The 41797-nt window shown below is 66.9% G+C and carries 46 protein-coding genes; 26 read left to right on the top strand and 20 right to left on the bottom strand.

Features of this window, described 5'->3' with window-relative positions; genetic code table 11:
* On the bottom strand, window positions 1-1056 hold a 1056-nt coding region (locus H7841_07960), incomplete at its 3' end, for a B12-binding domain-containing radical SAM protein (GenBank protein MEO5336812.1).
* A gap of 201 nt (window positions 1057-1257) precedes the next feature.
* Here H7841_07960 and H7841_07955 point away from each other — a divergent pair.
* On the top strand, window positions 1258-1689 hold the full coding sequence (locus H7841_07955) for a response regulator (GenBank protein ID MEO5336811.1): 432 nt from the start codon (window positions 1258-1260) through the stop codon (window positions 1687-1689).
* 241 nt (window positions 1690-1930) lie between these two features.
* Window positions 1931-2494 (top strand): response regulator, encoded by a 564-nt coding sequence (locus tag H7841_07950; protein ID MEO5336810.1) that lies wholly within the window; start codon window positions 1931-1933, stop codon window positions 2492-2494.
* Here H7841_07950 and H7841_07945 read toward each other — a convergent pair whose 3' ends face one another.
* The gene (locus H7841_07945) at window positions 2495-3385 is read right to left on the bottom strand and encodes a folate-binding protein (protein MEO5336809.1); all 891 of its coding nucleotides are present in this window, start codon (window positions 3383-3385) and stop codon (window positions 2495-2497) included. It lies immediately after the preceding gene.
* A gap of 52 nt (window positions 3386-3437) precedes the next feature.
* On the opposite strand from H7841_07945, the gene H7841_07940 reads away from it, so the two are divergent.
* On the top strand, window positions 3438-4304 hold the full coding sequence (locus H7841_07940; protein MEO5336808.1) for an oxaloacetate decarboxylase: 867 nt from the start codon (window positions 3438-3440) through the stop codon (window positions 4302-4304).
* A 147-nt stretch (window positions 4305-4451) separates the two neighbouring features.
* Window positions 4452-4673, top strand: a complete 222-nt coding sequence (locus tag H7841_07935) for a hypothetical protein (protein ID MEO5336807.1) — start codon at window positions 4452-4454, stop codon at window positions 4671-4673.
* Here the strand turns inward: H7841_07935 and H7841_07930 are convergent.
* Window positions 4670-5473: an ABC transporter substrate-binding protein gene (locus H7841_07930; protein ID MEO5336806.1), complete on the bottom strand. Its 804-nt coding sequence runs from the start codon at window positions 5471-5473 to the stop codon at window positions 4670-4672. The two genes, H7841_07935 and H7841_07930, sit on opposite strands and share 4 nt — an antisense overlap.
* Window positions 5474-5622: 149 nt before the next feature.
* Between H7841_07930 and H7841_07925 the strand changes: the two genes are divergently transcribed.
* Together H7841_07925 and H7841_07920 are read left to right on the top strand one after the other, a co-directional pair.
* Window positions 5623-7662 carry an ATP-binding protein gene (locus tag H7841_07925; GenBank protein MEO5336805.1) on the top strand — a complete coding sequence of 680 codons (2040 nt, stop codon included), beginning with the start codon at window positions 5623-5625 and terminating at the stop codon, window positions 7660-7662.
* A 130-nt stretch (window positions 7663-7792) separates the two neighbouring features.
* Complete coding sequence (locus H7841_07920) at window positions 7793-8602, top strand: bacteriohemerythrin (GenBank protein MEO5336804.1); 810 nt, start codon at window positions 7793-7795, stop codon at window positions 8600-8602.
* On the opposite strand, the gene H7841_07915 is transcribed toward H7841_07920, so the two are convergent.
* Together H7841_07915 and H7841_07910 are read right to left on the bottom strand one after the other, a co-directional pair.
* Window positions 8603-9445, bottom strand: a complete 843-nt coding sequence (locus tag H7841_07915) for an endonuclease/exonuclease/phosphatase family protein (GenBank protein MEO5336803.1) — start codon at window positions 9443-9445, stop codon at window positions 8603-8605.
* A gap of 2 nt (window positions 9446-9447) precedes the next feature.
* Window positions 9448-10599: a cyclic nucleotide-gated ion channel/potassium channel family protein gene (locus H7841_07910; protein MEO5336802.1), complete on the bottom strand. Its 1152-nt coding sequence runs from the start codon at window positions 10597-10599 to the stop codon at window positions 9448-9450.
* Window positions 10600-10654: 55 nt separating this feature from the next.
* Here H7841_07910 and H7841_07905 point away from each other — a divergent pair, with 55 nt between their 5' ends.
* A complete protein-coding gene (locus tag H7841_07905; GenBank protein ID MEO5336801.1) occupies window positions 10655-11917 on the top strand; it encodes a DNA photolyase family protein in 1263 nt (420 codons plus the stop codon).
* 330 nt (window positions 11918-12247) lie between these two features.
* Here the strand turns inward: H7841_07905 and H7841_07900 are convergent, their stop codons facing one another.
* The 4 genes from H7841_07900 to H7841_07885 all read right to left on the bottom strand — a co-directional run bounded on the left by H7841_07900 (window position 12248) and on the right by H7841_07885 (window position 15696).
* Window positions 12248-13618, bottom strand: a complete 1371-nt coding sequence (locus H7841_07900; protein MEO5336800.1) for an FAD-dependent oxidoreductase — start codon at window positions 13616-13618, stop codon at window positions 12248-12250.
* Window positions 13615-14325, bottom strand: a complete 711-nt coding sequence (locus H7841_07895) for a VTT domain-containing protein (protein ID MEO5336799.1) — start codon at window positions 14323-14325, stop codon at window positions 13615-13617. The genes H7841_07900 and H7841_07895 overlap by 4 nt, the downstream gene beginning before the upstream one ends.
* Window positions 14326-14387: 62 nt before the next feature.
* Window positions 14388-15191: a pyrroline-5-carboxylate reductase gene (gene proC / locus H7841_07890; GenBank protein ID MEO5336798.1), complete on the bottom strand. Its 804-nt coding sequence runs from the start codon at window positions 15189-15191 to the stop codon at window positions 14388-14390.
* A gap of 1 nt (window position 15192) precedes the next feature.
* On the bottom strand, window positions 15193-15696 hold the full coding sequence (locus H7841_07885) for a YbjN domain-containing protein (protein MEO5336797.1): 504 nt from the start codon (window positions 15694-15696) through the stop codon (window positions 15193-15195).
* A gap of 267 nt (window positions 15697-15963) precedes the next feature.
* Between H7841_07885 and H7841_07880 the strand changes: the two genes are divergently transcribed.
* From H7841_07880 to H7841_07845, 8 genes are all read left to right on the top strand, one after another.
* The gene (locus H7841_07880; protein MEO5336796.1) at window positions 15964-17154 is read left to right on the top strand and encodes an aspartate aminotransferase family protein; all 1191 of its coding nucleotides are present in this window, start codon (window positions 15964-15966) and stop codon (window positions 17152-17154) included.
* Window positions 17151-18068: an ornithine carbamoyltransferase gene (gene argF / locus H7841_07875; GenBank protein MEO5336795.1), complete on the top strand. Its 918-nt coding sequence runs from the start codon at window positions 17151-17153 to the stop codon at window positions 18066-18068. The genes H7841_07880 and argF overlap by 4 nt, the downstream gene beginning before the upstream one ends.
* Window positions 18068-18949: an Hsp33 family molecular chaperone HslO gene (locus H7841_07870; GenBank protein MEO5336794.1), complete on the top strand. Its 882-nt coding sequence runs from the start codon at window positions 18068-18070 to the stop codon at window positions 18947-18949. Before argF ends, H7841_07870 begins: the two co-directional genes overlap by 1 nt.
* Before the next feature lie 145 nt (window positions 18950-19094).
* The gene (locus H7841_07865) at window positions 19095-20513 is read left to right on the top strand and encodes a circularly permuted type 2 ATP-grasp protein (GenBank protein ID MEO5336793.1); all 1419 of its coding nucleotides are present in this window, start codon (window positions 19095-19097) and stop codon (window positions 20511-20513) included.
* Window positions 20507-21418, top strand: coding sequence for an alpha-E domain-containing protein (locus H7841_07860; GenBank protein MEO5336792.1), 912 nt, complete (start codon window positions 20507-20509; stop codon window positions 21416-21418). The genes H7841_07865 and H7841_07860 overlap by 7 nt, the downstream gene beginning before the upstream one ends.
* A 2-nt stretch (window positions 21419-21420) precedes the next feature.
* Window positions 21421-22245 (top strand): transglutaminase family protein, encoded by an 825-nt coding sequence (locus H7841_07855; GenBank protein ID MEO5336791.1) that lies wholly within the window; start codon window positions 21421-21423, stop codon window positions 22243-22245.
* The gene (locus tag H7841_07850; GenBank protein ID MEO5336790.1) at window positions 22242-22982 is read left to right on the top strand and encodes a proteasome-type protease; all 741 of its coding nucleotides are present in this window, start codon (window positions 22242-22244) and stop codon (window positions 22980-22982) included. The genes H7841_07855 and H7841_07850 overlap by 4 nt, the downstream gene beginning before the upstream one ends.
* A gap of 106 nt (window positions 22983-23088) precedes the next feature.
* A complete protein-coding gene (locus tag H7841_07845) occupies window positions 23089-23607 on the top strand; it encodes a hypothetical protein (protein MEO5336789.1) in 519 nt (172 codons plus the stop codon).
* Between the two features lie 223 nt (window positions 23608-23830).
* Here H7841_07845 and H7841_07840 read toward each other — a convergent pair whose 3' ends face one another.
* Window positions 23831-24208, bottom strand: a complete 378-nt coding sequence (locus H7841_07840; protein ID MEO5336788.1) for a peptidoglycan-binding protein — start codon at window positions 24206-24208, stop codon at window positions 23831-23833.
* Window positions 24209-24488: 280 nt separating this feature from the next.
* Between H7841_07840 and H7841_07835 the strand changes: the two genes are divergently transcribed.
* Window positions 24489-25079: a hypothetical protein gene (locus H7841_07835; GenBank protein ID MEO5336787.1), complete on the top strand. Its 591-nt coding sequence runs from the start codon at window positions 24489-24491 to the stop codon at window positions 25077-25079.
* Entirely contained in the window at window positions 25076-26191 is a 1116-nt protein-coding gene (locus H7841_07830) for an alpha/beta hydrolase (GenBank protein ID MEO5336786.1), read from the top strand. The genes H7841_07835 and H7841_07830 overlap by 4 nt, the downstream gene beginning before the upstream one ends.
* Here the strand turns inward: H7841_07830 and H7841_07825 are convergent.
* Genes H7841_07825 through H7841_07815 form a run of 3 tightly spaced genes read right to left on the bottom strand, consistent with a single transcriptional unit; the run spans window position 26174 to window position 29040 of the window.
* The gene (locus H7841_07825) at window positions 26174-26506 is read right to left on the bottom strand and encodes a hypothetical protein (protein ID MEO5336785.1); all 333 of its coding nucleotides are present in this window, start codon (window positions 26504-26506) and stop codon (window positions 26174-26176) included. The two genes, H7841_07830 and H7841_07825, sit on opposite strands and share 18 nt — an antisense overlap.
* A gap of 6 nt (window positions 26507-26512) precedes the next feature.
* Window positions 26513-28492: a methyl-accepting chemotaxis protein gene (locus tag H7841_07820; GenBank protein MEO5336784.1), complete on the bottom strand. Its 1980-nt coding sequence runs from the start codon at window positions 28490-28492 to the stop codon at window positions 26513-26515.
* Between the two features lie 14 nt (window positions 28493-28506).
* Window positions 28507-29040, bottom strand: coding sequence for a hypothetical protein (locus H7841_07815; protein MEO5336783.1), 534 nt, complete (start codon window positions 29038-29040; stop codon window positions 28507-28509).
* A gap of 326 nt (window positions 29041-29366) precedes the next feature.
* On the opposite strand from H7841_07815, the gene ndk reads away from it, so the two are divergent.
* On the top strand, window positions 29367-29789 hold the full coding sequence (gene ndk, locus H7841_07810; protein MEO5336782.1) for a nucleoside-diphosphate kinase: 423 nt from the start codon (window positions 29367-29369) through the stop codon (window positions 29787-29789).
* A 112-nt stretch (window positions 29790-29901) separates the two neighbouring features.
* On the opposite strand, the gene purN is transcribed toward ndk, so the two are convergent.
* Complete coding sequence (gene purN / locus H7841_07805; protein ID MEO5336781.1) at window positions 29902-30564, bottom strand: phosphoribosylglycinamide formyltransferase; 663 nt, start codon at window positions 30562-30564, stop codon at window positions 29902-29904.
* On the bottom strand, window positions 30552-31619 hold the full coding sequence (purM, locus tag H7841_07800; GenBank protein MEO5336780.1) for a phosphoribosylformylglycinamidine cyclo-ligase: 1068 nt from the start codon (window positions 31617-31619) through the stop codon (window positions 30552-30554). Before purM ends, purN begins: the two co-directional genes overlap by 13 nt.
* A gap of 79 nt (window positions 31620-31698) precedes the next feature.
* Here purM and H7841_07795 point away from each other — a divergent pair, with 79 nt between their 5' ends.
* Genes H7841_07795 through H7841_07780 form a run of 4 tightly spaced genes read left to right on the top strand, consistent with a single transcriptional unit; the run spans window position 31699 to window position 35181 of the window.
* Window positions 31699-32838 carry a DUF2066 domain-containing protein gene (locus tag H7841_07795; GenBank protein MEO5336779.1) on the top strand — a complete coding sequence of 380 codons (1140 nt, stop codon included), beginning with the start codon at window positions 31699-31701 and terminating at the stop codon, window positions 32836-32838.
* Complete coding sequence (locus tag H7841_07790) at window positions 32835-33386, top strand: CDP-alcohol phosphatidyltransferase family protein (GenBank protein ID MEO5336778.1); 552 nt, start codon at window positions 32835-32837, stop codon at window positions 33384-33386. Before H7841_07795 ends, H7841_07790 begins: the two co-directional genes overlap by 4 nt.
* Window positions 33383-34456, top strand: a complete 1074-nt coding sequence (locus H7841_07785; GenBank protein MEO5336777.1) for an AI-2E family transporter — start codon at window positions 33383-33385, stop codon at window positions 34454-34456. Before H7841_07790 ends, H7841_07785 begins: the two co-directional genes overlap by 4 nt.
* Window positions 34453-35181 (top strand): DnaA/Hda family protein, encoded by a 729-nt coding sequence (locus tag H7841_07780; GenBank protein ID MEO5336776.1) that lies wholly within the window; start codon window positions 34453-34455, stop codon window positions 35179-35181. Before H7841_07785 ends, H7841_07780 begins: the two co-directional genes overlap by 4 nt.
* A 58-nt stretch (window positions 35182-35239) precedes the next feature.
* On the opposite strand, the gene H7841_07775 is transcribed toward H7841_07780, so the two are convergent.
* On the bottom strand, window positions 35240-35455 hold the full coding sequence (locus tag H7841_07775; GenBank protein MEO5336775.1) for a hypothetical protein: 216 nt from the start codon (window positions 35453-35455) through the stop codon (window positions 35240-35242).
* A 119-nt stretch (window positions 35456-35574) separates the two neighbouring features.
* Here H7841_07775 and H7841_07770 point away from each other — a divergent pair, with 119 nt between their 5' ends.
* Together H7841_07770 and H7841_07765 are read left to right on the top strand one after the other, a co-directional pair.
* Complete coding sequence (locus H7841_07770; GenBank protein ID MEO5336774.1) at window positions 35575-35922, top strand: hypothetical protein; 348 nt, start codon at window positions 35575-35577, stop codon at window positions 35920-35922.
* Window positions 35923-35991: 69 nt separating this feature from the next.
* Window positions 35992-36417, top strand: a complete 426-nt coding sequence (locus H7841_07765; protein ID MEO5336773.1) for a hemerythrin family protein — start codon at window positions 35992-35994, stop codon at window positions 36415-36417.
* 1 nt (window position 36418) lies between these two features.
* On the opposite strand, the gene H7841_07760 is transcribed toward H7841_07765, so the two are convergent.
* The gene (locus tag H7841_07760) at window positions 36419-36940 is read right to left on the bottom strand and encodes a histidine phosphatase family protein (protein ID MEO5336772.1); all 522 of its coding nucleotides are present in this window, start codon (window positions 36938-36940) and stop codon (window positions 36419-36421) included.
* Window positions 36941-37073: 133 nt separating this feature from the next.
* Here H7841_07760 and H7841_07755 point away from each other — a divergent pair, with 133 nt between their 5' ends.
* A complete protein-coding gene (locus H7841_07755) occupies window positions 37074-38597 on the top strand; it encodes a Ppx/GppA family phosphatase (GenBank protein MEO5336771.1) in 1524 nt (507 codons plus the stop codon).
* Between the two features lie 91 nt (window positions 38598-38688).
* Window positions 38689-39714, top strand: coding sequence for a response regulator (locus H7841_07750; protein ID MEO5336770.1), 1026 nt, complete (start codon window positions 38689-38691; stop codon window positions 39712-39714).
* Here the strand turns inward: H7841_07750 and rnd are convergent.
* The 3 genes from rnd to H7841_07735 form a co-directional block, all read right to left on the bottom strand.
* A complete protein-coding gene (gene rnd / locus H7841_07745; GenBank protein ID MEO5336769.1) occupies window positions 39684-40868 on the bottom strand; it encodes a ribonuclease D in 1185 nt (394 codons plus the stop codon). The two genes, H7841_07750 and rnd, sit on opposite strands and share 31 nt — an antisense overlap.
* Window positions 40869-40906: 38 nt before the next feature.
* Window positions 40907-41212 carry an STAS domain-containing protein gene (locus H7841_07740; GenBank protein MEO5336768.1) on the bottom strand — a complete coding sequence of 102 codons (306 nt, stop codon included), beginning with the start codon at window positions 41210-41212 and terminating at the stop codon, window positions 40907-40909.
* A gap of 73 nt (window positions 41213-41285) precedes the next feature.
* Entirely contained in the window at window positions 41286-41597 is a 312-nt protein-coding gene (locus H7841_07735; GenBank protein ID MEO5336767.1) for an STAS domain-containing protein, read from the bottom strand.
* Between the last annotated feature and the right edge of the window lie 200 nt (window positions 41598-41797).

Below are 41797 nucleotides of genomic sequence, written 5' to 3'. Positions count from 1 at the left end.
GGTTTCCGCGGAGTCCCCGAAGATGAAGTTGCCCTGGATGCCGATCCTCCCGTCGTAGGTCAGGCGCAAGGCCTTTTCCAGCCGGTCGCGGTCGATCTTCTTCTGCATGCTGGTCAGTACCCGGTCGCTCATGCTTTCCAGGCCGTAGCTGGCGATGACGCAGCCGGAGTCCCGGAGGGTGTCCACGACCTCGGCATCGACGATGCTGGCATGCATCTGGGCGGTCCAGCGGATGCCGAACTCGCGGATGCGTTCGCAGAACTCCATCAGCCGGCGCTTCTTGACCGCGAACAGTTCGTCGTTGACCATCAGCAGGTTGATGCCGAAGCGGTCCACCAGGGCTTTCAACTCGGCGAAGAACCCGTCGAGGGACCGTTCCCGATAGACGCGTCCGATGGGGTGGAAGCAGAAGGTGCAGGCATAGGGGCAGGACCGGCTGACCACCATGGGCAAGGCGCGCGGCGGGTCGGCGAACTGGAACAGCGCATTGTCGGCCGGGCTTTGCAGGGACAGCAGGCGGTCGGCGCCGAAACCCTCGTAGTCGGGCCAGGGCAGGGCGTCGATGTCGCGCAGAGGGCCGCGTTCGGGGGTTCTCCGCAGGCTGCCGTCCGGTTGGCGCAGCCCCAGCCCCGCGACCTCTTCAAGGCCTTTCCCCGCCTCCAGGGCCGCCGCCATCTCGACGACCGTCTCGTCGGCCTCGCCGATGGCGCCGATGTCCATGTCGAGCAGCGGTGCCACGGCCTCGGGATCGCCGGAAAATACGCCGCCGCCTACCAGGTTGAGGATGTCCTTCTTGGCCCGCCGGGCCCCCGCAAACATGGATTCGACGGCACCGAAGTGGGGCGACAGCCCTCCCGTCGCGAAGACGTCCGGGTCGATGGTCCGGACATGCCGGGCCACGATATCGTCCGGCTTGCCGGCTTCGTGGTTGAGGTTCAGGCAATGGATCTCGTGACCGGCGGCCTTCAGGGCGGCCGAGACGTAGGCAATCCCGAGCGGGAAATCGTAGGCGGTACCGGACGGAACGAAGCGGGGAATGGCGATCAGGAAGCGCATGGCTGTCATTCTAGCGTGAATTTACCGGCGGCGGTATGGGGGGCTGGAAACGGAATCTCCGCAAATTGCCGATATTTTCCCCGGATAATCAATCCAAGTATAGATGATAATATACCAATTCAAATATTTTGACTGATCCGCCAATCGATGAAATCATACATAGAAGTTATTTGTTGCGTGGAATTTTCAAGGGGAAGTCACATGATGCATGGAAATCCGGAAGTCGCCGCCGCCCCGTCCTCGCGCCGCCGCCTGCGGGTTCTGGTGGCCGACGGCTGTTGGAGCGACTACAGCCCGCTTGCCTCTGCCCTGCAAGGACTGTCTTTGTCGGTGGAGATGCATTGGGTGGACAACGGCGAACAGGTCTTCGCCTTCCTACAGAACGGAAGGCCCTTCGAGACGGTAGAGTTTCCGGATGTCCTGGTCATCGATCCGATTCTTCCCGGCCTGGACGGTTGGGAAGTGTTGGCTCGCCTCCGTCGTGAAGGCTATCCGAATGGCCTCAAGGTGATCATGCTTTGCCCGGGGCCGCAACGCTGGGTGCGGCGGCGGTGCGCGAAGTTGGGCGTGGATGCCCTGGTCGAGCGGCCGGTGACGGCGTCCGCTTTCCGTCGTCTGCTGCGCGCCGCCTGATAGCCCCTTTAAGACAGGCCGTTGTGTCGAAGGCGCAAAGCCGGGATCGGCGGAGATTGCCTAAAATTTTAGGTATTTTCCCCGCAAAGAAATAGCAATTACACTGCAAAGTGTTTGCAAATAAAACATTTGCACAATCGATTACATTTGTTTACAATATGAACAGTAAGCAAATGAAGTCCAAGGCTACGGCCCTTGCGATTTGGACGAAGCCGGACTGGTCCGCCGGCGGAGTGGTGCGATGACGACGGTACGATCCCTGTTCAGTCCCCTGGAGCGAGAACGTGGCGCCCGCTTCCTGGTCGCCGAACGCGACGCGGGGTACGCCTGTACCGGGGAAGGCGGAGTGTTGACGCTGGCTCACGACTTGCGGCGCGACGGGTCGCGCCAGCCTGTCGCCGGGATGCGTCCCATCCGGGTGTTGCTGGCGGATGAATCGCCGGGCGAGCGGCGGCTGATCCAGGCGATCCTCGACGAATTGCCGTTGGCGGTCGACTTGGCCTGGGCGGATAGCGGCGAGGGAGCCCTGGCCCATTTCGGCAACGGTGGCATGAACGGCTTCCGCCACCATCCGGACGTCTTGCTGATCGACCCGGTCCTGCCCGGCCTTGACGGTTGGGAAGTCATCGCCCGCCTGCGCCGGGACGACGACTTGGCGGACCTGCGCATCGCGGTTATGGCGCCGCAGCCCTCGGACTACATGGTGCGCCGTTGCCGCGAGTTGGGCGTGGACGCCATCCTGGAAAAGCCGGTGACCGGCACTGCGCTGGACATCCTGCTGGGCCGCCTGGCGAACGATCGCTGATCAAACCTTCATCCAGCCGGGCCGGCGGGGCGTCAAGCGAGCCCCGCCACAGGTCATCGCGTTGGTTCCTTCCATGCCTTCCAGGCGAATCAAGGCCAAGCCGAAGTTGTATCTCGCCGTCCGCATTTCCCCCGCATCTTCGCCGTCCCGAAGGATCGGCGTTCCCGGGGCTGGCGTGGGGCCATCGATGGCGACGGGCATCAGGCGCTTGCGGATCAGGCCGCGATGCTTGGTTCGGGCCGTGAGTTCCTGCCCCATGTAACAGCCCTTGGAGAAGGACACCCCGTCCAGTTCGTCGAACCCGTTCTCCAGCAGAAGGGCCCGCTCGACCGGAAGATCGCGGCTGCCGTCGGGTAGGCCGAGGGCGAGGCGATGGGCATCCCAGTCGGCGAACGAGGCGGCGGAGAATCCCGCGCTTTCCGCGAATTCGATGGCGGCAGGGCGCGGAGCCAGGAGGCGGAGGCCCGCCTCCGGCAGGCGTGGGTCGACGAAGACGACTCCGCCGGCGCAAGGGGCCGCGATCCCTCGTTCGGCGGGCAGGCCCAGGACTGCGGGCGCCTCATCGCCCCAGAGCGCCAGCACCGCGGTTCCAGCCGACCGGTCGGCGAGCTCGACCTTGGAGCGCAACTTGTACATGGAAAGCCGCTTGAGGAAGCCGGCCAGGCGCTCGCCACCCTCGCAGTCCAGCAGGAAGGCGCCCTCGCGCTCGGCCAGGAAGAAGTCGTAGAGATACTTCCCTTGAGGTGTCAGGAAAGCCGACCAGAGGGCACGGCCGGGACCGGCGCGAGCCACGTCGTTGCTGACCAGTCCCTGCAGGAACGCGACGCGGTCCTCGCCCGTCACGTCGATCACTCCGCGTTCTTCCAGGACGGTGTACGACATGGCGGTCATGGCTTTCCTCCTCTGGCCTGCGGTAAACTTAGTCGCCTGACCGGAGGATTCAATGTCGAAAGCCCAGCGCCTGCGTGAAATGATCGCCGCCGGACCCATCGTCTTCGGACCCGGCGTCTTCGACGCCCTGAGTGCCCGTCTGGCCCAACAGGCGGGTTTCTCCATGGTCTTCGGCAGCGGCTACGGCATCGCGGCCACGCGTCTGGCGGCGCCCGATTTCGGGCTGCTGTCGGCCACCGAAATGCTGGAGGCGGCGGGCGCCATGGCGGCGGCGGTCGATGTCCCGCTGATCGCCGACCTGGACACCGGCTACGGCAATCCGCTCAATGTGATCCGCACCGTCCGCGAAGCGGTCGGCAAGGGCGTCGCAGGGTTCATCCTGGAGGATCAGGAATGGCCCAAGAAGTGCGGCCACTTCGCGGGCAAGCGCGTGATTCCGGCGGGCGACCATGCCGCCAAGATCCGGGCGGCCGTCGAGGCGCGAGGCGACAGCGGCCTGGTGATCGTAGCCCGCACCGATTCCCGGGCCGTGCATGGTCTGGACGACGCCATCGCCCGCGGGCGGCTCTATGCGGAAGCCGGGGCCGACGTGATTTTCGTCGAGGCCCCTCAATCCCGCGACGAACTGGTGCGCGTGGCCGAAAGCCTCAAGGGCATTCCGTTACTGGCCAACATGGTGGAAGGCGGGCGGACGCCGACGCTTCCGGCGGCGGAACTGGAAGGTCTCGGCTTCCGCCTGGGTGTCTTCCCCTTGTCCGGCCTCTTTTCCGCGGCCGCCGCCCTCGAACGCTGCTATCGCCATCTGGCGGTTCATGGAACCAGCGGGGGGCTGGAAGGCCTGTTGGACTTTGCCAGCTTCGAGGCCGTGGTCGAAACCCCGGCTTGGCGCCGTCTTGAGGAGAAGTATTCCGGGCCGTGATCGACCGCCAAGGGGGCCGGTGCGGTCATTGTCCCGGCCTATGCCGACACCGGACGGTGGTGGCGCCGGTTCCGGCCATTTTACCTATGGACTTCCGCATCCCGTCGGTACTAATCCTTATAGCCCCTTTTCCATTGGGAGACGCTAATGTTCTCGCGCAAGGCCGCGGCCGTCGAGGTCGGACAGCGATTCGTCAAGGCGAAGGGCGGCGCGGGCCTCGTTTGGGTTGTCGACCGGCTGTTCGAGCCGGTGCCGGGAAGGCCGCACGTGCGCTTGGTGCGAGAAACCGGCGGTGGTGCCAGCATCACCATCGCCCTGACGGTGTTGACCGATAACGAATTCTTCCTGCCGGTTTCGGACGCCGCCTAATCCCCCAGATGGACGATGGCCCCCAGGCCGTTGGCCCCGGCAGCCTTGGCCAACCTGCCGTCCTTCTTGGCGCGGGCGACGAAGGCATCCACCGCTTCCAGCCATTTGGCATCGCCCTTGTTCACCGCATAGGCATAGGACGTGGGGGCGAGCGGCTGCTGCGGTTCCACCAGGCGGGCCCAGTCGTGGCGGGCCAACATCTTGCGGCTGAAGGGATAGTCGGTCATGAAGATGTCGGCCCGGCCGCTCATGACTTCCTGTTCGCGGGCTTCCGGCGTATCCAGGCTCACCAGCTTGGCCTTCTTCAGGGTGTCCTTCATCACCGGTTCCATGAAGGTTCCGGTGGCCACCACCACCACCATTCCTTCCTGATCCACGTCGGCCCAGGACTTCAAGGTCTTGTGGGCCTTGGTGGTGACGCCCAGGATGCCGCTCTGGAGATGAGGACGGGTGAAGTCCAGTTTCTCCTGGCGCAGGGGGGTGATGCCCACCGCATGCATGCTGACGTCGCACTTGTCGGTGGTCAGGTCCTCGACCAGGGCCTTGAAGGAACTGTCGACGAAACGGACCGCGACGCCCAGGTCCTTGGCGAACTCTCTCGCCAGATCGATGTCGATGCCTTCCAGGCTGCCGGTTCGCGTATTGCGGTAGGAGATGGAATAGTAGTCGGGCCAAATGCAGACTCGGACTTCCTTTGTCCTCGCAACCCTGTCGAGATGGCTTTCTCCGGGCGGTTGGGCTTGCGCGGCGCCGACGGCCAGGACGAGGGAAATGCCCAGCAGGATGGAAGCGGTGTTCATCGCGTTCTCCCGATTGGAATCGATCCAGCATACTACTATAGTCCTATTCCATGATGGGGCGGCAACAGTGTTCTTCCGGATCTCGGGAGCCCTCCGTATCGGTCGGCCAAGCGGCACGCCTGTACCCACGCCGCCTGATGGGGGCGGTCGTGCTGTTCGGGATCGGCGTGGCGGCGGCGGTCGTCGTCGCCCTGGCTGTGGCCTTGCTGGCCGGCCGCCAGCAGGCCCTTGATGCCGGGCGGGCGGCTTCGGTGAGCCTGGCCCGCGCCGCCACCGACAGCACGGCGCGTATCGTGCAGTCGGTGGATGTGGTCCTGGCTTCGGTGGCCGAGGCGATGCTTCAGCGCCAGTCTCTGGGCGATGGGGCCGTTGCCGAAGCCCTGCGGCAGCGGTTGCTGTTCTCGCCCCAACTCCGCCAGATCCTGGTGGTCGATTCCGAGGGGCGGGTGCTGTTCGACACGGCCGGCACGCCGGCCGGCACAACCGTTGAGGCGGCGGGCCTGCTGGCCGCCCATCGCGATTCGGTCCGGCCCCTGGTGATCGGCAAGCCGCTGGCCCAGCGTTTCGTGGGTGGCGGCGCCGGCGGCGGCCAGTATCTCATCCCCATGACAAGGACCTTTCGGGATAGCCGGGGCGGCACCGGGCTCTTGATCGCCGCGATCAATCCCCAGCATGTGCAGTCCATCTTCGACGCCCTGGAGACCGGCGAGGGTGGGACGGTGTCCCTGCACCACTTCGATGGCACGTTCCTGGCGGGAACCGGATTGAAAATCCAGCCCGGCGATTCCAGCCGGGAACACGAGCCCTTCCGGTCGTTGGTCAAGGACGCGGAATTCGGGTCCTTCTCCGATGTCGATCCCGATGGGAGACGCCGCCTCGCCAGCTATCGCATGACCCTGGTCTGGCCTCTGGTGATCGGCGTGAGCCTGAGCGAGGAAGCGATTCTGGCGTCCTGGCGCCAGGGCGCCGAGTCCCTGGCCGGACCGGTGGTGGCGGTAGCCCTGGTGGTTCTCGGTCTGACCGGGGTTCTGGCGCGTCTCCTGGTCCGCCGGGTGCGGGACGAGGAAGCCTTGTTGCTCAGCGACATGGCGCTGGCCCATGTCGCCGACGGGGTGACCATCACCGACGCCCTGGCCCCCGACAATCCGCTCGTCTACGTCAATCCCGCCTTCCGGCACATCACCGGCTACGATGCCGCCCAGGTCTTCGGGCGCAATCCCCGCTTCCTGCACGGCGAGGATCGCGGCCAGGAAGGCCTGGAGGCCATCCGCCTAGGCTTGGCGGACGGGGGAAGCGCCACGGCGGTGCTACGCAACTACCGCAAGGACGGCAGCTTGTTCTGGAACGAATTGACGGTGACCGCCGTTCCCGACGGGAGCGGCCGCATCGTCCATTACGTCGGCGTGCAGCGCGACATCACCCCTAGGGTCGAAAGCGAAGCCCGGCTGCGCAAGAGCCTTGCCGAAACCGCCCATGCCCATGCCGAATTGGCGCGCTTTTCCGAGATTCTGGCCCATCACATGCAGGAACCGGTCCGTTCCCTGGTCAGCTTCACCCAGCTTCTCGGCAAAAGGCTCGGCGATCAACTGGGGCCCAGCGAGAGGGAATACATGGATTTCACGGTCGCCGCGGCGCTGCACCTGAAGCGGCTGTTGCGGGACGTGGAACTCTACCTCTCGGTCGACCGCCTGCCGGCCGGCGAAGGCATGTTTTCCGCCGAAGCGGCCCTCAACGAGGCCCTGCGGCGCCTGAAGCGCCAGATCATGAGTTCCGGCGGCAGCGTCACGGCCACGGCCTTGCCCGAGGTGCGGCTCGATATCCGCCGGCTGGCCGAAATCTTCGCCCGTCTGATCGAGAACTCCCTGACCTACTGTCCGGGAGGTCGCCTGCCGGAGGTATCGGTCTCCGCCCGATGGGACGAGGAAACAGCCGTCTTCCGAGTCGAGGACAACGGCGCCGGCATCCCGCCCGAGTACCGCGAGCGGGTTTTCCGGGTGTTCGAACGTCTGGAAACCGGCGACAGGCACGAAGGTACGGGTATCGGCCTGTCCCTGGTCCGCAAGATCGTCACCCTGGCCGGAGGAACCGTGGCCATCGAGGCGCGGCCACAGGGGGGAACGGCGGTGGTTTTCACCTTGCCGCGCCAGGTTCCGGGCCTGCCGGGCATCGCAAATGGATCATCCTCGTGATCTTTCCGGGGCTTGCCCGCCGGTTTTTCTAGGGACTTGCCGGGTAGTGTGATAGCAGGCCGCTTCAAATCGCCGTATTGGACAAGGGGCTGAGGCCGTGCACGCCGCCGACTGGACTGCGGGAATCGAAATGGGGATTCCCTTCGTGGACTCGGATCACCGGGTTCTCCTGCGGCTGTTCAACCACCTGGAAACGGCGGTAGGGGACAGGGAAGATTCCTCCGTCGTCGGTAGCATCCTCGATAGCCTGACCGAATACACGAAATATCATTTCGCCCGCGAGGAACACCTGATGGAGCTTTGCGGCTACCCTCAGCTGGATGCCCACCGGGAGACCCATCGGCGGCTGACAGGGGAGGTCGGCGACTTCATGGCAGCCCTGGCCGCCGATCCGGGCGGCTTCGATTCCCGACGTTTCGTGGATTTCGTGCGCGGTTGGCTGATCAGCCATATCCTGCAGGACGATTTCGCCTACCGGGATATCTGCCGGGACAAGACGGAAGCCATTGCCCAGGCGGGGGCCTGCCGCCTTACCGATGGAATGGGGAGCGGCCTCGACTGGAGGCGTCTGAAGGTCCTGCTGGTCGAAGACAATCCCAACTTCCGCCGCTTGATCGAAACCCTGCTGACGGTGGCCGGTACCCACGAGGCCCGTTCCGTGATGAGTGCCCAGGAAGGTCTGGATAGCCTGATGAAGTACCCGGCCGATGTCGTTCTCTGCGACGTGGTGATGGACGGCATGGACGGCGTGGCTATGGCCCGCGAGGTTTTCCGCATCGATCCCCTGACCCGTTTCGTTTTCGTCAGCGGCCTGGATGGCGAGGTTCTTCGGCGACGGGCGTCTGCGGTGGGGGTGGATGCGGTGCTGGAAAAGCCGTTGAGCGCCACCGGCCTTTTCGGCGCCATCGCCAAGGCCATGGACGGCGCTGTCCGCCAGTAATCAAGCCGGCTCGATCCGTACCCGCAGGCCATAGTGGTCGGAGACGGGAACGCAACGCCCGTCGGACAGGTCGGCGCGCGGCTCGTGCAGGGCGAGCCCGGCCTCGCAGGCCCGTGCCGGACCCCGCAAAAAGACATGGTCGATGCGCTGGGGCGGCAGGGAGCGGTTCAACTCTCCGGTAATCATGGGGTTGGCGGGGTCCCAGGTGAAGGCGTCTTCGCCGGGTTCCGCCAGGGCGTCGCGGAATCCGCCGGCCAGGACCTGGCGGTAGTTGGCCGGCGAGGTGTGGGGCCCGCTGTTGAGGTCGCCGGCCAGGACCACCGCTGCGGCGCCCGGCCCATGGGCGACGGCCAGCAGTTCGGCGATCTGGGCGGTGCGCACCGCCTCGGCGGGCGGCGCCTCCGGATGGTGCTTGAGCCCGCCGGCGCAAAGATGGAAGTCGATCACCCGCGTGGGGCCCAGGGAGGGCAGGTCGATCAGGCATTCCAGCAAGCCCATGCGGATGGCGAGGCGTTCCTCGAAGAAGGCGGCGCGGAATTCGCGCGGCCGGGCGGCGAGGATGGGATGGCGGGACAGCACCATCAGCCCGGTGCCCAGCGGCAAGCCCGGATGGCGGATGCCGGCGGCATGGGGGAAGAGGTCCTTTAGGCCGCCGGCCAGATCGGCTCGATGGGGACGGCGGAAGACCTCCTGCAGGCAGACGACGTCGGCATCCGATTCCCGCAGTGCCTGGAGAAGGGCCCGGCGGCGCGGCTCGATCCAGGGTGCCGCCTTATAGACCCGGACCCGGCCGAACAGGCGCACGTCCAGCAGATAGGCGTTGAGAGTAAGGAAGACGGCCATGGCTAGCGCCGTTCCGCCGCCTGTTCGCCCAGGCGCTGGCGCGCCGTTTCGGCGATGGCCTCCATCAGGTGCGGGTAGTGCTCGACGAAGCGGTTGAAGTCGCGGGCATCCAGGATCAACAACTGGCAGCGGGTCATCGCCTTGACGGTGGCGGTACGGGGCCCCTGCTGCAAGAGGGCGATCTCGCCGAAGAATTCACCGTCGCGCAGGACGAACTTTCCATGCTTGGCGGTCACTTCGACCACGCCGGAAACGATGAAGTACATGCATTCGCCCATTTCGCCTTCGCGCACCAGGACCTCGTCCTTGATGCTGCGGTAAAGGCGCAGCAAGGAGGCGATCTCGGCGATCTGCTGGGCGGCGAGCTTGGTGAAGAAGGGCACCTTGGCGACCAGGGCCCAGGTGGACAGGAAGCTGCGCCGCCGCATCTCCTCGGCGAAACCGGAAGCCAGGATGGATGCCGGCAGGGCGAACATGCAAAGTCCCAGCACCGCGGTCGCCGCCCCCATGACCTTGCCCAGCGGCGTGGTGGGCACCACGTCGCCATAGCCCAGGGTGGCCAGCGTCACGATGGCCCACCACATGGCCTGGGGAATGTTGCCGAACCCCTGGGGATTGACGCCCCGTTCGGCGAAATAGAGCGCCGTCGAAGCCGACAGGGCCAACAGCAGCATGATGAAGAGCGCCGAAGCCAGAGGCCGGATTTCCTGCAGCACCACCACGCCCAGGGTCTCCAGGGCCGGCGAATAGCGGGCCAGCTTGAGGAACCCCATCAGGCCGAAGACGATGTTGCCGTCGGCGGGCAGTTCCAGCATCTTGCCCACCACGAAGGGAACGACCGCCAGGAAATCGCAAATGCCATATGGACTGACCAGATAGGCCAAGGTCGCCGATCCCGTACGGGCCTGGACGATCCGCAAGGCGTAGTCGGCCCCCATGACGACCACGGTCAAAATCTCGACGATCCGGGCCGCGTTCTCGTACGCGCCCCAGAACCCATCCACCGTGTCCAGCATGGTAATCAGGGTGGTGACGACGACGGTGACGATCATCCCCAGGCGATAGGCACGGGCCTGGGCCGGAGCCAGCGGCCCGGTGGCGAGAAGTTCGGATATCCAGCCTTCCGGCTTGTCGATCACGAAAAAAGACCCCATCCTTTTTTCGACAGCCTAACGCAAGCTACCCCTCCGCAAAAGCACGGATATTGCCATGGCCGGTTTCCCCGTCGTCGTCTGGTTTCGCCGCGATTTGCGGTTGGGCGACCATCCCGCCCTGGCCGCGGCGGCGAAGGGGCCGCTGCTGCCAGTCTTCGTCTTCGACGAAACGGCCTGGGGCCGGGCCCAACTGCCGCGATTGGCCGCCAGCCTCTTCGCTCTGGACACCGCCTTCCGCGCGAAGGGGGGACGGCTCGTGGTTCGGCGGGGCAAGCCGGCCCAGGTGCTTCCCGGTCTGATGGCGGAAACGGGGGCAAGGCAGGTCTTCTGGAACCGCGACCCGGCGGAACCGGCCCCGGCGGGGCTGCCGGGCCGGGAATTCCCGTCCTCCCTGCTGTTCGAGCCGGGCGGCGTCCGCAATGCCGAGGGCGGGCCCTACAAGGTCTTCACCCCCTATTGGAAGGCGCTGCGCCGCCTGCCGCCCCCACCCCGCCCCCTGCCGGAACCGGACCGGCTGGGGCCGATCCCCGAAGCGGCCGGGGAGAGCCCGGCGGGAACGGGAGCGGCCGGCGAGGCGACCGCTCGTGCCCGCCTGGAGTCTTTCCTCGACGCGGGTCTGGCCGGCTACCTGGAGCGGCGGGACATCCCCGCCCTGGCCGGCACCTCCGGCCTGTCGGTCCCGCTCGCCTTCGGCGAACTGAGCGCCCGCCAAGTCTGGTGGGCGACGGTGGCGGCGATGGCGGGGCGCGAGAACGACGGCGAGGGATTTCTTCGTCAACTGGCTTGGCGGGAGTTCGCCTACCACAGCCTCGCCGTCTTCCCCCAGCTCCCCGAACGCAATCTCAACGAATCCTTCGATGCCTATCCCTGGCGGGACGATCCCCAAAGCCTGGCCGCCTGGCAGGAAGGCCGCACCGGCTTTCCCCTCGTCGACGCGGGCATGCGCGAATTGGCGGCGACGGGGACCATGCACAACCGGGTGCGCATGGTGGCCGGCTCCTTCCTGGTGCGGCTGCTGGGCATCCATTGGCGAGCGGGATTGGCTTGGTTCCGGGACCGCCTGCTCGACCACGATCCGGCGCTCAACGCCATGAACTGGCAGTGGGTAGCGGGCACCGGCATCGATGCCCAGCCCTTCTTCCGCATCTTCAATCCGGCCGGCCAGGCGGCGAGGCACGATCCCGACGGCGCCTACGTCCGCCGCTGGGCGCCCCAGGGCCCGGCGCCGATCCTCGATTACACCCAGGCTCGTCGACAGGCCCTGGCGGCCTATCGCGGACTGCCGAAGATCAAGCCGCCAACTCATGCCGATCATTGACTTGTACGACGAACTGGAATTCGTATTGTTTCCCTCAAGGGAGCCTGAACTCATCGTCGGGGGCGGGCACGGAATTGCTTAAGAAGGCTGTCGGTTCGCGGGCGCGCGGTGCCTGCGGCAGGGGGGATGGTCGACGGCCGTCCTTCTTGTTTTCGTTCTGCTGGGACTTGGCGCATCCGGCCCGTCGCGGGCGGAACCGGCCGGTGCGGAAATCCGGATCGCCGACGACCTGCCCACGGTCTTCACCAGCCGGGACGAGGTGCGACCTTCCGTTTCACCCTGCCGGGCGACTGAACCGCTCCGGCTGCGACGGCGCCCGCCGGGCCGCCTTCAGGAAATGCGCATCAGGAAGCGCACCAGCTTTCGCGTCCGTTCGCCGAACAGCATGGGCGCGAAGAAGCTGGCGGCGGCGCGTTTGGAGGCTTCGCCGCGGGTGGGATAGGGGGCGATGGTTTCGGCCATGGCTCCCACCTTGAGCCTCTGCGCGACGGCCAGCACCCAGGGCTGGATCAATTCCCCCGCCAACGGACCGACGATGCCGGCCCCCAGGATCTTCCCCTTGGGCGTGGCGACAATCTTGACCAAGCCGTCGCATTCGCCGTCGGTACGGGCCCGGTCGTTCTCGGAAAACGGCCAGCGCAGCACCCGGATGGGGCCTTTGGCCTTCGCCTCTTCCTCCGACAGGCCGACCCAGGCCAGTTCCGGATCGGTGTAGGTGCATCGGGGCATCGCCCGAAGATTGGCCCGGACCGGCAGCTTGAACAGGATGTTCTTCAGCACGACCCCGGCCTGATGGGCCGCTGCGTGGGTGAAGGCCGGCCCGCCGGTCACGTCGCCGATGGCGTAGATCTCGGGATTGGTGGTCCGCATGCGGCGGTCCACATGGATCCCCTGGGGCCCGTGGCGGACGCCCGCCAGATCGAGGTTCATTCCCTCCACATTGGGCTTGCGCCCCGCCGCCACCAGCAGGTGCGAGCCCGCGATGCGGGAACCGTCGGTCAGCAGGACGACAGGGCCGGGCTCGACGGCGGCGATGCCGACGCCTTCGCGCAGGTCGATGCCGTCGCGCCGCATCGCGAGGCGCAGCACCTCGACCAGTTCCTCGTCATCGCGGGGCAGCAGGCGGACCATTTCCAGCACCGTCACCCGGGCGCCCAGGCGGCGGTGGGCCTGGGCCATCTCGGCGCCGACGGGACCGCCGCCGATGACGATCAGGTGTTCGGGCACCGCCTCCAGGCGGAACAGGGTCTCGTTGGTCAGGTAGGGTACCGCCTCCAGGCCCGGAATCGGCGGGATGGCGGCCCGAGATCCGGTCGCCACCACGAAGCGGCGGGCGCGGACGATATGCCCGCCCGCTTCCACCCGGCCGCCGCAGACGAAGGCGGCGGCCCCCCGGATCACGGCGACCCCCAAGCCCTGGAAGCGTTCCTGGGAATCGTTGGGAGCCAAGTCGCCGATGATCCGGCGGACGTAATCGTAAGGAGCCGCTTCGCGCCGCCGGGCGGCGGCCAGCAGGGCCTTGGAAGGCACGCAGCCGGCGTTCAGGCAGTCGCCCCCCATCTCGCCCTTTTCGATCAAGGCCACCTTGGCGCCCATCTGGGAAGCGCCGGCGGCCACCGACAGCCCGCCCGCACCAGCCCCGATGACGCAGATATCGACCGGCATCTCGACGCCTACCGGGCAGACGGCGGATTCATTCATGTCCGTTCCTTCCACTTGCGGTAGCCCACCGGCAGCAGGGCCAGGAGGCCCAAGCCGGTCAGGCCGGCCAGCATCTCGGGGGTCATCAGGCTGGCCAGCGACAGGGTCTCGCTGCGCTCGAAGACGCTGCCGAGGCCGGCGCCCAGGCTGGCATAGACGGCGGTGCCGGGTACGATCCCCAGGAGGGTGCCGATCACATAGGCCCGCAAGGAGACCCCCAGGAACGCCGGCGCGATATTGACCAACCAGAAGGGAAAGAGCGGGATCAGGCGCAGCATCAGCATGTAGGAGAGTTCGTTGTCGCGGAAACCGTTCTCCAGGCGGCGCAGGAAGGGGCCGGCCCGCTCGTGCAGCCAAGCGCCCACCGACAGGCGGGCGATGAGAAACAGCGCCGTGGCGCCCGCCGTGGCGGCGATCACCGCCAGCAGGGTGCCTGCCCCGGCCCCGAAGACGAACCCACCTGCCAGGGTCATGGCGGTGCCCGACGGCGGCAGGAAAACCACCGCGGTCGCATAGAGGGCCAGGAACAGCAGGGCCGCCGTCCAGCGGTTTTCTCCCACCCAGACCAGCAGGGCCTCGCGATTGTCGCGCAAGCCCTGAAAGGACAGGGTCTCCTGCAGGCCCGCCGCCTGGAACGCCAGCACGCCGGCCGCCAGCAGAAGCAGCGGCAGGGAACGGCGGAGGGGCTTGCAGGCCAGGCAGGTCATACCATCCATCATGGTCAATCGCGGGGCTTGCCGCCAGTCATCTCTGCGCGATCCGGGCGCGATCAGCCCGCCAAGTCCCGCGAGCGCCGAGTGGCGGCGGCGATGGCCCGGTCCATGAGCGGTTGCAGGCCGTCGTCCGCCATCAGCACGCCCAAAGCGGCGGCGGTGGTTCCGCCGGGGCTGGTGACGTTCTTGCGAAGGGTCTCCGGCGCCTCGGGGGAGCGGAACAGAAGCTCGCCCGATCCGGCCACCGTGGCCCGCGCCAAGTCGGCCGCCAGACCGGCAGGCAGGCCAGCGGCGGCGCCGGCCTTGGCCAAGCATTCGGCGAGCAGGAAGACATAAGCCGGGCCGCTGCCCGAGACCGCGGTCACCGCGTCCATCAGCCTCTCATCGTCCACCCAGTAACAGGCACCGACCGCCTCCAGCAGATCCTGGCAGCGGCGCCGCTGGGCCGCGTCGACGGACGGACTGGCACAGGCCACCGTGACGCCCCGGCGTACGGCGGCCGGCGTGTTGGGCATGGAACGCACCACCGCGGCCCGCGGGCCCAGCAGGCGGGCGAAGACGGCCAAGGTCTTGCCGGCGGCGATGGACAGGAAAACCGTGCCGGTGGCGGCAAAACGGCCGTAGACGGGGGCGACGGTGTCCATCGCCTGGGGCTTTACCGCCAGCACGACCACCTCGGGCCGCAGATCGGCCGGAAGCTCTTCCGCGCCGGCCACCACGGCGACGCCCCGGGAGTGAAGCGCGACGGCCTGTTCCGCGACCGGCTCGACGACGATCACGTCTTCGGAGGCGACTCCGCGATCCAGCCAGCCGCCCAGCAGGGCCGATCCCATCTTGCCGCCGCCGACCAGGACCAGCATTTCAGGCTTCCCCGACCGTATCGACCATGGCGGACTCCAGGGCGTCGGCCGGCGACTTGCCGGCCCAGACCACGAACTGGAAGGCGGGGAAGAAGCGCTCGCATTCCTCGATGGCGGTTTCCACCAGATCCTCGATCTGCTCCACCGAGGGCGCCTGCAGGCCGCGCAACGGCAGAACATGGCGGTAGAGAGGCTGCCCCTCGTCCATCCACAGGCCGAAATGGCCGATCCACAGGCGCTCGTTGATGAGGGCCAGCAGCTCATTGACCGCCGCCCGCCGAGGCTCGGGAACCCGCATGTCGAAGGCGCAGGTGAACTGCACCGCCTCCATGATGTCGTTCCAGGCGAAGTAGAGATTGTGGTCGCACCAGCGGCCCGGTACCCGTACCGCCATCTCGTGATCGCTGTTGCGGTCGAACAGCCAATCGCGCGACGCCACCAACTGCTCGACGATGTCCAGCGGGTGGTTTTGGCTGTGATTATGGATCTGGCTGGTCGACCCCATACCCTCGCCCTTGTTCTCGCGACATGTTGTGGCGGGCGCAAGAGGAACCCACCACGGATAGCCTGCCAAGAGTCGCGAGGCGGCGCAAGGCCTCCGGCCGTCCCGGCGCGGCGATTCTGTGGATAAGGCCGGAGATCGTGACGTCCGGGGTTCGGGGGAGGCGGGGATGGACCGTGCCCATCTGCCGACGAGCGGACCTAAGCGGTTGACAGCCAACCGGTTCTAGGCATAATCGCCGGCTTTCCGCGGAAGACAGGAGGACGGACGATGTCCGCGGTGATGCCGACCTACGCGCGCACCGACGTCGCCTTCGACAGGGGCGAGGGTCCCTACCTGCATGCCACCGACGGCCGTCGTTTCCTCGACTTCGGTTCGGGCGTTGCCGTGACCGCTCTGGGCCATGGACATCCTCACTTGGTCAAGGCGTTGACCGAGCAGGCGGGCAAGCTTTGGCATTGCTCCAACCTCTACCGCATTCCGGGCCAGGAGCGGCTGGCGGAACGGCTGGTGGCCGCCTCCTTCGCCGATTCCGTATTCTTCTGCAATTCGGGCGCCGAGGCGGTCGAATGCGGCCTCAAGATAGTACGCCGCTACCACGACGCCACCGGCAACCCGGGCCGCTACCGGGTCATCGCCTGCCAGAGCGCTTTCCATGGACGCACTTTGGCGACCATCGCCGCCGGCGGCCAGGAAAAGCACCTGGCCGGCTTCGAGCCCATGGTGGAAGGCTTTGACCGCGTCGCCTTCGGCAACCTGAACGAGGTGCGGGCCGCCATCGGTCCCGAAACCGCCGCCCTTCTGGTGGAACCGGTGCAGGGCGAGGGCGGTATCCGGCCGGCCGACGTGGAATTCCTGAAGGGCTTGCGCGCCGCTGCCGACGAATTCGGCCTGCTGCTGTTCTTCGATGAGGTGCAGACCGGCATCGGCCGCACCGGCAAGCTGTTCGCCCACGAATGGGAAGGCGTCGTCCCCGACGTAATGGCCGTCGCCAAGGGCTTGGGCGGTGGATTCCCCGTGGGGGCGTGCCTGGCCGTCGACAAGGCCGCCCGCGTGATGACTCCGGGCAGCCACGGGTCCACTTTCGGCGGCAATCCGCTGGCCATGGCGGCGAGCAACGCGGTGCTCGACGTGGTGCTGGCACCTGGCTTCCTGGATCAGGTCCAGGCGCGGGGAGTCCTGCTGCGCCAAGGGCTGGACAATCTGGTCGCCGCTCATCCGGCGGTATTCGAGGAAGCGCGCGGCATCGGCCTGATGCTGGGCCTCAAGTGCCGGATCGAACCCGCCAAGCTGGTGGCCGCCCTGTTTGCCGAGGGCCTGCTGACCGTGCCGGCGGGCGACAACGTGGTGCGGCTGCTGCCGCCCTTGATCGTCGGCGAGGACCACGTCGCCGAGGCCCTCGACATCCTGGAGCGGGCCGCCGCCAAGCTGGCGGCCGAGGCAAAGGAGAAGGCCGCATGAGCAGCCCCCGCCACTTCCTGGATATCGACCGGCTGGATTCGGCCACGCTCCGGCACATCCTCCACCTGGGCAAGGCGTGCAAGACCCGCAAGTGTCCCGGCGGCAAGGCTCCTTTGGCCGGCAAGACCTTGGCCCTGATCTTCGAGAAGCCCTCGACCCGAACCCGGGTTTCCTTCATGGTCGGCATGCAGCAGATGGGCGGCAACACCGTGGTGCTGGACGAATCCGGCACCCAGTTGGGCCGTGGCGAGACCATCGCCGATACCGCACGCGTACTGTCGCGCTATGCGGACGTCATGATGATCCGCACCAACGATCCGGCCAAGCTGGAAGAATTGGCGGCCCACGCGTCGATTCCGGTAATCAACGGGCTCACCGACTCGTCGCATCCCTGCCAGATCATGGCCGACATCATGACCTTCGAGGAACATCGGGGCCCCATCGCCGGCCATCTGGTGGCCTGGAGCGGCGACGGCAACAACGTGGCGGCTTCCTGGGTCCACGCGGCGGTGCGCTTCGGCTTCACCCTGCGCCTCGCCACTCCGAAGAAGCTGGCCCCGCCCAAAACCCTGCTCGCCTGGGCGAAGATGGAAGGCGGGGACATCCATTGGTGCGAGAACCCGATGGCGGCCGTCAAGGGCGCCAGCCTGGTGGTCACCGATACCTGGGTCTCGATGAACCACGACGATGGCGCCTCCCGCAAGCGGCTGCTGGAACCCTACCGGGTCGACGAAGCCCTGATGAAGACGGCCGGCAGGAAGGCCCTGTTCATGCACTGCCTGCCCGCCCATCGCGGCGAGGAGGTCACCGACGGCGTGATGGACGGCCCCCATTCGGTGGTCTGGGACGAGGCCGAGAACCGGATGCACGCCCAGAAGGGCATCCTGGCCTGGTGTCTGGGCGTCGGGGACTGATGGATTCACAGGACTTCGCGCTACCCTTCCAGTTGGAACGCAACCCGGTACGTGGCCGGCTGGTCCGCCTGGGGCCCGCCCTGGACCGGATTCTCGCCGCCCACGCCTATCCTCCGGCCGTCGCGACCCTGCTGGGCGAGACGGTGGCGCTGACTGCGCTATTGGCCAGCGCCATGAAGTACGATGGGGTCTTCATCCTGCAGGCCCAGGGCGACGGCCCCATCCGCATGATGGTGGCCGACATCGAAAGCGGCGGCGCCATCCGCGCCTGCGCCCGCTTCGACGCCCAACGGCTGGACAAGCCCTCGGCGGCGGCCGGTCCGGTGCCACGCTTGCTGGGCGCCGGCACCCTGGCCTTCACCGTCGACCAGGGCCCCGACACCCAGCGCTACCAGGGCATCGCCGAACTGGACGGCGCGACTCTGGCCGACTGCGCTCACCATTACTTTCGCCGCTCCGAGCAACTGGAGACCGCCATCCTGCTGGCCGCCGGGGACGGCCGCGCCGGTGGGTTGATGCTCCAGCGCATGCCCGCCGAGTCCGGAATCGACGCGGAGCAGGCCGAGGAGGACTGGCGGCGCGCCGTGGCCTTGGCCGGCAGCGTCAAGCCCGTCGAACTGCTCGACGGGAGCCTCGCCCCCGAAGCCCTGCTTTGGCGCCTGTTCCACGAGGAGGATGTCCGCGTCTTCGAGCCCCAGGCCTTCCATGCGGCTTGCCGCTGTTCACGCGGCCGGGTGGCGGCGACCTTGCGGTCTCTGCCTCGGGACGAGGTTCTGGGCCTGCTGGTCGAGGGCCGGGTAACCGTCACCTGCGAATTCTGCAGCCGCAGCCAGGTTTTCGACGAGGCGGAACTGCGGGACTTGTTCGCAGGGGCAGGGTGAATATGCCCAAAACATGCTCACATCTGACATAATGGCTAGTTATTAATCACCCGTCGCGCTCCGCCTGGCGGTTTTCCGCCCCTTTCGTCCCGGCATGCTCCTTGCGACGTCAGGCTCGTGAAGGCAGCGGAGAGGGCTGGCGCGCATGGCATTCGACGAGATGAAATCGCCCGATGGCGGGGTGCGGGCACCCTACCGGGCCTATGAGCATTGGCTGCTTTCCGCTGCGCCTGAAACCTTGCCGGCCAAGCATGCCCAGGCCGACGAACTGTTCCGCCGCCTCGGCATCACCTTCGCGGTCTACGGCGACGAGGAAGGAACCGAACGGCTGATCCCCTTCGATCCCATCCCGCGCATCCTGTCGCGCTCCGAATGGCGGACGCTTTCGGACGGGTGCTGTCAAAGAGTCAGGGCGCTGAATGCCTTCCTCAAGGACATCTATCACGGCCAGGAGATCCTCAAGGCCGGCGTCATCCCCAGGGAGCAGGTGCTGGTCAACCGCTATTATCGGCCCGAGATGCAGGGCTTGGACGTGGCGCGCGACGTCTACGTCCATATCGCCGGCGTCGACGTGGTGCGCACCGCTCCCGGCGAATTCCACGTGCTGGAGGACAACCTGCGTTCGCCGTCCGGAGTCTCCTACATGCTGGAGAACCGGGCTATGATGATGCGGCTGTTCCCCGAGCTGTTCGCCCGCCACCGGGTGGCTCCCGTCGAGGCCTATCCGGAGCGCCTCCTGGCCAACTTGCGGGCCGTCGCCCCGCCCGCCTGCCCTGGCGAGCCGACCGTGGTCCTGCTTACTCCCGGCTACTACAACAGCGCCTATTTCGAGCATGCCTTCCTGGCCGAGCAGATGGGCATCGAACTGGTGGAAGGCCGCGACCTGTTCGTCGACGAGGGCCGGGTCTGGATGCGTACCACCCGCGGCCCCAAGCGGGTCGACGTGATCTACCGGCGCATCGACGACGAGTTTCTCGACCCCCTGGCCTTCCGGCCCGATTCGGCCTTGGGCGTGCCGGGGCTGCTGTCGGTCTACCGGGCCGGCGGGGTGACGCTGGCCAACGCCATCGGCACGGGGGTCGCCGACGACAAGGCCACCTACCTGTTCGTCCCGGAGATGATCCGCTTCTACCTGGGCGAGGAACCCATCCTGGCCAATGTGCGCACTTGGCGCCTGTCCAAGCCGGACGACCGTCGGTACGTGTTGGAACACCTGCCCGAACTGGTGGTCAAGGAGGTGCATGGCTCGGGCGGCTACGGCATGCTGGTGGGGCCGGCCGCCAGCCAGAAGGAGATCGAGGACTTCCGGACCCGCATCCTGGCCCACCCCGAGGTCTATATCGCCCAGCCGACTCTGGCGCTTTCCACCTGTCCGACCCTGGTCGAGCAAGGCATCGCGCCCCGCCACGTAGACCTGCGCCCGTACGTGCTGATGGGCGAGAGGCCGGTGCTGGTGCCGGGAGGGCTGACGCGGGTGGCGTTGCGCGAGGGCTCGCTGGTGGTCAATTCCTCGCAGGGGGGCGGGACCAAGGATACCTGGGTGCTGGAGGACGACCCATGCTGAGCCGCACCGCCGACCACCTTTATTGGCTGACCCGCTACCTGGAGCGTGCGGAGAACCTGGCCCGCGTTCTGGATGCCGCCAACCACCTGTCCCTGTCGGGCGGCGTCGACGCCGTTTCCTGTTGGGCGCCGGTGCTGGCGATTTCCGGCGGTACCGAGGCCTACGACAGGAAATACGGCGCGGTGAACGGCATCGATGTCATCTCGCACGCGGTCCTCGACTGGTCGAACGGGTCGGGCGTGCTGTCCTGCCTGAAGGCGGCGCGGGAGAACGCGCACGCCGTGCGCAGCGTCCTGCCCACCGAACTTTGGCAAGCCATCAACGCAATGTGGCTGGAAGCCCGCACCCTGGACGGCCCGGCCTTGCGCCAAAGGGGCCTGATCGGTTTCGGCGAATGGGTGCGCGAACGCTCGCAGCTGGTGCGTGGCATCGCCCTGGGCACCATGCGGCGCGGCGAGCCTTACCACTTCATGCGCCTCGGCACCTTCCTGGAACGGGCCGACGACATCGCCCGCATCCTCCAGGTCATGGACGACCGCCGCGATGCCGAAGCCGCCCGGCAACTGCGCTGGGCCGGCATCCTGCGCGGCTTCGACGCCCTTCAGCCCTATCGGGCCGCCTACGGCAGCGACGTCGTTCCGTCGCGGGTGGCCCGCCTGATGATCCTCGACGCCGAACAGCCCCGGTCCCTGCATTTCTGCATGGATATCGTCCACAACCACCTGGAAACACTCTGCCCGCCCTGCGAGGGGACCCGGCTGGCCGGGGCGATCCATTCCAGCCTGCGGTTCGGGCGGCTGGAGGACTTGTTGGCCGACGGCCTTGCTCCCTACTGCGCGCGCTTCGTCGCCGACGCCAACCGGCTATGCAACCAACTTCACGTCGACTTCCTGATGGCGTCCTAGACATGCGGCTCGCCATCGAACACCTGACGGAATACCGCTACGACGGAGCGCCGAATACCTCGATCCAGTACGTGCGCCTGACGCCGCGCGCCGACGCGGTCCAGCGGGTGCTGTCCTGGAAAGTGGAGGCGCCGGGCCGCCTGACGCCCTGGACCGACGGATTCGGGAACGCCGTCCATACCGTCGTCCAGGACGCCGACCATCACCATCTGCCCATCCTGGCCTCGGGCGAGGTGGAGACCTTCGAGACTCATGGCGTGCTGCCCCACGTCCCGGGCGGTCTGCCGCCCGAGGCCTTCCTGCGCGCCACTCCGCGCACCCAGCCCGACGCCGGGGTACGCGATCTGGCGGCCCGCTTGGCTCATGACGACCTGCTGTCCGGCCTGCACGCTCTGACCTCCGGCATCCACGCCCTGGTGGCCTATGACCAGGACCAGACCCACGTCGCGACCACGGCTGCCGAAACCCTCGTCAAGGGTGCCGGAGTCTGTCAGGACCAGGCCCACCTGTTCATCGCCTGCTGCCTGGCTTGGGGCGTGCCGGCGCGCTACGTCAGCGGCTACCTGCTGGTTCCGGCGGGCGACGGCCGGCATCTCGCCACCCACGCCTGGGCCGAAGCCTTCGTGCCCGGCCTGGGCTGGGTGAGTTTCGATCCCTCCAACTGCCAGAGCGCCACCGAGGCTTACGTGCGTCTGGCCGTGGCCTTCGACTACGAGGGCGCGGCGCCGGTGCGCGGCCTGCGGCAGGGGGGCGGAGCGGAAGACATGCGGGTGGCGGTTCGGGTAAAGGACATGGCGGAGCCGGAACGGGGAGGGGAGGCCCAATGACCTATTGCGTGGCGATGGCGCTCGGGGATGGACTGGTCTTCGCTTCGGACTCGCGGACCAATGCCGGGGTGGACCATATCTCCACCTACCGCAAGATGCGGGTCTGGGAACAGACGGGGAAGCGGGTGCTGGTGCTGCTCTCGGCCGGCAACCTGGCGATCACCCAGGCGGTGGCGGCGGCGTTGGACCGCGACATCCGCGCCGCCGAAGCCGACCGCAACCTTCTGCAGGCCGAGGACATGTTCTCGGCCGCCCGCCTCGTCGGCCAGGCGGTGCGCCAAGTCCACAACCTGGACGGCGAGGCGCTGAAGGAAACCGGGGTCGAGTTCAACATCTCGCTGATCCTGGGCGGCCAGATCCGGGGCGAGGCGCCAAGGCTGTTCATGATCTACGCGGCCGGCAACTTCATCGAGGCGACGCCGGAAACCCCCTATTTCCAGATCGGCGAGACCAAGTACGGCAAGCCCATCGTGGATCGGGTGGTGACGGTGGAAACCGACCTGGAGCGGGCCGCCAAATGCGCCCTGCTGTCCCTGGATTCGACCATCCGCTCCAACATGACGGTGGGCCCGCCCATCGACCTGCTGCTCTATCGCCGCGACGCCTTTCGCGTCGCCACCCACCAATTGGTCAGCGACGACGATCCCTACTTCAACGACCTGCGCCAGCGCTGGGGCAAGGGCTTGCGCGACCTCTTCCAGGTCCTCCCCGACCCGCCCTGGAAGCTGGAGGGGTAGCGGGGCGCCTGGGCCGGAGACCCGTCGCTTCCCTTTGGCATCTCCGGGACTCTGGCTGCATTCCATGCTTGTCCAGTATATCTGGATACAGGATAATTCCGCGATCATGAGGCGCCATCCGGGAATCCTTCTTGTCGCCGCGGGGCTGATCGCCCTGGCCGCCGACGCCTGGGCGGGCGGGAAGGACGAAGGCGAAATCCGCAGCATCACGGCGACCACCGCCACCTCCGACTGCATCGGCGATCCCCGGACGCCCGTCTGCGCCGTGGAGACCCTGCTGGCCTGTCTGGCGCGGTCGTCTCCCGACCTTTGCACGATGGTCGGCGAGGACGTGCCGCGAACCCACAAAGAACCGGAAGGCATGAGATACCGGATCGAGAGATCCTGCTATTTCCGTCCAGGAATCCCTCCTGGTGGAAACGATCTTCACGCCGATGTCGCCGTTCGGGTTTTCGGTGAAGGTGATGCCGCCGAGCATCTCTATTACCATACGGCTCGAGCAACCCGGAATGGCTGGATCGTCAATTTCAGGGGCATCGAGGGGGAGGTCGGTCCCGTCAGGATGACGTGTACGCCGGCCCCTCCCCCTTTCGGCATCCCCCTACCTTCTACGCAGGATCGATGACGGGTCCTTGAAGGAACCGTTCTTCCATACGTCGACATGAACGTGGTTGGTCATGCGGCCCCCGTTCTTTGGCGGATAGCCCTTTGCCAAGTCCTGGGCGGTACCGATGGGTGTTCCCATTTCGACCCGAGCCCCGCTTCGAACATGCGGGTTAACGTACATGACCCGGACACGGTGGCCATCGTCGGCGCGAATGGTCACGGCTTGATAGAGCCCTCGTAACTTAGGCTTGTTTCCGTAGGGATCGAAGGGCGCCCCGTTCGTGGGCGGAAACCTGTACGGCATGGCCGGCCCGACTCTGGCTGTAGGCCTGGACATGCACGGTGCCGGGGCCACCGGCCCCGCCCGCGGCCTCCTGGCGGTCCAGGCTGGCCGCTATGGCCCGATGTTCCGGGCCATTGGGACGCATGACGCCGGTGGGCGGTAATCCCAGCCGGCGCTGCACCGCCTCGATGCCGTCGAACATGGCGCCGTCGGGCAGGTCCGTCAGGCCGTAGGGCGGAATGGGATAGAAACCGAGGCGATTGAGAGCGCGCTTGATTTCCAGGGTATCGGCCGCGTTCACGTTGTAGCTGGGGCCGACGGTCTTCGAGAGCTTCATGACTTTTCTCCAGGCATGAAAAAGCCGCCCACCTTGCGGCGGACGGCCAAAACGGAAAAGCCGCCGGTGGGTGCCGGCGGCATAGGGTCGGTGACACACTCCGGGCGGCCACCGACCGCATTTCTAGATCACATAGGCATCGCAGTCAATATTATCACTAGTTGACAGTACACATAGCGAACTTATTCAAGCCCCGCCGGGGCGGTCATATCGTCTGTCAGCGACAGACCGGACAAGGGAGTCTTGCAGGCGTCATGCGCCGGGCGCATTATCGGGCACCATGAGAAAGCACATCCTCCTGTTCGTCGCCGCGCTGATAGCCGGGCCCGTGCTTACGGCCTGCCAGACCCCGCCGACGCAACGCTTCCCCGAGATCTCCTTCGCCAATCTCCATCCGATCAATCTGGAGGTGGCGAGCGTCAAGGTCGCTTCCCGATTCCAGCCGACCTTCCAGGCGCCGAACGTGGAACACCAGTTCCCCATCCAGCCCCAGGCGGCCCTGCAGCGCTGGGCCCAGGATCGCCTGAAGTCCATGCCGGGCGGCCGGGACGGCGCCACCTTCACCATCGTCGACGCTTCGGTGAAGGAAGTGCAGTTGGAAACGGACAAGGATCTCAAGGCCAAATTCACCAAGGAACAGTCGCAACGCTACGAATTGCGCCTGGAAGCCATCGTCGAGGTCTTCGACGGCCGGGGTCTGAGCGCCGGCCATGCCCAGGCTGCGGTCGTCCGCACCAAGACCGTGCGCGAGGACTCCTCGCTGAACGACCGCGAGAAGGTCTGGTACGAGATGACCGAGGCGGCGATGAACGATTTCAACGCCGAGATGGAAAAGAACATCCGCCAGTATCTGCGCACCTGGGCAAGGTGAAGGGTGCCTGGCTTTTCCGGATCGGGGCGGCGGCGGTGGTCGCCGCCCTGTTCATGTGGTGGACCGGCCAGCCGGGCCGTCTGATCGAGGCGGGGCTGGTGCTGCTGGACGTCCGCGCCGGACGCGATGGCGCCAGCCCGTTGCGCGAGCAGGTTCCCCAGCCCCGCCGCCTTGTTCTGCCCGGCGGCGATCTCTACGAGCCGGGCCAAGGGGCGCGGGCCGGTGTCGTCCTGGTGCCCGGTGCGACACCGGCCGGCAAGGATGATCGGGCCGTGGTCGCCTTCGCCCAAAGCCTGGCCCGCGCCCGCTTCCGCGTCCTGGTGCCCGAGATTCCCGGCCTGCGCGGCCTCAGGCTGGGCAGCGCCGACAGCGAACCCATCGCCGCCGCCCTCGTCGAACTGTCGGCGCGGCAGGAACCCCGCCAACCCCTGGGGCTGGTGGCTGTCTCCTACGCTGCCGGCCCCGCCATGGTGGCACTGGCGGGCCCCGGCGCGGCGGAACGGGTCGATTTCGCGGTGCTGGTGGGCGGCTACCACGACATCGAAACCCTGCTGACCTACGTGACCACCGGCCATTTCCGCGACCGTCCCGGCGAGCCGTGGCAACGGCGGGAACCGCTCGCTCCCGGCAAGTGGGTCTTCCTGCAATCCTACGCGGAACGGCTGGACTCGCCCGGCGACCGGGCCCTGCTGTCCGAAATGGCGTGGCGCCGCCTGGCAGACCGCGATGCCGATATCGCCGCCCTGGAAGCCGGCCTTGGCCCGGAGGGCCAAGCGGTCGCCAGCCTGTTGGAAAACCGTGATCCCGAGAAGGTTCCCGCCCTGCTGGCCGCCCTGCCATCGGCGATCAAGGAGGAACTGGCGCGCCTCGATCCCAAACGCCTGCCGCTGGGGGCGCTCAAGGCCCGCTTCGTGCTGATCCACGGCCGGGGCGATCCCTTCATCCCGGAAAGCGAGAGCCGCGCTTTCGCCCGCGCCCTCTTTCCCGGCCAGGCCAGCCTTTACCTGGCGAACGGGCTGGAGCACGTGGTGCCCCGCCCGGCCGGCCCGGGGGATCTGGTCACCCTGCTGCGGGCCACCGACCGGATTCTACAGCTACGCGACGGGCGGTGAACGGCGGGGCCGCTGGGCGGTGAGCCAGACGGCCAGAGCCACCGCGCCCGCCAGGTAGCCCCAGATGCCAAGGAAATCGATGCCGGCCAGCATCCCGCCCAGGGACAGCGCGGGGAAGATGACCACGTTGGCCAAGGGAAAGAAGGCCTGGATGGCGAAGAAGACCATTCCGCCCTGGATGCCGAATCCCACCGACCAGAAGCGCGGCCAATGGAAATACCCGGCCCCCGAGGCATGGAACCCGTACCCGGCCACCAGGGCGGCCAAAAGGATCAGCAACCACTTGTGACGGGCGAGGGGGGGCGGTGCGGTCATGGGTCCTCAGGCGGTCTTGCGGGCGCGCTTTTGCACCAAGTCTTCCACCTGTTGCACCTGATCGTCGGAGAAGTCCAGGTCGATGTGGGTGGAGAATTCGGTCACCGCGATCACCGTGCCGGCGATGCGCCCCAGGCCGGGGATGTCCAGTTCCATCGGCTCGCCGCGGCGGGCGCCTTCCAGGCGGCGGTCGATGATCGCCGCGCCGGCCAACGCCAGGTCGTGCAGCAGGCAGGGCCGGTTCTCCGCCTGGAAGGTGACCGTCGAGGCCAGGTTCACCGTATGGCGGTGGCTCATGCGGTCGTCGGAACTGACCCGGATGATGTCGGTCACCGAATCGCGCATTTGCTCGATGCGGCTGCGCACGGTGGCGGACGACGCCTTGACGTTTTGGGACCGCCGCCCGGTCTCCACGGTGTTGCGGGCCACGTCCGCGATGTTGGACGAAGATCGCTGCGTCCCGTCGGACGCCTGGCGGGCGTTTTCCGCGATCTCGCGGGTTACGTGGGCCTGCTCGTCCACGGCGATGGCAATCGTCGAGGTGGCGGCGTCGATGCGCTCGATGGTGTGGCCGATGCTTTCGATGGCTCCGACGGCGGCCTGCGTCGCTTGTTGGACTGCGGCGATCTGGCTGCCGATTTCCTCAGTGGCCCTGGCCGTCTGGTTGGCCAGGTTCTTTACCTCGGAGGCCACCACGGCGAAGCCCTTGCCGGCCTCGCCGGCGCGGGCCGCCTCGATGGTGGCGTTGAGCGCCAGCAGGTTGGTCTGCTCGGCAATGTCCGAGATCAGTTCGACCACCTCGCCGATCTTCGAGGCCGCCTGGGCGAGGCCGCCCACCATCTCGTTGGCCTTTCTGGCCTCCAGGCTGGCTTCCGAGGCCACTTGGCGGGACTCGGCGACCTGGCTGGTGATCTGGCCCACCTTGGCCGAAAGGGCCTGGGCGGCATCCGCCACCGCATGGACGTTGCCGCTGGCCGCTTCCGAGGCCTGGGCGGCTCCCTGGGAGGCCCGCTCCACGTCGGCCACGGCGCGCCCCATCTCGTCGGACAGCTTCTGGAGGCTCTCGGCTTCCTGGATGACTACCGAGATGACACCCTGGACCTCTTCCTCCATGGCGCTGGTCAGGGCCAGCACCTCGCTTTGCAGTTTGCGCTGGCTGCGCCGGGCCGAAGCTTCCTGTTCCTGGGTCATGCTCTTGACCCTGAGGGCGTTGCCCTTGAAGACCTGGACCGCCTTGGCCATCTCGCCCAGTTCATCCCGCCGCTCCAGGGCGCAGATATCCACGTCGTTGTTGCCGGTGGCCAGCAGGTTCATGCACTCGGTCATGCGGGCCAGCGGCCGCCCGAGCCTCACCACCGAGAACCAAGCCATCAACGCCACCAACCCGCCCAACACCAGGGACACCACCACCGTGGTCCCGCTGCTCAGGGCGGAAACGGCGTTCACCGTCCCGGTCACCGCCGACGAGGAGGAAGCGCGCGACTTTTCGTACTCCTCCATCAACACCGCCAGGGCGGCGAGGGTCGGGCCGTTGTCGACCTTGATTTCCAAGTCGATGATGCCGGCGGGCTTTTCCGAAGCCCAGAGGCGTTCCGCCTTGACGATGGCGTCGGCATAGGATTCCAACATGCCGCCCAGCGTCTTGAGCGCTTCCTCCTCGCGCGGATTGACACCGGCTTGGCGGTAGGCAGCCAACACCACCGCCACCTCGCGGAACTTGGCGTGCACCCGGGGGATCGACCAGCGCTCCGCCCGCAGCACGTAGTCCTTGAATTCGTGGATCATGCCGCCGAAGCCGATGGCCTCGTATAGATTCCTGAGCAGGAAGACCTTGCGGCCCGGGCCCTGGTCGAATTCGTCCCAGGTCTTGCCGATGCCGCCCACCTGCTTGGTCACCATCAGGGAACTGCCGGCGACCGCCGCCGCCACCACCGCCAGCAGGATGGAAAACGCGATGCCCAAGGTCCGGATGCGCATGCCGCCCATGTCCCGTCCCTCCCTTATTTCACGCCAAGCTCGGCCATGATGGCCGCCAGCCTCTCGTCCGCCTGCAGGATCAGGCCGTAGGTCTCGGCCTCGCCTCCTTTGGCGTCCTCGAAACGCGGGTAGTACTGGCCGATCACCCGGACGGGGTCGTTCTTGACCACCTGCAGGATCAGGGCATCAAGCAGGAATCCGGAGTCCAGATAGGCCGCCGCCAGGGTTCCGTCGGGTGCGATGTCCGGACGATGGGTCGGTGCCGGATCGACCTTGTGCTTGGTGCTCAGCTTGTCCAGCTTGCGCCGGAAGGCCGCGATGGCCTCGTTCACGTCGGCCGCCGTCCTTCCGGCTCCCGCCGCCGGTTTGACCGCCTTCAGCTTGTCGAGCCATTCGTCGTCCAGGGCCACCTTCTCGGCCACGGACATCAGGACCAGGTTGATCCGCTGCCAAGTGGTGGTGACGTGGCCCCAGCGCAACTCGACATCATAGGCCAAGGCCGGGTCGGCCGTGCAGAGCAGGGCCAGAACCGCCAACAGCCGACGCAGTGACTGCATCGCCGTCTTCCTCCCGATCCCGAATGGGGCGCCGATGGCCGGCGCCTCCCTGTATATCGGTCCGGATTTCCGCCCCCACGGATTTCCAGCCGAAGCCATGATAGCGACGGATGGAAGAAAACGTCAATAAACTCACAGTGTAGTTTGTTAAATTCCAGAAAGATTTCGCCGCGTGGGCATCCAATCGGCTGGTGCGACAGGGCCGGTCTGCGAATTCCCTCCCGCTTGCCAAGGGGGGAACGAGGGTGTATACCGCGCCCCTCGCCCGAGGGGGCCGCTTGCGGCACGAAGGGCGACCGAGGGGACTGAAAAGGGTTTCGAAAAGCATGGCTATCGAACGCACTCTGTCGATCATCAAGCCGGACGCCACCGCCCGCAACATCACGGGCAAGATCAACGCCTTCTTCGAGGAGGCGGGGCTCCGCATCGTGGCCCAGAAGCGCCTGCGCCTGACCCGCGCCCAGGCCGAGGGCTTCTATGCGGTTCACAAGGAACGCTCGTTCTTCGGCGAACTCTGCGACTACATGTGCTCGGGACCGGTGGTGGTCCAGGCGCTGGAAGGCGAGAACGCCATCCTGCGCAACCGCGAGATCATGGGGGCCACCAACCCGGCCAACGCCGCGGAAGGCACCATCCGCAAGGCCTTCGGCCTAAACGTCCAGGAGAACTCGGTGCACGGCTCCGACTCTCCCGAGAACGCGGCCAAGGAAATCGCCTACTTCTTCAGCGCCACCGAAGTGGTCGGCTGAAGCTTGCGGTTCGAGAACGACGAACGGCCCCATCTCCGCGAGGAGTTGGGGCCGTTTGCGTCCACGGACTGCCGCGGTACGGATTTCCGATTCTTGCTGAACCTGAATCCGGTTATCCTGCCGCCGGATTGACCAACGCCCCCCGCGCCGGCCCGGCGCCTTCGATGACGACCCGTTCGTCGATCACCCGGCAGCGGCCCTCGGCGATCAGACGGACGGCCAAGGGGTAGATGACGTGTTCCTGCTCCAGGATGCGTTCCGCCAGGCGGTCGGCGTCGTCATCCTGGTGGATGGGCACCACCGCTTGGACAAGAATGGGACCCGCGTCCATGGCCGGGCGAACGTAATGCACCGTGCAGCCGGAGAAGCGCACCCCGGCCCGGAGGGCGGCTTCCTGGACGTGCAGGCCCTTGAAGGCCGGCAGCAGGGACGGGTGGATGTTGATCAGGCGATCATGCCAGCCGTTCACGAAGCCGTCGGTCAGCAGCCGCATGAAGCCGGCCATGCAGATCAAACCGGCACCCGACGATTCCAGGCGGGCGTTCATCGCCGCCTCGAAGCTTGTCCGGTCCGGGTAGTCCTTGTGGCTTACCACGGTGGTGGGGATGCCGGCCTTGGCCGCGCGTTCCAGGGCGAAGACGCCGGGGATGTTGGCCAGAACCAGGACGATCTCAGCCGGGTAGGCGGGATCGGCGCAGGCGTCGATCAGGGCCTGCAGGTTGCTGCCGCGCCCGGAAACCAGCACGGCCACCTTGAGTTTGGCTAGAGGTGCCACTGTTCGTCCAGGCCTTCGACCACCACCCGGGCGCCGTCGGTTTCCTCCTGGCGGACGATGCGGCCGACGGCGGCGCAGGTTTCGCCGGATTCGCGGAACAGGGTCTCCAGGGCCCGGGCGCGGGCCGGATCGACCGCCACCACCATGCCGATGCCGCAATTGAAGGTGCGTTCCATCTCGGACGGCGGAATGCCGCCGGCGCGGGCCAGCCAGCGGAAGACCTGCGGCACCTGCCAGCGGCTGGCGTCCAGAGTTACGGCGAGACCCGCCGGGATGACGCGGGGGATGTTTTCCACCAGCCCGCCCCCCGTGATGTGGGCCAGTGCCCTGACGCCGCCTGCCTTCATGGCGGCCAGGCAGGGCTTGACGTAGATGCGGGTGGGGGCCAGCAAGGCTTCGGCCAGGCTGCGCCCGGGCATGAAGGGCGCTTCGCGGCCGTAATCGAGGCCGGTTACCTCGACGACCTTGCGGGCCAGGGAATAGCCGTTGGAATGCAGGCCGCTGGATGCCAGTCCCAGCAGGATGTCGCCTTCCTGGACCCGGGTGCCGGTCAACACCGCCTCGCGTTCCACCGCGCCGACGGCAAAGCCGGCCAGATCGTAGTCGTCGCCTTCGTACATGCCCGGCATCTCGGCGGTCTCGCCGCCGATCAGGGCGCAGCCTGCCTGGCGGCAGCCTTCGGCGATGCCGGCGACTATGTCGCGTCCGGCGGCCACTTCCAGCCGGCCGGTGGCGTAGTAGTCGAGGAAGAACAGCGGCTCCGCGCCCTGAACCACCAAGTCGTTGACGCACATGGCCACCAGATCGATGCCCACCGTGTCGTGCTTCCGGGCGGCGATGGCGACCCGAAGCTTGGTGCCGACACCATCGGTGCCCGCCACCAGAATGGGGTCCTTGAATCCGGCCGCTCTCAGGTCGAACAAAGCGCCGAATCCGCCCAGGCCGCCCATGGTGCCCTTGCGGTCCGTCGACCGGGCCAGCGGCTTGATCGCCTCGACCAGCGAATTGCCGGCGTCGATGTCGACCCCCGCATCCTTGTAGCTGAGCTTGCTAATCTCTTTTCCCTCCCGCCGAACGTGCTACAGTGGGCACGCTTTCGAGGGGGAAACAATACCCGATCCGGATCGCATTGCAATGACCCATCGCCGCTGTTTCGCTGGCCTTTTCCTGGTTGCCGGCCTGTTGTCGTTCGCCGCCGCCGCCCTCGCCAATCCATACGAGGTCAAGGACGTGCGGGTCGACGAAACCGCCGATACCGCCGCCAAAGCGCGCGAAAAGGCCCACGCCGCCGCCGAGACCCTCGCCTTCACGAAACTGATTCACCGTCTGGTGCTGGCCGAGGACCATGCCAAGATCCCGCCGCCTTCGCGGGCCGAACTGGCGGCCTTGGTCAGCGACTTCGGGGTGACCGAGGAAAAGGCCTCGTCGGTGCGCTACATCGGCCGCCTGGTCTTTCGCTTCAAGACGGAAGCGGTACGCAAGCTGCTGCGCGACAAGGGGGTCGGTTTCGCCGAAACCGAAAGCAAGCCTCTGGTCGTCGTGCCCCTGTTCCAGGGCCAGGGGCCCCTGACGCTGTGGGAGGCCCCCAATCCCTGGAAGGCTGCCTGGCAGGCCATGCCCAGCCACGACGGCCTGGTGCCGCTGGTCGTTCCGCTCGGCGATCTGGCCGATGTCGCGACGGTTTCCGTCGAACGGGCCAACAAGGGCGAGGCGCAGGCCCTGATGACCCTGGCCCAGCGCTACGAGGCGGCCGGCGCCCTGGTGCCGCGCGCCGTCTTGCGTACCGACGCCCGCAAGGGCGTGCCGGTGGTCGAAATCGCCGTCTCGCGCTTCGGGCCGGGCGGGCTGGTGTCCAGTTCGTCCATCAGCCTGGCCGCCGAAGGCCGGGAGGATGCCGACACCCTGCTACGGCGCGCGGCGTCCGCCCTGGCTGTCCAGGTCCAGGACGAGTGGAAGCGCATCAACGTGCTGCGCTTCGATGCCATGGGCATTACCCCGGCTATGGTTCCGGTCAATGGCCTCAAGGATTGGCTGGAGGTGCGGCGCCGCCTGGAAGGCGTGGCCGTGGTCCGTCAGATCGACGTGATCCAGATGTCGCGGGACTCGGTACGCATCGCCTTGCACCATCTGGGCGACCCCCAGCAACTGGTGACGGCACTGAAGCAGTCCGACCTGTCCCTGGCCCTGGAAGGGGACCAGTGGATGCTGCGGTCGGCCACGGCAGGCATTCCGGTCCTGGGCGGAGGCGGCGGAACCGCCGCGCCGCGACCGTGATCCAGGCCGTTCCCAATCTGATCACGCTGGGCCGGCTGATCGCCGTGCCCATCCTGGTCTGGCTGATCCTGGACGGGCGGCTCGACGTCGCCTTCTGGGTGTTCGTGGGGGCGGGGGTCAGCGATGCGGTGGACGGCTTCATCGCCAAGCGCTTTCACGCCGAGACGGTGATCGGCGGCTTCCTCGACCCCCTGGCCGACAAGGCCCTGCTGGTCTGCGCCTACCTCACCCTGGGCTACACCGGCCACTTGCCGATCTGGCTGGTCATCCTGGTGGTCTTCCGCGACGTGCTGATCGTCGGCGGCGCCATTCTCTACCAGACCCTGACCAACGACCTGAAGGCCGAGCCCCTCAAGGTCAGCAAGGTCAACACCTTCGCCCAGATCGTTCTCGCCGGCTGGGTGCTGGGGGCGGTGGGTCTCGGCTTCGAGGTGACGGCCGTCTCCCGCATCCTGGTCCTCGCCGTGGCGGCGACCACGGCGGTTTCCGGCGCCGCCTATGTCTGGACCTGGGGCTGCCGGGCCATGATGATGGAGGACCCGCCATGACGACTGCCCGCGACGCGTCCGCCCGGGCGTGGTTCTGGCTGGCGGCTTTCCTGGTGGCCGCCGGCTTGATCTACCTGCTGCGCGAAATGTTGATGCCCTTCCTGGCCGGCATGGCGGTGGCCTACTTCCTCGATCCCCTGGCGGATCGGCTGGAGGCCAAGGGCGCCTCGCGCGGCCTCGCGGTGAGCCTGATCCTGGGAGGCTTTTTCATTTCGGTCGGACTGGCTCTGGCCTTGCTGGCGCCGCCCCTGCAGGCTCAGATCGTGCAACTGGCTGCCCGTCTGCCCGACGTGCTGGCGGCGGTACGGGACTGGGCCGCGCCCCTGCTGCAGACCCTCTGGGATCGCCTGAGTCCGGACGAGGTGGCCAAGCTCAAGGGGGCTGCCGAGTCCCACGCCGGCGAGGCGATAACCTGGCTGGGCGGCATCGCCCGCCGCATCCTTAGCGGGGGCTTGGCGGTGTTCAGCATCCTGTCCCTGCTGATCGTCACCCCGGTGGTGTCGTTCTACCTGCTGCGCGACTACGACCGCATCGTGGCTTGGCTGGACGGCACCCTGCCTCGGGACGCGGCGCCGGCCATCCGCGAGCAGGCCGCCGAGATCGACCGCACGGTCGCCGCCTTCGTGCGCGGCCAGGGGTTGATCTGTCTGATCGACGCCGCCTACTACGGCCTCGCCCTGACCTTGGTGGGGCTGGATTTCGGTCTCCTGATCGGCATCGTCACCGGCGCCTTGTCCTTCGTTCCCTTCGTCGGCGGAGCGATCGGCATCCTTGCCGGGCTTGCCGTGGCCTTGTTCCAGGGCGAGGGCGTGGGCTTGATCGTCAAGGTGCTGGCGGTCTTCGCGGTCTGGCAGGGAATCGAGAGCTACATGCTCCAGCCGAAGCTGGTGGGCGAGAAGGTGGGTCTGCATCCGGTCTGGCTGATCTTCTCGATCATGGCTGGCGGGGTCGTCTTCGGGTTCACCGGCGTGCTACTGGCGGTGCCGGTAGCGGCGGCCATCGGCGTCCTGCTGCGCTATTGGCTGGCCCGCTACAAGGCGAGCCGGCTTTACCTGGGGCGGGGCGCTTGAGCAACCAACTGATTCTGGCCTTCGAGCATCGGCCCGCCTTGGGCGGCGAGGATTTCCTGGTCGCCGACGGCAACCGCGATGCCGTGGCTTGGTTGGACCGCTGGCCCGATTGGCCTGCGCCGGCCCTGGTGGTGCACGGCCCAGCCGGCTGCGGCAAGAGCCATCTGGCTCAGGTCTTCCTGGCGCACTGCGGCGGACGGGAGGCGACGGGGGCCGATCTGGCAGCCCTGGAGCCGCAGGCCCTGATCGGCCCGGGCAAGGCCTGCGTGGTCGAGGATGCGGAAGCCCTGCTGGCGCGCGGCCTGCAACGGCCACTGCTGCATCTCTACAACAGCCTGCGCGATTGCGGCGGCCATCTCCTGTTGACGGCAAGGCGTCCGCCGGTTCTCTGGGACATGCCGCTGGCCGATCTGCGTTCGCGGCTGCTGGCGGCGCCGGCGGTGGCCATCGGTGCGCCCGACGACGCGTTGCTGGCGGCGGTGTTGGTCAAGCTGTTCGCCGACCGGCAACTCAAGGTGGAAGCGGGGGTGGTGCCCTTCCTGGCGGCACGCATCGACCGTTCCTTCGCGGCGGCCCGGCGCTGGGTGGCGGCGTTGGACGAGGCGGCTTTGGCCTCGCGGCGGAACATCACGATCCCTTTCGTCCGCCGGATCCTCGCCGCCCAAGGGGAGACAAGCGACCCGGCGGAGTCCAGGATGGCTGTACCCCCAACCAATCCCGACTAATTCCTGGTCCGGAATAGGGGGTGGAGGGCCGTGGCGCTGTGACGGTAGTCACTCGCCTTCAAAGATGGCTGCCGGGAAAGGTTTCGCGGTGACGGACGAAGGCTTCTTCCTGCATCGCCATGCTGCGGCGGCGCTCCCCTTCGTGCAGGCCCAGACGGCTGAGTTCCATCTCCAGGGCCTTGAGGAGGATTTCGGCGATTTCCTTGCGTTTTTCCCCGCAAGCCAGGGTGTGGGCCTCCATGATGTGATCGCTGAGGCGGCGCAGGTTGGTCATGCCAGGGTCTCCCGGTCTTGCGAAGGCTTGGCCGCATCATACGTCGCGGACGGCCGCGAGGAAACCGATTCCATCCGGGCCGCGCTCGGTCTATATGGTTCGGCCGTCAGGAGGTACTCATGCGGACCGTATGCTGTTTCATCGCCGGCGTCATGGCCGACTTCGCGATTCCCGATGATCGTTTCGCCGAATTCTCGCGCCATGTGCCGTACAAGGTTCAGCGCGCCGAGGCCGAATTGCACAAGGCGCGTGCCGTCCTTCTGGCCTTCACCGAACGCGACAGCCGAACTCCGGCCGGACCGGGGGAAATCCTGGCCGCCTGTTTCGTCTGGAACTACTTCAATACCCATCCGGAAGACGAACAACATATCGAAGGCGACATCATCATTGTCGACCTGGACGGCAGTGGGGAGACCATCGAATACGCCGCCATCGGGGATGTGGATGTGGTTCCGACGGCCCGTTGAGCGTCGCTCCCTTGACGTCGGGCGGGTTGCACCCAATCTGAGTTTGGAACCGGCGCTGAGGAGCTTCCGATGGAACACTACGAGAGTCACGAGGTGGATGCCGACCTTCTGATGGGGTCCCTGGAGCGCGACCACGACCGTATCGAGGACTACATCGCCGTCCTCGACCTGGTTCTCGAGGAAGGGGAGCACGACGCCCGGGGCTTCGACGATGCGCTGGCCGTGCTGGCCGACGAACTTCAGATCCATTTCCGTCGCGAGGAAGCCTGGATGCGCCGCGCCGCCTATCCCGGCATGGGCCCCCATTCGGAACAACACGAAATGTTGCTGGAAGCCCTGGGCGACTTCCGGCGCGGTTACCAATCCAATCCATCGCGGCCCAACGCTCTCGTCGTACGCAGCTTCATCGACGACTGGCTGGTCGATCACATGACCCACGCCGACCGGGTCATCGAGGCATTCGTGCGCTGCCGCACGGGACTGGCCGTCGGATAGGTCACTCTTTGTCGAGCGCCTTGGGACGGACGAAATCCTCCAGGTGCAGTCCGCCCTTGGCCAGATCCTTCCATCGGGATGCCTCGCTGGTCAGGACTGCGAGGGCGGCGGTGGGAAATTTTTCGGACAGGGCCTCCAGAAGATCCTTGTCGCCGCTGGCGGCCAAGGCTACCGCAAGATCGTGCAGGCCGGGATTGTGGGCGATCACCAGCACCGACGGAACCGAATCCGGCAAGGCCGCCAGTTCGGTCAGGATGGCCTGCGGATCGGCTAGATAGAGGTTGCGGCGCACCTCCACCGGGACATCCGCGCCCAGCACCGGGTGGACGAGATCCAAGGTCTGACGGGTGCGTTCCGCCGCCGAGCAAAGTACCGTCGCCGGATGCATCCCCCGATTTTCCATATAGTCGCCCATCGCCTTGGCCGCGCGCCGGCCGCGGCCGCTCACGGGGCGATCGAAGTCGGCCAGGGCCGGGTCTTTCCAACTCGATTTGGCGTGGCGCAGCAGGTAAAGGATCTTCACGGAGTCCTCCGGATTACGGAATTGTCGTCTCCCTGCCCGGAGGTGGCGTTGCAAAGTCCCCCTCGCTTGTGGCAGGTTCCCGGCACGAAAGAGCTTATATCGCATGACCGGCCGACGAAAGCATGACGCTTCCATGACGCGCTGCCGCCAGGCAGGAAGGGCCTCCAAGCCCCGCAAGGCCGATGGTGCCTGCGCGGGACGCGTCGGCGTAGTCGATATCGGGTCCAACACGGTACGTCTGGTGGTCTACGACACGCCGACACGGCTGCCCTTTCCCATCTTCAACGAAAAGGCCCAGTGCGAGCTGGGACGTGGGCTGACGGAGACCCGGCGCCTCAATCCCGAGGGCGTGTTCATGGCCATGAAGAGTCTGGCCCGCTTCATCCGCCTGTCGCAGGCCATGGGAGTGGAGCGGCTTGACCTGGTGGCCACCGCCGCGGTGCGCGAGGCCCTGGACGGGCCCGATCTTGTGGCCGAAATCCGACGCCGCTTCGGCCTGCCCGTCGAGGTGTTGAGCGGCGAGGAGGAAGCCAAGCTGGCTGCCGAAGGCGTGCTGAGCGGCGTGCACGGCGCCGATGGCGTGCTGGGCGACCTGGGAGGGGGGAGCCTGGATCTGGTGGAACTCGACCAGGGCGGCTGTGGTCGCCATGCCACCCTGCCCCTGGGGCACCTGCGGCTTTCCGAGGCAGTGTGCGCCAAGGGGAAGGGCCATGACGTAATCGCCCGTCATTTCGCCTCGGTACCGTGGCTGGTAGAGATGAGAAACCGCAGCTTCTATGCGGTCGGCGGGTCCTGGCGGGCCATGGCTCGCATCTTCATCGACCAGATCGGCTATCCGTTGCACGTGATCGACAACTACGCCATCCCGCGCGACGATGCCGCCCGCCTGGTCCGCCTGATCGGAGGGCTGAGCCGGGAGTCGCTGGAAAAGATTCCCGGCGTGCAGCGGCGCCGCGTCTCCACCCTGGTCTGCGCGGCGGCGGTGATGGGGGCCCTGCTGGAAACGGTACGGCCCAAGGACGTGGTCTTTTCCGCCTTCGGCATGCGCGAGGGTAAGCTCTTGCGCGGCCTGCCGCCGGAACTGCAGCACCAGGACCCCTTGATCGCCGCCTGCGAGACCCTGGCGGAGCGTAGCGGCCGCTTCGCCTCGGGCGGCAAGGAGCTTCTGGACTGGAGCGCCCCGCTGTTTCCCGGCGAGGGCGACCTGGGGCGCCGCCTGCGCTATGCCGCCTGCCTGGTCAGCGATATCGGCTGGAGCGAGCATCCCGACTACCGGGCCGAAATCGCCTTCCATCGCGTGCTGCGTCTGCCCTTCGCCGGCCTGTCCCATGCCGATCGGGTGTTCCTCGCCCTGGCCGTGTTCGTGCGCTACAACGGCAGTCCGGACGCCGCCATCGTGGCGCCGGTGCGCCGCCTGCTGGACGATGACCAGTCGGCCCGCTCCCAGGTGCTGGGTTATGCCTTGCGGCTGGCCAGTACGGTCTCGGGCGGGGCGCCGGGCCTGCTGCCCACCTGTCGCCTGGAATTGAACGGCGGCGGCACGCTACGCCTGGTTCTGCCGAGCGATTCCGATGTGTTCATCGGCGAAGCCGTCGACCGGCGCTTCGCCACCTTGGCCCGTGCCATGAACCTGAAGCCGCAAATCGCCGCCACCTGACCTCGCCGCAAGGTGATCTGGGTTACATTCCGCCGGGAGGCTTCGCGGTAGCCTTGATACGCGACCTGTTCAGAACGAACGGAGTTCCGTCATGGCATCCCTCTTCCCGGCCCAGAAGGGCAAGACGACGGCCGCTTTCATCCGAAGTCTCGACCGGACCCGCGCCTTCAACTTCGGAATGTCCCGGCTGAACCTGATCTTCGGCGCCTGCGACGATCCGGCCTGTCGGGCGATCGAAGAACAGTTGCGGTGGCGCGGCTTCTCGCACATCCGCGACATCTCCGCCGCGAACGCCATCGCCAAGGCGCTGGACGAGGCTCTGCCCGACCTGCTGGTCTGCGACGGGGACTTGCCCGGCGGAGACGTCTGCGAACAGATCCGCCGCCTGCGGAACCGGGAATGCGGTCGAAATCCTTTCGCGCTCGTCGTTACCTTGATGCGCAGCCCGACGGCCGATCGTATCCGCGCCGCCATCGACGCCGGTTCGGACGACATCGTCATCCTGCAGAGTCCGGCGGCTTCGCTGGCCGAGCGGATCGCCGGACTGGTCCACAAGCGTAAGCCCTTCGTGGTGACCGACGACTATATCGGCCCGACGCGCCGCGAAGCTCCGCGCGAGGGGAGCGAGATCGTGCCCCTCGTGCATGTACCCAACACGGCCTTCCTGAAGATCGAGAAATCCTGTCCCGATCCGGAGATCGAACGTCTGGTGGATCGGGCCTGCCGCGTGGTCGACGGGCAGAAACTGGAACGCCATGCGGTCCAGGTGACTTGGCGGGTGGCGCGGATCCGCGAACTGGTCGACGGCGCATGGCCGGGTGCCCGGCTGGAGCCTCATCTCGCCCGGCTCGACTTCCTGGCCGGCGATATCGAACGGCGCCTGGAAGCGTCGGCCCAAGGCCATGTGGCCGAGATGTGCCGGTCGCTGGCCCGGGTCTGCGGGCGCCTGCTGGCCGATCTGGCGACTCCCGATCCCAGGGCCATCGATCTGCTGGCGCCCCTGGCCGAAGGCATCGACCGCGCTTTCCGGGTTCGCCCGGGGCAGCGGAAGGCGGCGCAGCGGATCGCGGCGGAAATCGACCTGCGCTACGGCGCGGGCTCGGCGACGGCTTCCTGAGAAGGGATATCGACCGTGTGAATGCCGTCCAGCGATCCGGCCAGGGCGACCTCGCCCGCCCGCAGCCGCAGGGCGTCCCGGCCGAAGACGTCCAGCCGCCAGCCGTGCAGGGTGGGTACCTGGGCCTCGGGGCCGAAGGCGGCGATCATATCCACGTCCGAGGCCGAGGCGACCAGCTTCTGGGCCACATCGAACTCCTCGCACTTCATCTTGAGCAGTACCTTGAGCAGGTCGGACAGTGGGCCGATGCCCCGGGGCAGGAAGGGCTTGTCCTCCGGACGGGGGCATTCCTCCTCGGGGACTTCCCGGCCGCGCCGCACTGCCTCCAGGATGGCGGCACCCTGGGAGCCTTCGGCCAAGCGGGCGCCGAGGCCGCGCGTGCGGGCCAGGTCGGACACGGTGGAAGGGGTGTGGTGGGCGATCTCCAGCAAGGCCTCGTCGCGCAGGACGCGGTTGCGCGGCAGGTCGCGGCGCTGGGCTTCGCGTTCCCGCCAGGCCGCCACCTCGCGCAAGACCGCCAGCATGCGCGGCGACGCGCTACGGGATTTGAGCCGGCGGAAGGACTCCTGGGGATCGACGGCGTAGGTCTCGGGCGCCGTCAGGGTCGCCATTTCCTCGTCCAGCCAGCCGGCGCGGCCATTGCGGTCCAGGCGGCGTTTCAGCTTGTCGTAGACGGTGCGCAAATGGGTTACGTCGGCCAACGCGTAGCCAATCTGCTTGGCGCTCAAGGGTCGGATGGCCCAATCGGTGAAGCGCGAGGATTTGTCGATATGGGCCTTGGCCAGCTTGGCGACCAGGGTGTCGTAGCCGACTTGTTCTCCGAAACCGCAAACCATGGCCGCCACCTGGGTGTCGAAGACCGGCACCGGCAGGCGTCCCATAAGGTGGTAGAAGATTTCGAGGTCCTGGCGGGCGGCGTGGAAGACCTTGAGGACCGACGGGTCGACGAAGATATCGAACAGCGGCGCCAGATCCATCCCCGGCGCCAGGGCGTCGATGGCGATGGCCTCTTCGGGCCCGGCCACCTGCAGGACGCAGAGCTGGGGCCAGAAGGTCTTCTCGCGCATGAACTCGGTATCGACGGTGATGTAGTCGACGCCCTTCAGGCGGGCGCAGAATTCAGCCAGGGGAGCACTTTGGACGATCAGGGTCATGGCCGGGTTCTACACGGAAAGACGCGGAACGGAAAGTATTAGTCGGCCATCGGAAAAAGAAGTTCGAAGCCGGCCGTCTCGAACAATTCCCGGACTTGGCCCTGGGCTCCCCGCAGGATCACCTTGACTTGGCGGGCGAGGGCCTCGTCGCGCAACAGGAGCAGCAGGCCGAGACCCGCCGAATCCATGAACTCGACGGCGCCGAGATCGACGACCAGCCGATGAGGGCGCCGGGCCAGGGCATCGGCCGCCACGACGGCGAACTCGGACCGGTCGGTCACCACGACTTGCCCTTCGATGGACAGGACCGCCGTGCCGTCGGATTCATGGATACGATACTGCATGGGCCCCTCCGGGAACTCCCCAGTTCCACCGGCAGCTTCGCAGAGTCGGCGGAATGGTCAAGGGGGATCTGCGTCAGGCCGAATCGCGGATGTCGAACAGCAGGTTGAAGCGGGCCAGTTCGAGTTGATCCTTGACGTCGCCCCGCGGTTGGGCGAGGGCCACGGCCGCCCCCTTTTCTTCACCCATCTTGAGCAGGATGAGCAGGAATCCCAATCCGGCCGAATCCATGAAATCGAGCCGGGAAAGGTCGACCACCACCTGCTGCGGTCCACTTGCCAACGCCTTCGCGGCGACCTCCTCGAAAGCGGCGCGATCCTGTGCGGTAATCTCGCCCGTCAGGTGGATCGTCGCCGTGGGTCCGTCGATCTGGATATCGATCTTCACCGTCGCCCCCTTCGCGGTTTCTCCGGTCGGGTCATTATGGGGGAAGGACCGCCTTACCGGAAGGGACTTCCGCGATCCGTCCACGAATCCGCCCCCCACCTTCGCCGTCCCCTTCCGCCTCGCCAATCGGTTTTTGTTCCTCATGTTCCATTTTGATGATTGACATATGTTCCGCGATGTTCGACATTGCGCGCCACCAC

This window comes from Magnetospirillum sp. WYHS-4 (genome assembly GCA_039908345.1).
In the GTDB taxonomy this organism is placed as follows: Bacteria; Pseudomonadota; Alphaproteobacteria; order Rhodospirillales; family GLO-3; genus JAMOBD01.
Note: the sequence above shows the minus strand (reverse complement) of the source record. Positions and strands in the feature narration are given on the sequence as shown.

What these genes read in the sequence shown, in the direction of transcription:
- H7841_07955 (MEO5336811.1), top strand. Translation starts at nt 1,258, where the DNA reads ATGATGCATGGAAATCCGGAAGTCGCCGCCGCCCCGTCCTCGCGCCGC.
- H7841_07950 (MEO5336810.1), top strand. Translation starts at nt 1,931, where the DNA reads ATGACGACGGTACGATCCCTGTTCAGTCCCCTGGAGCGAGAACGTGGC.
- H7841_07945 (MEO5336809.1), bottom strand. Translation starts at nt 3,385, where the DNA reads ATGACCGCCATGTCGTACACCGTCCTGGAAGAACGCGGAGTGATCGAC.
- H7841_07940 (MEO5336808.1), top strand. Translation starts at nt 3,438, where the DNA reads ATGTCGAAAGCCCAGCGCCTGCGTGAAATGATCGCCGCCGGACCCATC.
- H7841_07935 (MEO5336807.1), top strand. Translation starts at nt 4,452, where the DNA reads ATGTTCTCGCGCAAGGCCGCGGCCGTCGAGGTCGGACAGCGATTCGTC.
- H7841_07930 (MEO5336806.1), bottom strand. Translation starts at nt 5,473, where the DNA reads ATGAACACCGCTTCCATCCTGCTGGGCATTTCCCTCGTCCTGGCCGTC.
- H7841_07920 (MEO5336804.1), top strand. Translation starts at nt 7,793, where the DNA reads ATGGGGATTCCCTTCGTGGACTCGGATCACCGGGTTCTCCTGCGGCTG.
- H7841_07915 (MEO5336803.1), bottom strand. Translation starts at nt 9,445, where the DNA reads ATGGCCGTCTTCCTTACTCTCAACGCCTATCTGCTGGACGTGCGCCTG.
- H7841_07910 (MEO5336802.1), bottom strand. Translation starts at nt 10,599, where the DNA reads ATGGGGTCTTTTTTCGTGATCGACAAGCCGGAAGGCTGGATATCCGAA.
- H7841_07905 (MEO5336801.1), top strand. Translation starts at nt 10,655, where the DNA reads ATGGCCGGTTTCCCCGTCGTCGTCTGGTTTCGCCGCGATTTGCGGTTG.
- H7841_07900 (MEO5336800.1), bottom strand. Translation starts at nt 13,618, where the DNA reads ATGAATGAATCCGCCGTCTGCCCGGTAGGCGTCGAGATGCCGGTCGAT.
- H7841_07895 (MEO5336799.1), bottom strand. Translation starts at nt 14,325, where the DNA reads ATGACCTGCCTGGCCTGCAAGCCCCTCCGCCGTTCCCTGCCGCTGCTT.
- proC (MEO5336798.1), bottom strand. Translation starts at nt 15,191, where the DNA reads ATGCTGGTCCTGGTCGGCGGCGGCAAGATGGGATCGGCCCTGCTGGGC.
- H7841_07885 (MEO5336797.1), bottom strand. Translation starts at nt 15,696, where the DNA reads ATGGGGTCGACCAGCCAGATCCATAATCACAGCCAAAACCACCCGCTG.
- H7841_07880 (MEO5336796.1), top strand. Translation starts at nt 15,964, where the DNA reads ATGTCCGCGGTGATGCCGACCTACGCGCGCACCGACGTCGCCTTCGAC.
- argF (MEO5336795.1), top strand. Translation starts at nt 17,151, where the DNA reads ATGAGCAGCCCCCGCCACTTCCTGGATATCGACCGGCTGGATTCGGCC.
- H7841_07870 (MEO5336794.1), top strand. Translation starts at nt 18,068, where the DNA reads ATGGATTCACAGGACTTCGCGCTACCCTTCCAGTTGGAACGCAACCCG.
- H7841_07865 (MEO5336793.1), top strand. Translation starts at nt 19,095, where the DNA reads ATGGCATTCGACGAGATGAAATCGCCCGATGGCGGGGTGCGGGCACCC.
- H7841_07860 (MEO5336792.1), top strand. Translation starts at nt 20,507, where the DNA reads ATGCTGAGCCGCACCGCCGACCACCTTTATTGGCTGACCCGCTACCTG.
- H7841_07855 (MEO5336791.1), top strand. Translation starts at nt 21,421, where the DNA reads ATGCGGCTCGCCATCGAACACCTGACGGAATACCGCTACGACGGAGCG.
- H7841_07850 (MEO5336790.1), top strand. Translation starts at nt 22,242, where the DNA reads ATGACCTATTGCGTGGCGATGGCGCTCGGGGATGGACTGGTCTTCGCT.
- H7841_07845 (MEO5336789.1), top strand. Translation starts at nt 23,089, where the DNA reads ATGAGGCGCCATCCGGGAATCCTTCTTGTCGCCGCGGGGCTGATCGCC.
- H7841_07840 (MEO5336788.1), bottom strand. Translation starts at nt 24,208, where the DNA reads ATGAAGCTCTCGAAGACCGTCGGCCCCAGCTACAACGTGAACGCGGCC.
- H7841_07835 (MEO5336787.1), top strand. Translation starts at nt 24,489, where the DNA reads ATGAGAAAGCACATCCTCCTGTTCGTCGCCGCGCTGATAGCCGGGCCC.
- H7841_07825 (MEO5336785.1), bottom strand. Translation starts at nt 26,506, where the DNA reads ATGACCGCACCGCCCCCCCTCGCCCGTCACAAGTGGTTGCTGATCCTT.
- H7841_07820 (MEO5336784.1), bottom strand. Translation starts at nt 28,492, where the DNA reads ATGGGCGGCATGCGCATCCGGACCTTGGGCATCGCGTTTTCCATCCTG.
- H7841_07815 (MEO5336783.1), bottom strand. Translation starts at nt 29,040, where the DNA reads ATGCAGTCACTGCGTCGGCTGTTGGCGGTTCTGGCCCTGCTCTGCACG.
- ndk (MEO5336782.1), top strand. Translation starts at nt 29,367, where the DNA reads ATGGCTATCGAACGCACTCTGTCGATCATCAAGCCGGACGCCACCGCC.
- H7841_07795 (MEO5336779.1), top strand. Translation starts at nt 31,699, where the DNA reads ATGACCCATCGCCGCTGTTTCGCTGGCCTTTTCCTGGTTGCCGGCCTG.
- H7841_07785 (MEO5336777.1), top strand. Translation starts at nt 33,383, where the DNA reads ATGACGACTGCCCGCGACGCGTCCGCCCGGGCGTGGTTCTGGCTGGCG.
- H7841_07775 (MEO5336775.1), bottom strand. Translation starts at nt 35,455, where the DNA reads ATGACCAACCTGCGCCGCCTCAGCGATCACATCATGGAGGCCCACACC.
- H7841_07770 (MEO5336774.1), top strand. Translation starts at nt 35,575, where the DNA reads ATGCGGACCGTATGCTGTTTCATCGCCGGCGTCATGGCCGACTTCGCG.
- H7841_07765 (MEO5336773.1), top strand. Translation starts at nt 35,992, where the DNA reads ATGGAACACTACGAGAGTCACGAGGTGGATGCCGACCTTCTGATGGGG.
- H7841_07755 (MEO5336771.1), top strand. Translation starts at nt 37,074, where the DNA reads ATGACGCGCTGCCGCCAGGCAGGAAGGGCCTCCAAGCCCCGCAAGGCC.
- H7841_07750 (MEO5336770.1), top strand. Translation starts at nt 38,689, where the DNA reads ATGGCATCCCTCTTCCCGGCCCAGAAGGGCAAGACGACGGCCGCTTTC.
- rnd (MEO5336769.1), bottom strand. Translation starts at nt 40,868, where the DNA reads ATGACCCTGATCGTCCAAAGTGCTCCCCTGGCTGAATTCTGCGCCCGC.
- H7841_07740 (MEO5336768.1), bottom strand. Translation starts at nt 41,212, where the DNA reads ATGCAGTATCGTATCCATGAATCCGACGGCACGGCGGTCCTGTCCATC.